Consider the following 57,671-nt stretch of genomic DNA (forward strand, 5'->3'; position numbering starts at 1 on the left):
GCTACCGTTTCCAGTAGTTATCCCCCTCCATCAGGCAGATCCCCAGACATTACTCACCCGTCCGCCACTCGTCAGCAGAGTAGCAAGCTACTCTCTGTTACCGTTCGACTTGCATGTGTTAGGCCTGCCGCCAGCGTTCAATCTGAGCCATGATCAAACTCTTCAATTTAAAGTTTGATGCTCAAAGAAATTATTCTGTTATTCGTAAATGAATTTTCAGTGTCACTCTTCAAGACTTGATACTACAAAGTTTTTTGTGATATCAATCCTGCGAGTGCCCACACAGATTGTCTGATAAATTGTTAAAGAGCATTGCGAATCAACGTTTTAACTCGTTGTCGCGAGGTGGCGTATATTACTCGCTTCACCTCAGGAGTCAATCATTATTTTGATTTTTTCTCCTGGACCGAATCGCTTCAGTCCCTGTCACCGCGCTGCGTATCGTGCTTTGCCGTGTCAGTGGATGCGCATTATAGGGAGTTCAGAAAAAGGCGCAATACCCTTTGAGCATTTTTTTTAAAAAAAATGCTCAAGCGTTCAAAGTTCAAGCATTATGCTGATAAAGCCAGCGATTACTGCTTTTTAGCGAGATAATTAGGGAGGTCAGCGAGGCTATTGAGCACTGCATCTGCTGCAGATTCGCTTTCCGGTGTAACATCCTTCCCTGTTCTTACCAAAACTTTATGGCCCACACCGGCTGCTGAGGCTGCCAACATGTCCTCCATTTTATCCCCAATCATATAAGAAGCACTCATATCGATATCGAGTTGAGCTTGTGCATCAACAAACATTCCTGCTTTAGGCTTGCGACACTCACAATCTTGACGATACTCTTCAATAATCGCTTGAGGATGGTGAGGACAAAAATAGATCCCATCCAAATCGACACCTCTATCCGCGAGCGACCAGTCCATCCATTCGGTGAGATGCATAAATTGGTCTTCCGTGAATAACCCCCTTGCAATCCCTGACTGGTTTGTGATGAGAACGAGCAGATATCCCATCTTCTTTAACTCAACCATTGCGTCAATTACACCATCAATAAATTGAAAGTCATCACTAAGGTGTACATAACCATGATCGAGATTAATCGTGCCATCACGGTCTAAAAAAATTGCGGGTTTCATAACAAAAAATTACTCCATTTCAGTCAAGGAGCTATTATCGCACGAACGCCATCTAATGATCACTGTCTTTACTTCGACGTAGTTTCCCAAATCTGGTGAAATGCCTTTACCGTACTTTATCACTGGTAAGGTAACTAATGCGGTTTGCTTCAATTATCTTCCTTATATAGATAAGGAGATCGGAAATTAATGGGTCTTTTCTAATTAGGATATAAAGGCTAGATTGATTTAGCCGTCTAGATAGCTTAACATCCAGCTAATCACCAATTGATTTTGGTTCCTTACTTCAGCGGCATAATGACATTAAGTACAAACACTATAATGATAAAACTCGAAAATATAACTAAGCGATTTCAACAGGGAAATCTGACTATACAAGCCTTACGCGATGTCACGCTTCATGTCCCCCAAGGGCAAATCTATGGCGTGATTGGTGCTTCAGGGGCAGGGAAAAGTACTCTTATTCGTTGCGTCAATCTTCTTGAGCGCCCGACCTCGGGTAAAGTCATTGTCGATGAACGTGATCTCACGACGTTAAATGCCCATGAGTTAACCTTAGCTCGGCGTGAAATTGGTATGATTTTCCAACATTTTAACTTGCTCAATTCGCGCACGGTTTTCGGTAACGTTGCGCTACCTCTTGAGCTGGAAAATCATTCTAAGGCTGATATAAAAAAGCGCGTAACTGAGTTACTCGAACTGGTTGGACTGGCGGATAAGTACGATGCTCGCCCTGCAAACCTATCGGGAGGCCAAAAACAGCGTGTCGCAATAGCCCGTGCACTCGCTTGCGATCCTAAAATGCTACTCTGTGATGAAGCCACCAGCGCACTCGATCCTGCAACGACTCGCTCTATCTTAGAATTACTCAAAGATATCAATCGCCGTTTGGGGATCACTATCCTACTCATCACTCACGAAATGGACGTTGTTAAACGTATCTGCGATCAAGTAGCCGTCATCAGTAAGGGCGAGTTGATCGAGAATGATAAAGTGAGCGAGGTGTTCTCTCATCCAAAAACACCTCTCGCGCAGCAATTCATCCAATCAACTCTGCATCTCGATATTCCTGAAGACTATCAACAGCGTCTCAGCCAGACCGCTGAATCAAACAAAGTTCCGCTGATTAGACTCGAGTTTACCGGTCAATCCGTTGATGCCCCGCTATTATCTGATATTTCACGCCGCTTCAATGTTGACTGTAACATTATCAGCGCGCAGATGGATTATGCCGGTGGGGTTAAATTCGGCATTATGCTTACCGAAATAGCGGGCGAACAACAACAGTGCCAACAAGCCATCGAATGGCTACAACAAAAACAAGTAAAAACAGAGGTGTTAGGCTATGTCTGAGGCAATGATTTGGCTACTAGCCGGCGGTATTTGGGAAACCTTAGTCATGACCTTTGTCTCAGGTTTCTTTGGATTTGTTATTGGTCTACCTGTTGGCGTACTACTTTATATTACGCGTCCTGGGCAAATCAAAGAGAGCCAAGTGCTCTACCGCATTATTTCAGCGGTCGTAAATATTTTTAGATCAGTCCCATTCATCATCTTACTTGTCTGGATGATCCCCTTCACCCGTGCACTGGTCGGGACGTCAATAGGGTTGCAAGCAGCAATAGTTCCTTTAACGATTGGCGCAGCACCATTTATTGCACGCATGGTCGAAAATGCTCTGCTTGAACTTCCTTCTGGACTAATTGAAGCATCTCGTTCAATGGGCGCGACGCCGCTACAAATTATCCGTAAGGTTCTTTTACCTGAAGCGTTACCGGGTCTTATTAATGCTGCAACCATCACGCTGATTACCTTGGTGGGATATTCTGCCATGGGCGGTGCAGTGGGTGCAGGCGGTTTAGGGCAAATTGGTATCCAATATGGCTATATCGGCTATAATGCGACAATCATGAATACGGTTTTAGTATTGCTGGTTATTTTGGTCTATCTGATCCAACTTATCGGCGATCGTGTTGTTAGGCTCGTCACTCATAAATAGTAATTTGTCTCGATAATAATTAAGGAAATCCCATGACTTTTACGTTAAAAAAATTAGCCACCCTCAGCGCGATTGTTGCAACATTAGCTTTAGTTGGCTGTGACCAGAAATCGCAACAAAATCCCAACCATATCAAAGTGGGGGTCATTGCCGGTTCAGAGCAACAAGTGGCAGAGGTTGCTCAGAAAGTTGCTAAAGACCAATATCATCTTGATGTTGAGCTGGTACCATTCACTGACTACGTTCTACCTAACGAAGCACTGAGCAAAGGTGATATTGATGCCAATGCCTTCCAGCATAAACCTTATCTCGATCAGCAAATTAAAGACCGCGGATATAAAATCACTTCGGTAGCGAAAACCTTCGTCTATCCGATTGCTGGCTATTCGAAAAAAATTAAATCTTTAGACCAACTGCAAGATGGTGCCCAAATTGCAGTACCGAACGACCCGACGAATTTAGGGCGTTCACTACTATTATTACAAAAGGTTGGATTAATTAAATTAAAAGACGATGTCGGTCTACTACCAACCTCTTTAGATATTACGGAGAATCCTAAAAATCTAAAGATTGTTGAATTAGAAGCTCCACAGCTTCCACGCTCGTTAGACGACAACAAAATTGCCATTGCCGTGATTAACACAACCTTCGCGAGTCAAATCGGCTTAACTCCCGTTAAAGATGGTTTGTTCGCCGAAGACAAAAACTCACCTTATACCAACCTTATTGTGACCCGCGAAGATAATAAGGATGCCGATAATGTTAAGAAATTTATCAAAGCTTATCAATCAGAGCAGGTTGAACAAGCCGCTGAGAAAATTTTTAACGGTGGTGCCGTTAAAGGCTGGTAAATACTGTTAATATAATAGGTAAAGGCGACGAGAGTCGCCTTTATTTTTTCAATAGGCGTCGATACCTGTATGCTAACCCTCTAATGAACAGTTGAGTGAGGAAGATTCAATGCGTTTTAGCTTATTACCACTCTGTATGGTGATTGTAGGACTTGCCGGTTGTACTACTCAGTACAAACCCGTCGAGCCTTTCCCCGAAAAGCCTCAAGCTCAACATCAGGAAAAGGTACGCAAACCTGTACACAGAGCGGCGCCGGTGCAACTCTATACTAATCCTGCAGACCTCATTAATAAGCCGTTCCGTGATTTAGGTGAAGTCTCGGGTGAAGACTGCCAAACTAATGCACAAAGCTCACCGCCTAACCTTAATACCGCACGCAAACGTATGCAGGTAAAAGCATCATCACTGAAAGCTAACGCAGTGCTTGTTCACCAATGTGAAGTTATTTCAACTAACTCTGGTTGCTATCGTGAAGCGGTTTGCCAAGGCTCTGCGTTAAAAGTCACGCAATGAATTCATTTTCTTTAGAGCAAATAGGTACGATTCACTCCCCTTGGAAAGAGAAGTTTGCGGTTCCCCGTCAACCCGGGTTGGTCACGGCCATGGGCGCCGAGCTGGAGCTTGTCGCCCCTTATAACCATCATGATATGGTACGTGGTATCGAAAACTTCAGCCATCTATGGCTACTTTTCATCTTCCATCAGACCCAACAGCAAGGATGGAAGCCACTTGTTCGCCCTCCTCGACTTGGCGGTAACGACAAAATTGGTGTATTGGCGAGCCGCTCAACGTTCAGACCTAATCCCATTGGTATGTCTCTCGTCGAGTTTAAAGGTGTTCGCTATGAAAAAAGACGGGTAATCCTTGAATTAGGCAGTGTCGACCTGGTGGATGGTACGCCCATTGTCGATATCAAACCCTATTTACCTTTTGCCGAGTCTTTACCCGATGCTCGTGCCGGCTATGCTCAATCAGCGCCAGAAGCCAGTATGCAGGTATATTTTTCGGATGCCGCGAAACAGCATTTGTCATGCTATCAACACAGTCATCCAACCTTGGCTGAATTTATCCAACAAGTCCTCGCGCAAGATCCTCGCCCGGCGTACCGCCGCCGCCAAGATGACGCTCATTTTTATGCTGCCAGTTTGAGTGATTTTACTGTACGCTGGCAGGTAACACCGTTGGGAACAGAAGTGATTGCAATCGAGCCAATGAAATAGGCTTTTTACGCCATTCACTCACTGATAAACTATATACTACTCACTAAAACAGCTTTCCGTTCAACTGGAACCATATTCATGCGTACTACTCAATATCTACTTTCAACGCTCAAAGAGACACCTTCTGATGCTGAAGTAATCAGTCATCAATTAATGCTCCGTGCAGGGATGATCCGTAAACTTGCCTCAGGCTTATATACTTGGTTACCGACCGGAGTTCGTGTTTTACGTAAAGTCGAAAAAATCGTCCGTGAGGAGATGGAAAATGCAGGTGCCGTTGAAGTGACGATGCCTGTTGTTCAACCTGCCGACTTATGGGAAGAGAGTGGACGTTGGGAACAGTACGGTCCCGAGCTCTTACGTATAAAAGATCGCCACGAACGCCCTTTCGTGCTTGGCCCTACGCACGAGGAAGTGATTACCGATCTTATTCGTAACGAACTGAGCTCATATAAACAATTGCCCTTAAACTTATTCCAAATTCAGACTAAGTTTCGCGATGAAGTTCGGCCACGCTTTGGTGTGATGCGTTCGCGCGAATTTATTATGAAAGATGCCTATTCTTTCCATAGCCATCAAGATTCCCTGCAACAGACCTACGACATCATGTATCGCGCGTATAGCCAGATATTCAGTCGTATGGGATTAGATTTTCGTGCTGTACAAGCGGATACTGGGTCGATTGGTGGTAGCGCGTCTCACGAATTCCAAGTTCTTGCACAGAGTGGCGAGGATGACATCATCTTCTCTGATCAGTCGGATTATGCAGCCAATATCGAATTAGCTGAAGCCGTTGCCCCAACTACCGAACGTGCTGCACCCTCTCAAGCCTTGATGCAACAAGACACACCTCATGCCAAGACCATTGCTGACTTAGTCTCGCAATTCTCTCTTTCAATCGATAAAACCGTTAAAACGCTTATCGTCAAAGCAGCAGAAGAGAGCGAACACACCTTAGTGGCGCTGTTAGTCCGTGGTGATCATGAATTGAATGAAGTGAAAGCAGAGAAATTGGATGTAGTTGCCTCACCGCTCTGTTTTGCAACGGAGCAAGAGATTCGTGATGCTATCGGTGCGGGTCCTGGCTCACTGGGACCTATTGGATTGGCGATGCCGATCATTGCTGACCACAGCTTGAAAGTCATGAGCGATTTCGCTGTCGGGGCAAATCTAGACGGTAAACACTGGTTTGGCGTTAACTGGCTACGCGACCTGCCAGAAGCACGCTACGCCGATATCCGTAATGTGGTAACCGGTGATAAGAGCCCTGATGGTAAAGGTACCCTGCTCATTAAGCGCGGTATTGAAGTGGGTCATATCTTCCAACTGGGAACCAAGTACTCAGAAGCCTTGAAAGCGACCGTTCAAGGTGAAGACGGTCGTAACCAAACCTTACTGATGGGATGTTATGGAATCGGCGTAACACGTGTTGTCGCTGCAGCCATTGAACAGAATCATGATGAGAGAGGAATTATTTGGCCAGAAGCCATTGCGCCTTTCCACGTCGCGATTTTACCGATGAATATGCATAAGTCATTCCGCGTACAAGAATTAGCCGAAAAGCTTTACGAACAACTGCGTAGCGCAGGACTCGATGTCATCTTAGATGACCGTAAAGAGCGTCCAGGCGTAATGTTTGCCGATATGGAATTGATTGGTGTCCCGCACGCCATTGTTATCGGTGATCGTAATTTAGATAATAATGAAATTGAGTACAAGAATCGTCGTACCGGTGAAAAAGAGATGCTATCACCAGAAGCGATTGTTGAGCGTTTACTGTCTCAAATTAAACGCTAAAAACCTCTACATGGCCCTCGTTACGAGGGCCATTATTCATCACTCTAGGTTCACCTTACCTCGTAGATTTTTCTTCGACGACGTCCGGCTTTTACCATCCAGTCGACGAAGCTTAGACGCCTTCGAGGGCTTAGTTTCCTTACGGGTTTTCGATACGACTAATAACTGTGCCAACACCGCACGGAGTCGTTCAATCGCCAACGCTCTATTTTTCTCTTGAGAACGCGCGTTCTGCGACTTAATCACTATTATCCCATCTTCAGTCAGTAGATGATGGCGCTTACTCAAAATCAGGGCTTTCGCATCCTCTGTAAGACTCGATCCTCTGACGTCGAAACGAAGATGAATGGCGGAAGAAACCTTATTGACATTTTGCCCCCCCGCACCTTGGGCGCGTATTGCGGAGGTTTCTATTTCTGCACTTGCAATCTTCTGTTGCGCATTGATGGTAATTACACTGCTTTCTGCCATAGTTCTAACTCTATTTCTATATTATTGCTGCCATCTGAAAGCCAGATAACACCTTCTTGCAAGGTAACTTGCAACGACATATTTCGTTGTGCCAATGCCGCGAGCTGACTTAATTGTTCATCAGTCGCATGCCAAATCGTTAGATTTTTAAATTGCGCGAGCTTTCCTAAGTTCTGCTGCTTCCAAACCGCTGCGGCACGAGATTGATAAGTAAATAACACCACGTTCGATGCTTGGCTAACCGCTTTTTTTAACCGTTTTTCGTCAGGTAATCCCAGTTCAATCCATAACTCTGGGCTACCGTGATCATGATGTTGCCAAATTTCAGGTTCTTCACCAGAGGATAGCCCGCGCGTAAACTCTAGTCGCTCCGATGCGTAAAGGCACCATGCAAACAACCTGAGCATCATCCGCTCATCGTTTTCAGAGGGATGACGTGCCAAGGTTAAGGTATGGCTGCCATAGTAGTGTCGATCAAGATCTGAAATATCGACATTAGCCTTAAATATAGTGGCTTTTAACGCCATAAGTTCTCCAATTATGCCCCATTGTGCTTTAGCAGGATGTGTGGGCTGACTTGCATTACGCCTTACAAACGCCTAGGCTAGTCTAAAGATAAAAAGTGACAACATAGGGTAAGTCTTCGTATTATCTCAGGATAGTCTGGCATATTACGTTGCCATAAGCTTAAAGTTCAGTGACGCATTACACTGTAGTGCGTTTGTGTAAGGCCCGCGGGAATCCGCCATTTACTTACAGGTGAGCAATTATGTCAATCAATGATACCTATCAGCCCATTAATTGTGATGACTATGACAATCTGGAACTCGCCTGCCAACATCATTTGTTACTTCAACTCACCCTACGCAGCGGTGAGTCGTTGAAGGCAGAAGCAGCCGATTTGTTCTTAAGAAAAAAAGTTGAGTATCTTTCGTATAAGTATCATGGTGAACAGCACGAAGTACGATTAGACGCTATCGAAAGCTTTAGTCACCCTGAAATCGGGACTATTACCATCACTCAAAATTAGTCTCTTCCCCAGAGCTAAAATGTATCCACGGTTTTAGCTCTGGATCTATCCCCTCCCACACTACAGCGTATCCTTCACCTTTCTTCGACACGCCAGCTTGTGTCATAAAAATGCCTGGGGCGCACACCAACTCCTCGTTGAAATAGATTAGCGGGATATTTTCTCTTAACCAGACTGGAATCGCTTTCTCTTGCCATATTTTTTTCAGGCTTCTTCCGCCCTGCCGCGTGACAAGGTGCAGATAAGCCGATTGGCCAAAACGCACAGTCATGGACTCTTCATCAGTGGGTGCCCGTAAGCGCAAACCTTGGCTATTCGTCGCCGTTAAGCGTAAGGTTCCGAGACCGTTGGGGAGCACCAACGGCGTTGAAGCACTCTGCCATGAAAAGCGGGTTCCGCGTAAGGCAGGAAATATCCGACTAAGATAGAGACGCTGCTGGTAGCGCCTTAAAGACTTATTGCCTATCAGCAATTGTGGACTTGCGTCATCTCGGCTTAAGGCAACTTCTTGCCACAGACGCGTTAGAGCCTCACGGGACGGGGTCATTGAACCTCTGTGACTTAACCATCTCCGTAATAAAGCATTTCGTTTTTGCTCTGTAGCATCCGCTAAGTAGCCGATATCGATTGAGCCGTCATCCGCTACGCACCGTTGTAAATCTGATGCCAGCAATTCATCCAGTAAACGCTCCTGCTCAGCGCATAATTCCGCACTACGGGTGACACTGCGTGAGAATTGTGGCCAACGTTGCATTAATCGCGGCAAGATACGTAGGCGTAAAAAATTTCGATCATAATGATCATCTTGATTGCTCTCATCATCGATCCAACTCAAATGATGAGAGGTTGCATACTGTTCTAGCTCTTGCCGAGATATGTGTAATAAAGGGCGTAAGTGCCAGTGATTCCCTAGTTTACGCATCGATGGCATTGACGATAAGCCTGCTGGCCCACTGCCGCGTTTCAACGCGAGAAGAAAAGTTTCGCACTGATCATCTTGATGATGAGCGGTCACCAACGCTTCATCGGGATCGAGGACTTGCTTAAACGTAGCATAACGCAAGCTTCGTGCTTCAGCCTCAATCCCGCCTTTTTCGCCTAATAGCTGCACGTTGCGACTAACAAAAGGAATCTCTAACTCGGCACATACACGTCGACAGTGTACTAACCACTGGTCTGCATGCTGACTTAATCCATGATGAATATAGATAGCGCGTAGAGAGAGCGATTGCCTAAACCGTAATTGCGATAATTGATGTAATAAAACGGTGGAATCAAGTCCCCCACTAAAGCCAACCAAAAGCTTTCGATGACCGTGAAGATTGAGATCACTCGGCATCGTCTACTCCATCTTGATAGAATTCCAGCGGTAAGCCATCAGGATCACTAAAGAAGGTAAAGGCTTTATCGGTGATAGGATCAATTCGGATCGGTTCACACTCAATATGATGCGAGGCTAAAAAACGGATCGCCTGTTCAAGATCTTCAACAGCAAAGGCGAGGTGACGTAAGCCGCACGCTTCGGGATAACTGACACGGGGAGGGGCATCGGGGAAAGAAAAGAGTTCAATAACATACCGCCCGTCTAACGCAAGATCTGCCTTCCAAGATTGACGCTCAGCACGATAGGTTTCATTAAGTAGCTGAAGACCCAGTATCTGACAGTAGAAATGCCGACTCTGTGGGTAATTGGAGGCGATAATCGCGATATGGTGGATAGCTTTGAGGTGTAGCATAGCCGCTCTCCCCTGATAAAAAGTGATAAAAAAAGGCCGCCAAAGCGACCTTATTTATTAGCGAATGCTTACGCGTAGCCGTAACTCATCAGACGCTCATAACGGCGATCTAATAGCTCTTCGGTAGAGAGTTCATCAAGCTCAGCCAAATCCGTTAATAATTGCTCTTTTAGCGCTGCAGCCATCTCTTTAGGGTGACGGTGTGCTCCCCCTAATGGCTCAGGGATCACGCTGTCAATTAGCTCGAGTTCTGAAAGACGGTCGGCCGTAATACCCATCGCTTCGGCCGCTAACGGTGCCTTGTCCGCGCTCTTCCACAGGATCGACGCACATCCTTCAGGAGAAATAACGGAGTAGGTACTGTATTGCAACATGTTGACTTTATCGCCCACACCGATAGCTAACGCTCCTCCCGAGCCGCCTTCACCGATGACAGTACAAATCACCGGTACGGTTAGGCCAGCCATTTCACGCAAGTTACGGGCAATTGCCTCCGCCTGACCACGTTCTTCCGCACCAACACCTGGGTAAGCCCCTGGAGTATCGATAAACGTGATAATAGGCATTTTAAAGCGCTCAGCCATTTCCATCAGACGTAATGCCTTACGGTAACCTTCTGGCGCTGGCATACCAAAATTACGGCGAATTTTTTCTTTCGTCTCGCGACCTTTTTGATGACCAATAATCATCACTGGGCGCCCGTCTAATCGTGCGATACCCCCGACAATTGCTTTGTCGTCTGCATAAGCCCGATCACCCGCTAACTCATCGAAATCATCAAACGCATTACGCACATAATCCAAGGTATAAGGACGCATTGGATGACGCGCTAATTGTGCAACTTGCCAAGCACCTAAATCTGCGAAGATTTTCTTCGTCAGCTCGACACTTTTGCCACGCAAGCGTTGAATTTCATCATCAAGATTAATGTCGTGCTTTTCATCTTGAGGGCCAAGGGATTTCAGTGAATCAATTTTCGCTTCAAGTTCAGCGATAGGCTGTTCAAAATCCAGGTAATTAAGACTCATAATGTTCCTGTTTTAATCAAACTCCAGTTCAACCTGCTCCGTTCCGATGACGAGACGTAGATCGTTTAACAAACGATCACTCGGCGTCACCCGCCAAGTTGCCCCAAATCGTAATTTAGCCCGAGCATCGTCTCTTTGATAATAGAGATTCACCGGGATAGTGCCTGAACGATGAGGTTCGAGCACCTGTCGAAGACGGTTTAAAAGCTGGTCATCAATTTGCCTGTCCATTAGTGAGAGAGCAAGACCGCGAGCATATTTTTCACGGGCTTCATCAATATCCATCACTTCTCTTGCAATCATTTTAAGACCACCAGAGAAATCATCGAAACTGACCTGTCCACTAACGATCAGAATTTTATCTTTTTCCAGTAACTGCTGATATTTGTCTAGCGCGTCAGTATATAACATTACTTCTAAACGGCCAGAACGATCATCCAGTGTACATATACCAATTCGGTTGCCACGTTTCGTGACCATCACTCTTGCCGCGAGGACTAACCCTGCTGCAATGGTTATTTTTCCACGCTCAGTAGGATGCATATCTTTTAAGCGCATCCCGCCAACATAACGTTCGATTTCCTTCAGGTACTGATTAATGGGATGACCTGTAAGGTATAACCCTAACGTCTCCCTTTCACCGTCTAACTGTACCTGTTCTGGCCATCGATTTATACTGGCATATGACTGTTCGATTTGTTCAGGTTCTTCTGCAAGGACCCCAAACATATCGCCCTGCCCTGTTGCTTCCGCCTTTGAATGCTGATCGGCAGCTTTCAGTGCATCATTGAGCGCACTCATTAATGCCGCCCGATGTGGCCCTAATCGGTCGAAGGCACCGGACATTATCAGTTTTTCCATCACACGGCGATTAATTTTTTTGATATCCGTGCGCGCGCAGAGGTCAAATAGCTCCTTAAAATAACCGCCTTGATTCCTCGCTTCAAGTATTGCTTCAATTGGACCTTCACCAACGCCCTTTATTGCACCAATACCATAAACAATTTCACCATCGTTATTGACGTGGAAAGGATAGAGCCCAGCGTTGATATCAGGGGGCAGGACCTTCAAGCCCATTCGCCAACATTCATCGACTAGACCGACCACTTTTTCCGTATTGTCCATATCAGCCGTCATGACGGCAGCCATAAACTCTGCTGGATAGTGAGCTTTTAACCATAAGGTTTGGTAGGAAACTAACGCGTAGGCCGCTGAGTGAGATTTATTAAAACCATAGCCAGCAAATTTTTCCACTAAGTCGAAGATCTTCATCGACAACTCGCCGTCGACGCCCATTCGCTCTGCCCCCTCTTTGAAGACTGAGCGCTGCTTGGCCATCTCTTCCGGTTTCTTTTTACCCATCGCCCGGCGCAACATGTCAGCGCCGCCTAATGTGTAACCCGAGAGCACCTGTGCAATCTGCATTACCTGTTCTTGGTACAGGATGATGCCATAGGTTGGCTCAAGCACTGGCTGCAGAGTTTCATGCTGCCACTGGATATCCGGATACGAAATCGCCTCACGGCCATGTTTCCGGTCTATAAAGTTATCAACCATTCCGGACTGTAAGGGGCCAGGGCGGAATAATGCGACCAGTGCGATCATATCTTCAAAGCAGTCCGGTTTAAGTCGCTTGATAAGATCTTTCATCCCCCGCGATTCAAGCTGGAACACGGCGGTGGTTTCGGCACGCTGAAGCATGTCGAAGCTTTTTTTATCATCGAGCGGGATCGCATCGATATTGATTGGCGGCTCACCTTGCTTCTCACGCCGTGCATTGATCATCTGCAATGCCCAGTTGATGATGGTGAGCGTCCGTAAACCTAGGAAGTCAAATTTGACGAGCCCAGCATATTCCACGTCATTTTTATCGAACTGCGTAACGGGATGCTGACCCAGTTCATCGCAGTACAGCGGGGCAAAGTCAGTAATTTTAGTTGGCGCGATAACAACGCCTCCCGCATGTTTACCGGCATTACGCGTTACCCCTTCAAGCTTACGAGCCATATCGATCAGGGCTTTGACTTCTTCATCGGCCTCGTAAATCTCAGGTAGCTGAGGCTCGGCTATGAAAGCTTTCTCTAGGGTCATTCCAGGGTCAGGCGGAATTAATTTCGAAATCCGATCAACGAAGCCGTAAGGATGCCCGAGGACTCGCCCGACATCACGAATAACCGCTTTTGCTGCCATGGTCCCAAAGGTAATGATCTGCGATACCGCTTCTCGACCATACATCTCGGCCACGTGGTCGATAACTAAATCACGCTTCTCCATACAGAAGTCGACATCAAAGTCCGGCATCGATACACGTTCTGGATTGAGGAACCGTTCAAATAGCAGATCAAATTCGAGTGGGTCGAGATCTGTGATTTTCAGTGCATAGGCCACCAACGAACCTGCACCGGAGCCTCGGCCAGGGCCAACAGGTACGCCATTGTCTTTTGACCACTGGATAAATTCCATCACGATAAGGAAGTAACCCGGGAACCCCATCTGGTTAATTACCGTTAATTCTATCTCTAAGCGCTCATCATAGGCTGGACGCTTGGCAGCACGGACCTCATCGTCGGGAAAGAGGAACACAAGTCTCTCTTCCAAACCCGCTTTGGAACTTGCGACTAAAAAGTCTTCCGTGGTCATCTCACCCGTCGGGAATTGTGGGAGAAAATACTCACCGAGTCGGATGGTGACGTTGCAACGGCGGGCGATCTCGACACTATTAGCCAGGGCTTCGGGAATATCGGCAAAGAGTTCGCACATCTCCTCTTCAGTACGGAGATATTGTTGTTCGGTATACAGTTTGGGACGTTTAGGATCATCAAGTGTATAGCCATCATGGATAGCGACTCGAATTTCATGGGCATCAAAATCTTGATGGCTGAGGAAGCACACATCGTTACTGGCTACGACGGGAATCTGGTGATCAACCGCTAACTGTAGCGCTTGGTGTAAGTAGTTCTCTTCGTCATTACGACCCGTTCGGGTAAGTTCCAGATAGTAATTGTCTGGGAAGTACTCTTGGTAGAAGGCAAGGCACTGTTCCGCCAGCGCAGCATTACCTCTTAACAGGCTATAACCCACATCCCCTTTAAAGCCCCCGGATAACAAGATAAGGCCGGGTGCATGTTCAATTAACCATTGCTGATCAACAATTGGCCCCTGATGCCCATATCCCCGCTGATAGGCTTTAGAAATAAGCAATGTGAGGTTCTGATAGCCTTCGTTGTTGGCCGCAAGCACCGTAAGCTGCATTGGCTCGTCGCCCAATAGAGGATTGATCACTTTCAGATCAGCGCCGATAATCGGTTTAACACCGGCCCCTAACGCAGCACCATAAAATTTGACCAAACCACATAAATTCATATGGTCCGTGATACCCAGAGCAGGCATGCCTAAACTCGCTGCTTTTTTAACTAAAGCACCGGTTTTAGCGATACCATCAATCATGGAGTAATCGCTATGGACATGAAGATGAATAAAACGTGGGTTAGCCATAATACTCGCTTATCGGGGTGACTGTTTACTGATTAGGTTGACAGGGTAGCCAATATATTTCTGACCGGCGCAAAACTGCGACGATGCTCAAGAATTGGACCAAAACGTGTCAATTGTTCTAGATGCTTAGCGGTAGGATAGCCCTTGTGTTGTGCAAATCCGTACTCAGGGTATTGCTGGTCGAGGTCCGCCATTTCTTGGTCTCGCGTGACTTTCGCTAGAATAGAGGCCGCGCTGATTTCTGCTACTAAACTATCCCCCTTCACCACCGCTTGAGCAGGCATGGGTAAGACGGGGCAACGGTTACCATCAATCAATACAAAATCAGGCGTCAGTGAGAGCCCCGCAACCGCTCGCTGCATCGCAAGCATCGTAGCATGAAGAATATTCAGTTGGTCGATCTCATGCGGTTCTGCACGGCCAATTGACCAAGATAATGCTTTTTCTTTGATTTCGCTGCATAACATTAGCCGTTTCTTTTCACTTATTTTTTTCGAGTCAGCCAATCCCAAAATAGGGTTATTTGGATCTAAGATAACGGCTGCCGTGACAACAGCACCCACCAAAGGTCCACGCCCCACTTCATCAACACCGGCGATACAGTGGGCGACGGGGTAAATAAAATCAGCCATCAATAAGTTCCAGTACTGCTTGTGCAGCTTGATTATCTGCATCCCAGCGAATTTGCTGATGCAATGTTTGGAAAGTTGTGAGTAATTCCTGCCGCTCAGGACTCTCATGCAGTAACGGTTCAAGAGCCGCCGCGAGACGTTGGGGCGTACACTCTTCTTGCAGGAGTTCCTTCACTAATTCTCGACCAGCAAGCAGGTTAGGTAAGGATACCCACTGTGTTTTGACTAAGCGTTTCGCCAGCCAAAACGTGAAAGGTTTCATTCGGTAGCCAACTACCATAGGACATTTCGCTAACATGCACTCTAATGCAGCAGTCCCCGAAGCCAGTATTGCGGCATCGCTCGCGATCATCACTTCACGTGCTTTCCCCTCAACCAAATGCAGCGATAACGTGGGTGCGATTTCCTGCTTGATGGCAAGAAATTGCTCGGCTCGGTGCGCATTCGCTGCGGGAACGATAATTTCAAGATCAGGATAACGCTCTCTCAGCAAGACCGCAGCGCGTAAAAAATCTGCACTCAGCATATCGACTTCGCTCGATCGACTGCCGGGGAGAAGCGCTAAGCAACGCGCTTGAGGAGCAATATCCAAGGTCTTTCGTGCCGCGAGCTTATCAGGATGAAGGGCGATATCGTCTGCCATTTTGTGGCCGATAAATTGGCAAGGCACATCAAAGCGATCGTAAAAAGCTTTCTCAAATGGTAGAAAAGCGAGCACTAAGTCAGTATTACGGCCTATTTTAAAGACTCTTTTTTGACGCCATGCCCAAACAGAGGGACTGACATAGTGAATGGTCGGGATCCCCGCTCGCTTCAGTTTGCCTTCTAAAGGGATATTAAAATCAGGCGCATCGATTCCAACGAAAACGTCAGGCTTTAGCGTAGTTAACCGCTCAGTTAACTCACGACGAATGTGGAGTAACCTTCTTAAACGGCCTAGTACCTCGACGATCCCCATTACCGCCAACTCTTCCATTTCGTACCAAGCCTCGCAGCCTTCCGCTTGCATAAGCGGGCCAGCGACGCCAACGAATCGGATATTTGGATTTTTTTGTTTAAGCGAACGGATTAATCCGGCACCTAAAATATCGCCGGAGGTTTCTCCGGCGATAAGGGCAACAGTCAAAGGACGCATGAAAACCTTTTATCGTATAAGACCGCGAGTCGAACGTGCGAAGAAATCATAGAAGGGTTGAACTTCGCTGTGTTCTTGAGCCAACGCAGCGATTTCTGGCTTAACCTCTTCGAGAGTGCGGCCACTGCGATACAGAAGTTTGTAGGCATTACGAATAGCGTGTAATGCTTCCTTACTGAAGCCGCGGCGTTTGAGCCCTTCGATATTGACACCATAAGGTGAAGCATGGTTACCCTGTGCAATCACATAAGGTGGAACATCTTGTACCACTCCCGAACAGCCGCCAACCATCACATGGGCCCCAATGGTGCACCATTGATGCACTGCGGTCATTCCGCCAATGATTGCGTGGTCATCCACCGTCACATGTCCGGCTAATGTCGCATTGTTAGCGAAGATACAGTGGTTACCAATCAGCCCATCATGTCCAATATGAGTATTCCCCATAAGGAGATTGTGATTACCAAGACGAGTAACCCCCCCTCCCTGTACACTGCCACGGTGAATAGAACACCCTTCACGAATACTATTATGATCACCAATGATCACTTTAGTATCCTCTCCTGCATATTTTAGGTCTTGGTTAACTTCACCAATAGACGTAAATTGGAAGATGAGGTTATCTTGCCCTATCTGCGTGAAACCATTTACCACCACATGAGATTTCAATACTGTTCTAGCACCGATTTCTACATTCTTTCCGATGATCGAAAAAGGGCCAATCGTCACTTCAGGGCCAATTTTAGCCCCTTCTTCGACAATGGCTGTGGGATGAATGCGAGCTGACTGATCAATCACTTTTACGCCTCCCGGCTACGGGCACACATCATGGTCGCTTCACAGACGACTTTACCGTCAACGGTTGCGACCCCTTTGAAGCGAGTCAGGCCACGGCGAGTTTTTTCAAACGTGACTTCCATCACCATCTGATCGCCTGGAACAACTGGCTTTTTAAAGCGCGCGCTATCGATACCAGCAAAATAGTACAGTTCACCAGGTTCTAATCCCCCCACGCTTTTAAACGCGAGAATCCCGGTTGCTTGTGCCATCGCTTCCAGAATCAATACACCTGGAAAGATAGGTTTACCAGGGAAGTGACCTTGGAAAAACGGTTCATTCACACTGACATTTTTAACCGCACGCAAATAAGTATGTGGTTCAAAATCTAAAACGCGATCAACGAGTAAAAACGGATAGCGGTGTGGAAGTAAATCAAAGATCTCTTCAATCGCCAGAGTATGTGTTTCAGTAGTCAAGATACTCTTCCTGCTCTAAAATGTTAGCAAAAACACGACACGATGAAAAAAGTTAACCGGTCGCAAAGGGTAAACAGGCCGCGCACATTTCATTGTTTATATAATTATGCAACGATGACGTGAGGATGGCCTTTGGCTCTTAGGTGTCGCTGTTCGAGGTAGCTTGACGTTCGAGCGTTTTCAAACGTTTATTAATCTCATTGATATTCATGACCAATGCAGCAGTCTTACGCCACTGCTTGTTTGATTGTAGTGGAATACCTGAAGAATAGATGCCTGGCTCAGTGATCGGCCGCATAACCATTCCCATTCCTGTTACAGTCACTTTGTCACAAATTTCCATATGACCATTGATGACGCTAGCGCCGCCAATCATGCAGTAGCGTCCAATTTTCAAGCTACCCGCCATGATGACACCACCTGCCACTGCGGTATTGTCGCCAATAATAACATTATGTGCAATCTGACATTGATTATCGATGATAACCCCGTTGCCGATTTGCGTGTTATCTAACGCCCCACGGTCAATTGTCGTACATGCACCTATTTCAACTCGGTCACCGATCACAACGGTACCAAGCTGAGGAATTTTTATCCAATTGCCACGATCATTCGCATAACCGAAGCCGTCAGCACCAATCACTGTGCCAGACTGGATTAAGCAGTGGCTGCCGATCTTAATTTCATGGTAAATCGATACATTCGCCCACAACCGGGTATTGGCACCGATTGTCGTCTTTTTCCCGACAAAACAACCAGGACCAATCACGACGTTATCACCTAACACCACACCTGACTCTATAACAGCATTCGCACCAATAGAGACATTATTCCCGAGCGAGGCATCACTGGCGATAACCGCTGAGGGGGCAATATTTTCTGCAGGTGGAGGGGTCGTATCTAAAATTTGCGCTAATTTTGCATAAGTAAGATAAGGGTTTTTGACCACTAATGCTGCACTCTGACAACATTCTAAATCAGCTTCCGTCAGCACCACAGCTGCAGCGTTACACTGAGAGAGTTGCTCGCGGTAGCGACTGTTTGCAAGAAATGTGATCTGTTCGGCACCCGCAGATTGCATCGACGCAATGCCGGAGATGGCGATATCGCCATCTCCATGCACCGTTGCATCTAATTGGCGGGCTAGTTCAGCCAGACGAATAGATGCCATCGGTTATTTAACCTGTTTCAACACATCAGACGTGATGTCTTTTGAATTTGCTGCGTAAGCAACTGAATTGGTATCCAGTACTACGTCATACCCTTCATCATCAGCAACTTTCTTTACTGCAGTTTGGATGCTGGATAGGATTTTATTACGCTCTTCCATTTGACGACGACGGTTGTCTTGCTCAAAAGCTTGCGCTTTGTTTTCAAAACTTTGACGCTTAGCCATGATGTCTTTCTCTAAGCTAGAACGCTCGCTTGCTTTCATGGTTGAACCATTACGTTGCAAGTTCTGCATTTGAGCTTGGATAGCGCGCTCTTGTGCTTGAAGATCAGTCGCGCGACCTTTGAACTCATTTTCCAATTGCTTCGCAACGGTTGCACGTTGGGGTAACTGTTGGAAAATATTGGAGACGTTCACTACTGCAATTTTATCAGCAGCTTGTGCAGCTGATGCAGCTAATGCCAATCCAAGACCCGCGGCACATAACAACTTTTTCACTATATACTCCTTTCCATTACCTTGAGTGCGTAAAACACCATTTTATGCAAAATGACAGGGAGAATTCCCTGCCATCGCAATTGATTTACCGATAATATATTACCACGTTTTACCGATATTAAATTGGAACTGTTCCGATTTGTCGCCTTCGTATTTCTTAATCGGTAATGCATAAGAGAATACAAGCGGCCCAAGCGGAGACATCCATTGTAGAGCGACACCCGATGAAACGCGAATATTGCCTGGCTTACTGTAGTCAGGAATACCCAGCGCACGCATCTGTGCAGTATCATCCCAGTTTGTATCCCAAACCGTTCCGGCATCAACGAAGACTGAGGTTCTTAACGAGTTAGAGTATTTCTCGCTCACAAACGGGGTTGGAGTGATCAATTCTAAACTCGCCACGGCCATCGCGTTACCGCCGACCGCATCATTCGATTTACAAATTGCGCTGGTTGAATTCTCACAATTCGACGATGAACCGTAATTATAGTACGCAGCTTTAGGACCGATGGTGTTCGATTGGAAACCCCGAACGGTGCTTGACCCCCCCGCATAGAAGTTCTCGTAGAACGGCATCTCTTTACCGCCCAATCCATCGCCATAGCCTAAGCGACCACGACCGAGTAAGACCCAAGTACGGTCCTTATCAAGCGGAACGTATTGTTGACTGTCTAAGGTGACCTTGTAGAACTTATTATCAGATCCAGGAATAGTGACCTTACCGTTGACGTTAGTCTGGTTACCCGACGTTGGGAAGAACCCACGGTCTAAGGTGTTATACGTCCAACCCAAGTTGAGAGTGAAGTCATCCGTAGAGTAGTCGCTGTCATCATTACTGGTTGAGAAGTTTTTACCGACAGACTTGAAGTAACGCCACATCGCAACTTGCGGTTGCATATCAGACAGGTCGTTATGCACATAACCCAAACCAACACGCAGAGAGTTATCTTCGTTAATCGGGAAGCCTAAGGTTCCGTCTAAGCCATAACTTCTGTTGGTATAGTCAGACAGGTCCGCATCATCAGCTTTAAAGTCGTTATAGAATAGGCGCCCTCCTAGACTCACACCGTCAACCGTAAAGTACGGGTCAGTCATAGAAAGCTCAGCGTAGGTTTGGTAGTCGTTTTTCGTCCCACTAATTCCTACGGTGTTACCTGTTCCCATCCAGTTATCTTGTGTCACACCAACTTGGAAGCTGACGCCACTTTCAGTACCGTAACCCACACCAATATTAAAGGTACCGGTATTACGTTCTTTAACCTTATAAACAACATCGACTTGGTCGGCGGTACCTGGAACACGTTGCGTATCCACATCAACGGTCTCAAAATAACCTGTGCGGTTTAAACGCTCTTTACCTTGGTCGACAAGGCCGCTTCCTAACCATGACCCTTCCATTTGACGCATCTCGCGACGTAGGACTGAATCTTTAGAGGTTGTATTCCCTTCAAAGCGAATTTTACGGACGTAGAAGCGATTACCAGAATCAACACTGATATGCAGTTTAACGGTCTTATCTGCATCATTGATCTCAGGCTGAGTCATCACACGAGGATAAGCGTAACCATAGTTCCCCAGCAGTTTTTTGATGTTATCTTCAATCTGCGTAACCTTGGCACCGTTATAAAGTTCACCTGGCTCGATTTTAGCCAGCTTTTCAATTTCGGCTGAGTGACCCGCCATATTTCCATTTACATCAACGCCAGCAATTTTATATTGGCTGCCTTCGTTAATATTAACAGTGATATAAATGCCTTTCTTGTCAGGGGTTAAGCTGACTTGGGTTGAGTCGATATTAAAACGTGCATAACCACGGTCTAAGTAGAAACTACGTAGCGTTTCTAAGTCACCAGCCAGTTTTTGTTTCTGATACTTCTGATCAGCAACAAGGTTCCACCACGGCACATCATCACGTAATTGGAAACGCGAGATCAGCTCGTCAGAGCTGAATGCCTTGTTACCAACGATGTTGATCTGCTGAATCTTGGCAGACACACCTTCAGAGAAGACAAATTTTAGATCAACGCGATTACGTGGCAGTGGCGTAACGATAGCTTTAACGCTAGCGGTATACTTACCAACGCTATAGTAGAAATCCTCAAGCCCCTTCTCGATCGAAGAGATAGTCGTACGGTCAAGCGCTTCGCCAACCCGTACTCCAGAAGCCTCTAGATTTTGTTTAAGTTGATCCTCTTTGACGGCCTTATTACCCGAGAAGGTAATACTGGCGATCGTTGGGCGCTCTTTAACTTGAACAATCAGGTTATTACCATCACGTAATACCTGAACGTCTTCAAAGTTACCCGTTGCAAAGAGGGAACGAATACTGTTTTTAATGTCATCGTCGTTGACTGTATCACCAACACGTACCGGCATACTGAGCAGGGCCGCGCCGACAGCGACTCGCTGCAGGCCTTCGAAATGAATGTCTCTCACCACGAAATCGTCTGCACCGTACACGGTGGCGCTGCTGAACAGCAGCGACGCTATGAGCAATTTTTTCATCGCCATCGTTTTTTTGCGTGTTCCTAACTAATCCTCACAAGTAGATTATGGTCTACAAGCGAGAGAAATCATTGAAAAGTGCCAGGCCCATTAACAGTATTAGCAGTACTGAACCAATACGATAACTAAACGCCTGAACTCGCTCTGACACTGCTCCGCCTTTGATTTTCTCAATCAAGAGGAAGAGTAAGTGCCCTCCATCTAACACAGGTAAGGGAACTAAGTTGATGATCCCTAAATTCACACTAATTAATGCTAAAAACATTAAATAGTAAATCATGCCATATCCCGCTGAGGCCCCTGCACCTTGTGCAATCGAGATTGGACCACTAAGGCTATTCAGCTTGATATCGCCTAACACTAACTTACCAAGCATTGTTACAGTAAGCTTTATCAGTTGCCAGGATTTCGTCGTGGCTTCTGCCAAGGCAGATAATGGACCATAACGGTGCTCAGTTTTATAAGCATCCGGTAGCGGTTCAACACGAGGTATTACCCCTGCAAAGCCTTCTTTACTTGAGTCCGGCTTGGCGTCTGGCGTTAAAGTCAACGTCACCAAGCTTCCCCCGCGCTCAACGTCCACTTTCAACGGCTGTTGTGGGCTGTCTTTAATTACCTTGGCAAAAAAGGCCCAATCGTTCACCTGCTGACCGTTGACTTTAGCGATCCTATCGCCAGCTTGCAAACCTGCTTTATCGGCTGGAGAACTTTTTTGCACTTGGGCGAGTACTTGTTCAATTTTTGGTTGAACCGGAATCAAGCCTAAGGCGACCAGTGGATCCTGCTTTTCAGGGTCAAACTTCCACTGTCGTAAGTCGACATGTTTTTCGACCTGCCCCTGTTGACCACGCAGAGTTACCATTAGTTCAGCTGAAGTATCACCAATTTTTGATATCAAGGCTAAACGCGCGGCATCCCAGTCAGGCGTTTCGATACCGTCTATCGATTTTAGTTCCGCTCCAGCGGTTAAATGCGATTGCTCAGCGATCGAACCACTCACTACCTGCCCGATAATCGGCTTGACTGCCGGAACGCCATGCATAAAGACCAACCAATAGGCCACTATCGCAAACAGAAAGTTCGCCACCGGCCCTGCGGCGATAATGGCACTGCGTTGGCCCACTGTCTTAAAGTCAAACGCTTCATGACGGCGATCGTCGGGCACTGCCTCGACACGACTGTCCAGCATCTTAACGTAGCCGCCGAGCGGAATAACCGCGATAACAAACTCTGTCCCTTTCTTATCCTTACGCCGCCAGATAGCAGGACCAAAACCTATTGAAAAACGCTCAACCCAAACTCCACAACGTCGCGCTACCCAAAAATGTCCAAATTCATGAACAGTGATAAGAATCGCTATAGCGACAATAAACGCTGCAAGACTCCAGACAAAACTTCCCAAAGGTTAACTCCTTATTTCACCTGAAATATGAGTAATAACACGCAAGTAAAGACGGGAACTGCAGCCGTCAAACTATCGATTCTATCTAGAATACCGCCGTGTCCTGGGATCAGGTTACCGCTATCTTTAATACCTGACGCACGCTTGAACATGCTCTCCGTCAGGTCACCCAGTACGGAGGCCAAGGTAGCAATGACTGCACTGCAAATGAGGCTAGTCGGCGCAACATTGAGGGGCGCAAAATAGGCAAATGCCCAGGCGATTACCGCTGAAGTCGCTAGGCCACCTAAACAGCCTTCCAGCGTCTTACCCGGTGACACTTTCGGCGCAAGTTTATGTCGACCAAATAGCTTTCCAAAAAGGTAAGCACCTGAATCAGCCCCCCACACTAGCAGAAGGACAAATAACAGCCACCACGCACCAGCATAGCGGTCAAAATCGTAATGATATTGGCGTAGGACAAGCATGCCCCAAAAAAATGGGACTAGTGTTAAGGCACCGAAAATTAACGGTAAAAGTCTTGAGCGTTCCCATAAAATTTTCGATTTTGGGTAGGCAAGTACCATCAGTAGTGCGACGCACCACCAGCTAAGGGAGATCCACAGAGAGAGAGCCACATAAGGCTGATGGATATCGCGTTGATAAGGTGGCAACATAAACACCATACCGGCGAGTAACAATCCGAATACTAATGCGAGGAGAATACGTTGCAAGGGTGTCTTAAGCCCGGCGAACTGCCCCCACTCCCATGCGGCAAGCATGGTGATGGCCAACACGACCAGAATGAAGCCATCGGCAGGGAGGAAAAAGAGTGCCGCAATAACGAGTGGTATCAGAATAATTGCGGTTAAGAGTCGAGACTTTAACAAAAAAACCCCCGGATATTAGGATTCATTGGACACGACACCGCCAAATCGGCGTTCCCGTTGAGAGAAGGCATCCAACGCTCCTTGAAATTCTTGTTCATCAAAATCGGGCCAAAGCACCGGGCTAAAATAGAACTCTGCATACGCGACTTGCCATATCAAGAAATTACTAATTCGATACTCACCACCGGTTCTAATCACAAGATCCACGGCAGGTAAGTCCGAGAGGCAAAGCTGCGAGTTCAAGCTATCTTCCGTAATATCTTCTGGTTGTAGTACTCCCTTTTTCACTTGTTCCGCTAGCTGTTTCACGCCATGGACGACATCCCAACGTCCACCATAGTTCGCGGCAATGTTTAAGGTCAATCCACTATTTTCTGCCGTTAGCATTTCCGCTTTAGCGATGCGGTCTTGAATTTTTTTGTTAAAACCTGAGGTATCGCCAATCACGCGTAAGCGAACATTATTTTTATGTAATGATTTTACTTCGCTCTCTAAAGCCCAGATAAATAGCTCCATTAGCGCAGTCACCTCTTGGGCTGGCCGGCTCCAGTTCTCACTGCTGAAAGCATAGAGAGTGAGCGCTTTAAGATGGTGTTTAGCCGCAAAACGTACCGTTTTTCTAACAGCCTTAGCGCCAGCTTTATGGCCTGACATCCTTAATTTACCGCGATTTTTCGCCCAACGCCCGTTCCCATCCATAATGATAGCAACGTGTTCTGGTAAAACTTGAGGTAGCCATTCTGCTTCATTTTGGCCTTTTGACAACATATCGGGCTTTACTCTCTCTTAAAAACGCATCGATTTATTCGCAACTTTTTTCCGGTAGCCTATTCCAATCTATTAAGAGTACGCGTGAAATCAGAAAAAGACGGCGAGCGACTATACCATTTTCCGCATAGAGCGACAAATCTGTTGCCCTGCAGAAAAGGCCTAGAAGAGTCTTTCTATCTGTTGACGTGCTAAGGCGCGGCTCTCTTCATCAATTTGTAAAACATCATCGATACTCTTAGGCTCGGCAAAGTGTATTAGACCTAAAACATCTGAATTAAGTGCCGCAATATCTGTGAATAAAATACGTCCCTGCAAAAATGCGGCAACCGTAACTTCATTTACGGCATTTAATGCGGTAGTAAAGGACTGACCTTTATCACAAGCCTCAATAGCCAGTGCCAGACAAGGGTACCGTTGGTAATCCGGTTGATTAAAAGTCAAGGATTGCAGCTGGGTAAAATCTAAGGGGTTACCACCGGTCCGCACACGTTTCGGCCAAGCCATTGAGTGAGCTATCGGTGTTTTCATGTCGGGTGTCCCTAGCTGCGCAATGACGCTACCATCACGATAACGCACCATCGAGTGGATGACTGACTGCGGATGAATAATAACTTCCATCTGCGCGCGTTGGGCATTAAACAGCCACCTCGCTTCAATGTATTCCAAACCTTTATTCATCATGGTTGCCGAGTCTACCGAGATCTTTCTCCCCATTGACCAATTAGGATGGGCGCAGGCTTGGTCCGGTGTCTTGTGGACAAGGTCTTCAACTGGCGTCTGCCTAAACGGCCCACCGGACCCAGTAAGAATGATGGCGTCGACACCGTTATCGCTTAAGTCACCATACCCAAGTTGCTGTTGCAAAGTCTCAGGTAAACTCTGAAAAATAGCGTTGTGCTCACTGTCTACTGGTAACAAACGCGCATTATAGTCATGGACAGCATTCATAAATAATTTACCGCAGGTCACCAAGGATTCTTTATTGGCTAAGAGGACGCGCTTACTTGCTTTAATAGCAGAAAGTGTCGGTAAAAGTCCGGATGCACCAACGATTGATGACATAACTTGATCGACTTCGGGTAATGCCGCCAGTTCTGATGCAGCCTTTATACCTGAAGAGACATCGACCGATAATTTTAATATCGCCAGCCGCTCACGTAGCTCTCTCGCAGATTCATCGTCTGCCATGGCGACGTAATCTGGTCGAAATTCCGCACATTGCTCGGCCATCAAAGCAGAATTTTTTCCACCGACTAAGGCGCTTACCTTATATAACTCAGGGTTTTCTCTCACCACATCCAAGGTGTTAGTGCCTATCGAGCCGGTAGAACCCAGTATCGTTAATCGTTGCATCGACTTTCCATTCTCTTAGTGAGGTGAGAACACATCATTACCCAATGACCTAAACAAAACGCCGTAAGAAAACTCAATCACTGAGCCTTCATTACGGCGTTGTAAAGCAGAATTAATGCTTAGAAATCGAGGAGTTCTTTCTCTTTATCCGCAAGTGCAGCATCAACTTTTTTGATGCTTACATCGGTGAGTTTTTGAACATCATCTTGAGAACGACGATCATCATCTTCACTAATTTCTTTATCTTTTAATAACGCCTTCACTTTATCATTGGCGTCACGACGTACATTTCGCACCGAAACACGGCCTTGTTCAGCTTCAGCACGAACAATTTTGATTAAGTCTTTACGGCGTTCTTCCGTCAGCGCAGGAAGTGGCACGCGAATATCGGCCCCTGCAGAACTCGGGTTTAATCCTAAGTCTGACGCCATAATCGCTTTTTCGACCGCCGGGCCCATAGAACGATCAAACACGTTGATCTTTAACGTTCTTGAGTCTTCTACCGTCACACTGGCTAATTGACGCAGTGGCGTAGGGGTACCGTAGTATTCGACGACAATACCATCAAGCAGTGACGGGGACGCACGTCCAGTACGAATTTTGCTGATAGCTGTTTTAAACGCTTCAACACACTTGTCCATACGGACTTCAGCATCTTTTTTAATATCGTTAATCACTTTAAAACCCTTGGATTGTTGATGCACTCCGATGACTGTCGGAGTAATTCACTTTACCTGTCACTCTGGCCGACAGCCCCGAACGAACTTATCTCTACCAGAATATACCTTATTTTCTAAGACACAGGAATTATTGCGAAATTAATGTGCCTTCATTTTCGCCCATCACAACTCGACGCAACGCACCTGGCTTATTCATGTTGAAAACACGAATCGGTAAATTATGATCGCGTGCTAGCGTAAAGGCAGCAAGATCCATGACTTTCAGCTCACGCTCTAAAACGTCTTGATAGCTGATTTTATCGTGAAGCACTGCATCAGGGAATTGAACCGGGTCAGCAGAATAGACACCATCAACTTTCGTTGCTTTTAAGACGACATCTGCTTCAATTTCGATTCCACGCAGACAGGCTGCTGAGTCGGTGGTGAAGAATGGATTTCCCGTCCCTGCTGAGAAGATAACGACTTTATTCTGGCGCAGTTGGCTAATCGCTTCCGCCCAGCTGTAGTTATCGCATACACCATTCAAAGGGATGGCTGACATCAAGCGTGCATTGACGTATGCACGATGTAGGGCATCACGCATCGCTAAGCCATTCATTACTGTTGCAAGCATTCCCATGTGGTCACCGACAACACGGTTCATACCTGCCTTCGCCAGACCGGCTCCACGGAATAAATTGCCGCCACCAATAACGACACCGACCTGGATACCAAGTTCGACTAACTCTTTAACTTCCTGAGCCATGCGGTCTAAGATACTCGCATCAATTCCAAAACCTTCAGTTCCTTGAAGCGCTTCGCCACTCAGTTTAAGAAGAATACGTTGATATACAGGTTTTGCGTTCGTCGCCATAATAGTTTATTCCCGGAAATTGGCTGAATAATAGGAGTAGTTTTCGGGTTAATCATCCCATATTTTTCGTTGAAAAAAACAGAATGAGAAAAAATCGGATAGTGTTACCTTTGACAAAAAAGAACCGCCTAACTGGCGGTTCTTTTTTACATTAAGACTGCTTAGACATTGCTGCAACTTCTGCAGCGAAGTCGGTCTCAACTTTCTCAATACCTTCACCCACTTCAAAGCGGATAAAGCCAGTTACGTCAGCGCCTTTTTCTTTCAGCAGTTGACCAACAGTTTTGCTTGGGTCCATAACGAAGCTTTGTCCAGTCAGTGAAACTTCACCGGTGAACTTCTCCATACGGCCTTTAACCATTTTTTCTGCGATTTCTTTCGGCTTGCCAGATTGCATCGCGATGTCGAGCTGTACTTGGTACTCTTTCTCAACAACTTCAGCAGACACATCTTCAGGCTTAACGAATTCTGGCTTGCTTGCAGCGATGTGCATAGCGATTTGCTTAACCAGTTCTTCATCAGCACCGGTTGCTGCAACCACAACACCGATACGAGCACCGTGCAGGTAGCTACCTAAAACGTCGCCTTCTAACACTGCAACGCGACGGATGTTGATGTTTTCGCCAATTTTAGCGACCAGTGCAACACGCTCTTCTTCGAATTGCGCTTTTAACACTTCAACATCAGTAACTTTATCAGCGGCAGCTGCGTCTAACACTTTATCAGCGAACGCTTGGAAGCCAGCATCTTTAGCAACGAAGTCAGTTTGGCAGTTAACTTCTAAGATTACAGCGTAATCGCCAGCAATCTTAGTTTTAATCACGCCGTCTGCTGCAACGTTACCCGCTTTTTTAGCCGCTTTGATCGCACCAGATTTACGCATGTTTTCGATTGCAAGCTCGATGTCGCCACTCGCTTCAGTCAGCGCTTTTTTACAATCCATCATGCCTGCGCCAGTACGCTCACGCAGTTCTTTTACCAGAGCAGCGGTAATTTCAGCCATTCTATTTTCCTCGGTTAACTGTGACCTGTTTACGTCCACTATTGGGCCTAAACAGCATCATTTTCGTAGGAGTGAATATGCATCAAACGTCTAAAAGGACATCCAATACATTGAATATACGAAGGGGCCATTGCTGGCCCCTGACAGATTACATCTGATGCCAGTACTCTTTCGAGTAAAGATTATCAGGCGTTTTCTAAAGATGCAGCTTCTGCTTGTGCAGCCAGATCTTGTGAACGCGCTTCGCGAACAGTCGTCGCTACAGCGGTCAGGTACAGGGTGACTGCACGGATCGCATCGTCGTTACCAGGGATGATGTAATCAACACCATCTGGATCAGAGTTGGTATCAACGATAGCAAATACTGGGATACCTAAGTTGTTTGCTTCTTTGATTGCGATGTGTTCGTGATCAGCATCGATAACGAATAATGCATCAGGCAGGCCGCCCATGTCTTTGATACCGCCTAAGCTGTTTTCCAGTTTAGCCAGTTCACGACCACGCATTAACGCTTCTTTCTTAGTTAACTTCTCGAAAGTACCGTCTTGTGATTGTGCTTCAAGATCTTTCAGGCGTTTGATTGACTGACGAACAGTTTTCCAGTTAGTCAGCATACCACCTAACCAGCGATGGTTAACGAAGTACTGGTCACAGCTTAGTGCTGCTTCTTTAACAGCTTCGCTTGCTGCGCGCTTAGTACCAACCATTAAGATTTTCCCTTTACGAGAAGAAATCTTGTGCAACTCAGCCAGAGCGTCGTTGAACATTGGTACAGTTTGCTCAAGGTTGATGATGTGAACTTTATTACGTGCACCGAAAATGAAAGGTTTCATTTTTGGATTCCAGTAACGAGTTTGGTGACCGAAGTGAACACCAGCCTTCAGCATATCGCGCATTGAAACAGTTGCCATTATAACCTCTAAAATTTTAATTGGGGTTGAGCCTCCATGTACCCCATACCACCGACCTTTGCAGGCACCCCGGAGTATGTGTCGGTACATGTGTGTTTTGGTTTGACCTTCACAGTAAACTGCGAAAACCACCTTTCACATAATGAGTGTAAGTGATGCTCCATCTTTCGAGATGAGAGATAAAGAATCATCGGCGCGCTTTATACCATAAAATAGTCCTTGGTGCTATATTTTGTTCACTTTTAACGGGCTTCAATGGTGCTTTACGACCGGGATATTGGCAGCGCAGGGGCAGCCTGTGTTAACCTATGTCGCAATTATTAGGTAATCGCCAGCACTGTGTATTCTGGCTACTATGGAAACGAAATTTATGGCTATCTCAATTAAAACCCCCGAAGAAATCGAAAAAATGCGTGTGGCGGGCCGCCTTGCCGCTGAAGTGCTGGAAATGATTGGTGCACACGTTAAGCCCGGTATTTCCACTGGTGAGCTGGATCGCATCTGCGCGACGTATATTACTGAACAACAACAAGCCGTCTCGGCATGCCTGGGTTACCACGGCTTCCCAAAATCGGTCTGTATTTCTATCAATGAAGTCGTTTGCCACGGTATCCCGAGCGACGAACGTCTATTGAAAGAAGGTGATATCGTCAATATCGACGTTACCGTCATCAAAGATGAATACCACGGTGATACCTCGATGATGTTTATCGTGGGTAAACCCACCATCCTAGGTGAGCGTCTGTGTAAAATTACGCAAGAGAGTCTGTATCTGGCCTTACGGTTGGTGAAACCAGGCATTCGCTTACGCACTCTGGGGAAAGAAATTCAGAAGTTTGTTGAAGCGCAAAATTTCTCCGTGGTACGCGAATACTGTGGCCATGGTATCGGTAAAGGATTCCATGAAGAGCCACAAGTGCTGCACTACGATGCAGACGATCAAGGTGTCGTATTGCAGGCTGGCATGACGTTCACCATCGAACCGATGGTCAACGCGGGTGACTACCGTATTCGCAGCATGAAAGATGGTTGGACAGTAAAAACTAAAGATAGAAGCTTGTCTGCACAATACGAGCATACTATTGTGGTCACAGATACTGGCTGTGAGATTTTAACGCTTCGTAAAGATGAAACCCTACCTGCGGTATTAGTCAACTAAGTAAGATCTTACCGAATTAATCATAAAGCCGGCTACCTGCCGGCTTTTTTTATGATGAGAATAAGTAAATGAGCGTGCCTGTTCCTCAAGCTTTGACTGAATTAATCCACGTTCCAGACAGCTGGCAAGATAATCAATTGCAGCGTGACAGCATTAAAGCCGCTTTAGACCACTTCCAGCAATGCTCCGCCGAAGCCTTTGATCAAAGCGTGGCCGTTGATGAACTTATCGCTGCACGTAGCCATTTTATCGATCATCTCCTTCAGCGGCTTTGGACCTACTATCAGCTCAGTGAATTGACCGAACTGGCGTTAGTTGCCGTCGGGGGCTATGGCCGTCAAGAATTACTACCACTCTCTGATATCGATTTGTTAATTCTGAGTCGCCAGCCGCTTACTCCAGTGCAAGCCCAGCATATAAGCGAGCTTATCACCCTGCTTTGGGATGTAAAACTTGAGGTTGGGCAAAGCGTACGCACACTTGAGGAGTGTCTCACTGAGGGGCTGGCCGACTTAACGATTGCCACCAATTTAATCGAATCGAGAATGTTGATCGGTGATGTCTCGCTATTTCTTGAGCTGAAAAAAAATATATTTAGCGAAGAATTCTGGCCCTCTGTCCACTTTTTCTCAGCAAAAATTAAAGAGCAAACCGAACGCCACCTTCGCTATCACGGTACGAGTTATAACCTAGAGCCCGATATCAAAAGCAGCCCGGGAGGATTACGCGATATCCATATGTTGCAATGGGTTGCACATCGCCACTTCGGCGCGACATCCTTAGATAATATGGTGCAATTCGGTTTTCTTACCGACGAAGAGCGCGATGAACTTAAAACATGTCAATCATTCCTCTGGCGGTTACGTTTTGCCTTGCATCAAACCCTCACCCGCTATGACAATCGGTTGTTGTTTGATCGCCAACTCTCTGTCGCAACCCGCCTTAATTATCTCGGTGAAGGCAATACCCCCGTTGAAAAGATGATGAAGGATTACTATCGTGTGACGCGTCGTATCCGCGAGCTTAATACGATGTTATTGCAGCTGTTTGATGAAGCGATACTCACTCTACCGACCACGGAACGCCCCCGCCCTATCGATGACCTTTTTCGATTAAGAGGTGATCTGATCGAACTACGAGATAGCCAAAGCTTTACTCAATCACCCGAAACGATCTTAAAAATGTTTCTCGTGATGGTTCGTCATCCAGAAATCACTGGCATCTATTCAGCAACCTTGCGTCAACTGCGCTTAGCGCTACAGCAACTGGAAAAACCGCTCTGTGATATCGCGGCCGCCAGACCGCTTTTTCTCGAAATTTTAAGCAGTAGCGGAGCAGTAAGTCGTGCATTAATGCCGATGCACCACCATGGCGTATTAGCAGCTTATCTGCCGCAGTGGGAGTCGATAGTCGGTCAGATGCAGTTCGATCTATTCCACGCTTATACTGTCGATGAGCACACCATGCGGGTACTTCAGAAGCTAGAAAGTTTTGGTAGAGAAGAGGTCCGCCCACAGCACCCATTATGCGTAGAAATTTGGCAGCGGTCGCCTAATCACCTAATTTTAATTATTGCGGCTATCTTTCACGATATTGCGAAGGGCCGAGGGGGCGACCACAGCCTGCTCGGGGCCGAAGATGTTCACGCTTTTGCAAAGCTGCATCAACTCAACTCGCGCGACAGTGACCTGATTGCTTGGTTGGTCGAGCATCACCTTTTGATGTCCGTCACCGCGCAACGCCGAGATATTCAAGACCCAGAAGTTATTCGCCAATTCTCTGAAATAATGGTTAATGAACGCCAACTCAAGTTCTTAACCTGCCTGACTGTCGCAGATATTTGTGCGACCAATGAGAGTCTGTGGAACAGCTGGAAACAGAGCTTATTACGTGAGCTCTTCTTTGCAACAGAAAAACAGCTACGTCGTGGCAAAGATAAACGCCCCGATCTTCGTTCGCGGGTTAGGCATAATCGCCAACAAGCGCTAGCACTATTGCGTATGAACGATGTGGATGAAAATCGCCTTTTCCATTTATGGAATCGCTGTCGAGCAGATTATTTCTTACGTCATACGCCGACACAATTAGCTTGGCATGCACAGCACTTGCTCAAACATAGGTTATCCGAACCCTTAGTGTTGATTAGCCCACAATCTGCCCGGGGTGGAACAGAGATATTTATCTGGAGCCCAGACCGCGCCTATTTATTCGCTACGGTTGCCGGTGAATTAGATAGAAGAAACTTAAGTGTTCACGATGCCCAAATTTTTACTAACCGTGATGGAATGGCGATGGATACGTTTATTGTCCTTGATCCAGAGGGTTCCCCTTTAGCGCCAGATCGTCATGCCTCAATTATTCAAGGTCTAACGCAATCGTTACAGCAAGAGAAATGGATAATACCGAAAACAAGACGGTCATCATCACGCTTACGCCACTTCACCGTTGAAACGCGAGTGCACTATTTACCTGGTCATACCGACCGAAGGACATATTTAGAGCTTGTTGCCTTAGACCAACCCGGTTTATTAGCGCAGATTGGCGCGATATTTGCCGAGCTTGATATTTCTCTCCACGGTGCTCGAATCAGTACAATTGGTGAGCGTGTTGAAGATTTATTCATTCTTGCCGACAACGAACGCCGTGGATTGAGTAAAAAAATGCGCGAGCAACTGCGTCAAAGGTTGACAGAGACCCTCAATCCAACCGATAAAATATAGTTCAAGGAAGATCGTAATGGGTAAAGTCTTTACGCTTTACCCCACACTGGTAGTTGAGTTTTATTTACTGCTTACTTAGACAATGAGAATTTTTGGGAAATTATGATGCAACAGTTAGAAAAAATTATCGAAGCTGCTTTTGAACGCCGTGCAGAAATCACGCCTAACAATGTTGACGCCGAAACGCGCGATGCCGTAAATCAAATCATTCAGCTGATCGATAAAGGTGAAGTACGTGTCGCCGAGAAAATTGACGGGGAGTGGGTAACGCATCAGTGGCTAAAAAAAGCAGTGCTTCTTTCGTTTCGCATCAATGATAACCAAGTGATGGATGGCGCTGAAACCCGCTATTTCGATAAAGTCCCTTTAAAATTCGCTGACTACGATGACGCGCGTTTCCGTCAAGAAGGCTTACGTGTTGTCCCGCCTGCCGCCGTGCGTCAAGGCGCTTATATTGCACGTAACACAGTCTTAATGCCTTCCTATGTCAACATTGGTGCCTACGTCGACGAGGGAACAATGGTCGATACTTGGGTGACCGTAGGATCCTGTGCGCAAATCGGTAAAAATGTTCACCTTTCGGGTGGCGTAGGCATCGGTGGAGTATTAGAGCCGCTGCAAGCAAATCCAACGATCATCGAAGACAACTGCTTTATTGGTGCACGTTCTGAAATCGTCGAAGGTGTTATCGTTGAAGAAGGCTCTGTTATTTCCATGGGTGTTTATATCAGCCAAAGCACGCGTATTTATGATCGTGAAACCGGTGAAGTCTTCTTTGGCCGCGTGCCTGCAGGCTCAGTCGTTGTTTCAGGGAGCATGCCAGCAAAAGACGGTAGCCACAGCCTTTACTGTGCCGTTATCGTGAAGAAAGTTGATGCGAAAACACACGCTAAAGTCGGCGTGAATGAGTTACTTCGTAGTATTGAAGATTAATTGTTCCACTCGCTTCTTGTCTACGATGTGATTGATTCTGGACAAAGGTGAACTCAAGAGGTTAACAACTATGTTTGAGAATTTAAAAAGCTTAGGGATCACCCATCCTGAAGAAATCGATCGCTATAATCTTCGCCAAGAAGCCCATCACGATATTTTAAAGATTTATTTTAGGAAGGATAAAGGTGAGTTTTTCGCGAAAAGCGTCAAATTTAAATATCCCCGCCAAAATGAGTCGGCTGAGCATTTATCGGATAACGATACGCAACAGATCAATCCCAATCTCTCTTATGTGATTGAAGAACTGGATCAGTTGTGCCAGCAAAATCCTTTAGAAGTCGATTTGAAAAATAAAATTCTGGAAGACCTTCGTCATTTGGAGGCGGTCGTCTCTAATAAGATCGCTGAGATTGAAGCGGATCTCGATCGACTCACTCGCTTTAAATAATCGTAGATAAAAAAAATCCCGCTCAATGCGGGATTTTCTTATGTGATAATTAACTGCTCCGGTCAACACCTTCATCGCTATCGTAACTATCACAACATCTCAATTATTTAGAGAGCAACAACGTTTGCAGCAGAAGGTCCTTTCGCGCCGTTCTCGATTGAGAATTCGACTTTTTGGCCTTCGTCTAACGTTTTAAAATCGTTGCTTTGGATTGCAGAGAAGTGAACAAACACGTCTTTGCTACCGTCTACAGGAGAGATAAAACCAAAACCTTTACCTGCATCAAACCACTTTACTAAACCAGTCATCTTAGTAGACATCGTTAAATCCTTACTTATCGATCCGCTCAGAATGGCGAATCTGATCTGCTATACAGTAAATAGCTTATGGTCACTTTAAAAGGAGGCTCATGAGAAAGGGTATCGACGGATAACGCTTGAAATGAAGACTGCTTTACTAAATTTGCTTGCATAAGGTCTGTACTACAAACCGATGCCTCTATATTAAACATAATTTTTGTATTTGCACAACTATTTTATCAACTAAATTTTATGCACTGCCTTAACACAGCCCACTATGAAGGAGTGGGCTGTGGCGAGAATAAACCTGTCTCTATTGAGCCAGTAAATACAATACAGCGTTTCCACGCTTGATATTTAGGGCTAGCACGGCAGGTTTTGTATCGAGTACCTTGCGGAGTTCTCCTAGGTTAGCGATCGATTGCTGATTAACCCCAAGAATCACATCGCCTTTGCGTAAACCAATCCGCGCAGCGGTAGAGCCGGCTTTGACCGCATCCACATGTACGCCCTTTTGCCCGTCGCTGACCGAATTGCTTAACTCTGCACCTTCAATTCCGGCATAAATCGTTGCTGAAGAGACATTATCTTGACGGCTCTGTTGCAGTTCGAGCGTGACATTAACCGGTTTACCATCACGAATGACGCCGAGTGCCAGCTTAGTGCCGACAGGTAATGATCCGACTTCCGCCCGTAGGGCGGCAAAGCTGTTTAACGGCTTACCGTTCATCGACACAATCACGTCACCCGGTTTCATCCCCGCTTTTTCAGCTGAAGAATTGGGCAATACTTGGCTAATGAAGGCGCCACGCTGAGCATTAACATGAATGGCTTTTGCCAATTCAGAATTAAGCTCTGTACCCATGATCCCCAATTCCCCGCGCTTCACCTGACCATATTCAATCATCTGCGCCGTAAGGTTTTTCACCATATTGCTTGGGATAGCAAAGCCAATACCAATGTTACCGCCGTCTGGCGCGAGGATCGCGGTATTAATACCGATTAATTCACCATTAAGATTAACCAGCGCGCCCCCCGAATTTCCCCGGTTTATAGCGGCATCGGTTTGAATAAAGTTCTCGTAATTATCTACATTCAGGCCGCTGCGGCCGAGTGCTGAGACGATCCCTGAAGTGACAGTCTCACCTAATCCATAGGGGTTACCAATCGCAACGGTATAATCGCCAACTTGGAGATTATCAGAGTCAGCCATCTTAATGGCGGTCAAATTGGTCGCGTCTTTAAGTTGGATTAAGGCGATATCGGAACGCGGATCTTTACCTATAACTTTGGCCTCGAAGCGGCGTCCATCGCTCAATTGAACGGTAATTTTCGAGGCATTATCGACTACATGATTATTCGTCACCACGTAACCTTTTTCGGCATTAATCACCACCCCTGAACCTAACGCCCTAAACTTCTCTTGCTGTCCACCCTGTCCTTGCCCTTGATTCGGCGTTTGGCAAAGTGGTGAATTCATGAAAGGTGAGCCTTGCTGGCAAAAGGGCGTCATGTCGCCAAAAAACTGCTGAAACTGCTGGTTAGCTTGATTTTTTACGGTAGTCGAGCCTTCGACACTAATGCTCACCACGGAAGGCATAATTTTTTGCAGCATCGGCGCGAGACTAGGCATTTGTTGGCTATCGGCCGATGCAGTTTGTGCCGCACTGACACTGGCTGAACCCAATGCTAAACTGAGGCTGAGTGCAACCATACTGAGTGATAAAATATTTTTTTTCATAGTCGGATTCTCTTATTTTTACTTTCCTGCATTATTGCTGTGATGACTCACTTAAGAATGAATGTATACCAATTAGTTCCTTCTCAGCTCCCTGTAAAAACGTAAAAATATATTTGAATTCTTGACACTCTCTAGACGAAATCGACAGCCATCAAACGGCGGTATTCTTCCCAAGCATAGAGGTCCGTCATACCGCTTACATAATCTTGAATTAAACGATACCGGTAGTAGCGCTCCCACAGCATTAAGGTCGAATGGGGAAGATGTTGACGCTGCTGTAAATGGTGACAATAGGCTTTGCAATGCTTATCCGATAAGCGGTGAAAAAGTCGGGTTTCAATCGGGTAACCGGGTAATTCGTCTTCGGTAATCAGTCGATGAAAATTATCATAAGAGAGCAGCAGCATCGGCTGATAGATATCTAACAGCCCTCGAATCACTCGATAACCCTGTAGCTCTAATTGCTCCACTTCCGAGTGCCGAAAAACATGTTTACGCGCCACTCTTTTAAACATCGCTAATAATCGCCCGGCATCCCCTTGGTCTTCGAGCAGGGCATGATTAAAGCTTCCTGCAAATATCTCAGGGAGATGATCAATAAAGCGCTGTACGGCATGTTTGACAAGCTCTCGCTGCACATGCACACGTAAGGACATAAAAAATTGATCGCCTTTACTCCGCCGTTTCTTCGTTTTCGCTTCACTCCACGCTTCTTCTACCGTGCGCGAAAATAAATCATTAGGCTGTACAGCCCCCCACTCCGTGGCTAAATACCCATAAAGTGCGTCGACATTGAAAATGGCTTTCTCCACGGCATCGTCTAAATCGGCGATACAATAAGAAATATCGTCTGCGGCTTCCATAATGTAAGTCAAAGGAAAGCGATGAAACTCAGCGAGTTGCGTTTCTTTTCTCAGCTTCTCGATGTAGGGTTCTTCTGATAGGTAGAACCCCGGTTTCTTCATCAATGTTGAATAGGCTTCTGGTTTTTCACCTTGCCACCAAGCCGGGGCGGTGTACTTCATAATACAAGCGACTTGGGCATAGCTAAGATTAAGCTGTAAAATAGTGTGCACTAAGCGAATACCCTGTGCATTGCCCTCAAAATGGCTGAGATCGGTACGGATCTTGGCAATCAACGGGGTAAGTTGGGGATCCTCGTTATTAACACCGGGAATGCCTACCGCTAAGTGCTCCTGAAACCAATCTTTCAGAGCCGCTTCCCCAAAGTGTCCAAAAGGCGGATTCCCCACATCGTGCAGTAAGCAGGCCATCTCAACTAAGCTCTCAAAACTGCGGGCAAAATTTTCAAGACCGAAGTGTTCAAGTCCAGATTGCCGCTGCAGTTTCAATAAGATTTCGCGGGCGATATAGCGTCCTGCCTGCTGAACTTCAAGAGAGTGCGTCAGCCGCGAGCGAACAGAGGCATTACGTTCTAAAGGGAAGACTTGGGTTTTTTGCTGTAAACGCCGTAACGCTGCGGAATGGATGATACGCCCGCGATCGCTTTCAAAAACCCGACTAATTTGTTCTTCTGTCTCAGGAATACGTCCATTATTAAAAGGTCTTTTAACGCTAATCTTGTCTTTAAAATTAATCCTCACCCTCTCCTCCCCTCAGACGACATTAATTCCTTCTTACACCGTGATAGACTATGCTAACTCACATAATTGAATCCACCGTTTTAGTAGGAAATACCATGAAGATAGGCATTATTGGAGCGATGGAGCAAGAAGTTACTCTGCTCCGCGATAAAATCGAACAACGCCAAACGATCAGTTTAGCGGGGTGTGAGATCTATACCGGTACACTGCATGGCGTCGACATTGCGCTATTGAAATCAGGGATTGGTAAAACATCTGCCGCATTAGGGACGACATTGTTACTTCAACTCTGCAAACCTGATGTGATCATCAATACCGGCTCAGCCGGTGGCTTAGAGAGTAGCCTTAAAATCGGTGATATCGTGGTCTCAAGTGAAGTGCGCTATCACGATGCGGACGTCACCGCATTCGGTTACGAGCCTGGTCAAATGGCTGGCTGTCCCGCAGCTTTCCAAGCGGACGAAAAGCTTATCTCGACGGTAAAAACGTGCGCGGCTGACTTAGCGCTACACACCGTCACTGGGTTAGTCGTCAGTGGTGATGCATTCGTTAATGGGGCTGAAACCCTGTCTCGTATTCGCACGACTTTCCCGCAAGCCATTGCGGTGGAAATGGAAGCGACGGCGATAGGCCATGTCTGCCATCAATTTAAGACACCTTTCGTGGTTGTGCGCTCGATCTCCGATGTGGCCGATCAAGCCTCTCATTTAAGTTTCGACGAATTCCTGACCATTGCCGCCCAACAGTCATCGTTATTGGTCGAAGCAATTGTTAAGAAACTCGGCTAATGTCGAAAAAAAATCCCGCTCTACGCGGGATTTATCAACTATAAAACTTTACGCTAACTCACAAATTAGCCGTAAAAAATTCACATTAGCCCGACGTATTTTTAAAATCGGGTATGATCTTTTTATCAATCAGTTGATCGAACAACCGATAGAAACTTTGCTCGGTGGATTGATAATCCATAAACCCAGCTAACCGGCTCTTCGTCATATCAGTGAAGGCCTCGAAAGGTCGGCCAAGATCGGCGTCGGTGTGCCACCATGACGCAAGCTTATCCACCTGTTTCGTCTGTAACTGGTATTTCTCCGCGATCGCTGCCCACAACTGCGGGGCATCAGCCTGCTGCATTGTTGTATCAAGTGGCGTTGCGTGACCTGGATAAGCACCAGACTCAATGCCAAAATAATTCGCCAGCCGCGGCCATAACCATTTCCAGCGAAAATGCTCGCCATTAACGATGTTGAACGCTTCATTCTGTGCATCGACGGCGTCTGTCGCCCAGACCAATTGACGGGCTAAAATTCCTGCATCCGTAACATCTGAAACGCCCTGCCACTGTTCAGGAGAGCCTGGGAAAACAAAAGGCCATCCTTGTTCACGGCAGAGTGCCGCGTACACCGCGAGGGTCTGCCCCATATTCATCGCATTACCTTGAGCAGCCCCAATCACTGTGTGTGGGCGATGCACGCTCCAGCGATAGCCATAACGTTCAGCCCCGGCAAAGATCTCATCCTCCTGCGCATAGTAAAAATTATCCACAGGTTGGCGTGGTTGCTCTTCTCTAAACGGCGTAATAACAGTTTCCGCTGCGCCGTAAGCCTCGAAAGGTCCCAGATAATGCTTAAGCCCAGTGACCAGTGCCACATGACTGCTGGCTAAGCGATCGCCTAGCGCATCGATAACATGCCGTACGATTGCCCCGTTGACACGGATATTTGCTTTCTCATTTTCTTGGCGGGACCACACAGTAAAAAATACCGCATCCGGTCGCTGATCACTTAGCGCGGCAGTCACCTGCTCCGCGGAGGTGAGATCGGCAGTGAGCCCATGCACACCTTCAGGTAAAGGTGACTGCCCGCGAGAGAGACCCGTCACCTCCCACCCTTGTTGCATTAGCTCAAAAGCGAGAGCGCTACCTGTAATACCACTACAACCAATAATAAGTGCTTTTTTTTGCATGGAACCTCCAAAAGTAAGTTTATCTTATTAGCTTAGCCGAGAATTAAATGCTTATCTGAGGTAAGATTTCACATTACTTTTGAATAGAATTCACAAATATGCATGATCAGCGTTTTAAAAACATCCATCAATTTATTGCTTGTGTTCAAACGGGCAGTTTTACTGAAGCAGGGAAACGGCTACATCTCTCTCCTTCTGCCATCAGTAAAGCAATTCAAGCGTTAGAGCTACGACTTGATTGCCGATTATTCGATCGCACAACACGAATGTTACAGCTAACCGATGCAGGCAATACGTATTACGAAACCTGTTTACAGATCCTCCGCCAGTTAACCGAAACCGAGACCGCGTTACAACTCAGTCAAGATCTACCCACCGGAAAAGTTGCCCTCGCCCTACCGGAGACTTTTGGAAAAGTGGTGGTGCTACCGATACTTTGTTCGTTAATGCAACGCTATCCGGAATTACGCCTGACCTTACATTTCTCGGATACATTGCTCGATTTAGATCAAGAGAAGATCGATATCGCTGTACGGATAGGGGGGGATATACCGCTCGATACACAGGAGGGATTTCAGCATTTTGGCTACGAAAAAATGGTCTTTTGCGCAAGCCCAGACTTTATCGAAGAGTACGGTATGCCGAATACGCTAAGCGAACTTTGTGCCCAACATATCGTCGGCTATCAAGCGCAAAACGGGAAAATGAAACCGTGGATTATCCCCACAAATAACCATCCACAAGCTTGGTATCCTTCCCACTATCGCTTGATTGTAAACCACACTGAAGCACACCTCATGGCAGTCTGCCAAGGGATTGGCGTGGCACAATTACCTTATTGGTTAATCAAAGAAAGGCTAGAGCAAGGGGAGCTAGTGATGATTCTGCCGCAGGTCAAACTGGATGGATTACCCTTAACTTTGCGTTATAAAGCCACGCAACAGTCATCCCCGAAAATTCAGGCCGTGCTTAACACATTACACTCATTAAGCTTGGTAAATTGACGGGGAGAAAGCTTAGACGCTAAAAGAGGAGCCGCATCCGCAAGTGGTTTTTGCATTAGGATTGGTAACGATAAAGCGAGCACCTTCAAGACCTTCAGTATAATCGACAGAACCGCCGACGAGATATTGCAGGCTCATTGGGTCGACCACTAAGGCCACACCTTGTTTCTCAATGGTCATATCGCCATCGTTGACTTTATCATCAAAGGTGAATCCGTATTGGAAACCACTGCAGCCCCCGCCCGTGATGTATACCCGTAATTTTAATTCTGGGTTCTCTTCATCGGCAACTAAGGTTTTGACCTTATTCGCCGCTGCATCAGTAAATTGTAACGGCACATTGGCCACGTCATCGCTCATTATTCTGCTCCAAAAAGAGAGGGTCAACTTACAACCTTATCCCTCTATTATCAGTCAGCATAGCTTCGCAATCAAGCCTACAACTAAACCAACCGTGCCGTGAGACGCTCCATCCTTCATCCTGCCATTAACAGCATGGGGCATTTTCCATTACACTGTAGGGTATTCTTTCTCTGTTATGCAGGAATTTGTCATGAATAAGTCTGAAACACTGTTTCAAGAAGCGCAATCCGTTATCCCAGGCGGCGTAAACTCACCGGTCCGTGCGTTTTCAGGGGTAGGCGGTACCCCTCTGTTTATTGAGCGCGCAGAGGGAGCCTATATCTATGATGCCGACGGTAAAGCCTATATCGACTATATCGGTTCGTGGGGCCCTATGGTACTGGGCCACAATAACGCGGAAATCCGTAATGCCGTGATCGAAGCGGCTGAACGGGGCTTAAGTTTCGGTGCCCCTACCGAGATGGAAGTCAAAATGGCGGAACTGGTCTGCGAACTAGTTCCTTCGATGGATATGGTGCGTATGGTGAACTCTGGGACAGAGGCCACGATGAGTGCCATCCGTTTAGCACGTGGATTTACTCATCGCGATAAGCTTATTAAATTCGAAGGTTGCTACCATGGCCATGCCGACCACTTGCTTGTTAAAGCAGGTTCCGGTGCCCTGACCCTTGGACAGCCTAATTCTCCGGGTGTCCCGGCGGATGTGGTGCGTCATACCTTAACTTGTACTTACAACGATCTTGATTCCGTTCGCCAGGCTTTCGAGCAATATCCTGACGATATCGCTTGTGTGATTGTGGAACCTGTTGCAGGCAATATGAACTGTATCCCTCCACAACCTGGATTCCTACAAGGCCTGCGTGATTTATGTGATGAGTTCGGTGCGCTATTTATTATTGATGAAGTGATGACCGGTTTCCGCGTTGCTTTAGGCGGTGCTCAAGCGTACTACAATGTCACACCAGACCTTACCTGCCTTGGAAAAATTATCGGCGGCGGTATGCCTGTCGGTGCCTTCGGGGGCCGTAAAGACGTGATGGAGGCGCTTGCGCCATTAGGGCCGGTTTATCAGGCGGGTACGCTTTCAGGTAACCCTATTGCCATGGCAGCGGGCTATGCATGTTTAAAACAGCTTTCTCAGCCAGGTGTTCATAGCACACTGACTTCTCTGACCGAACGCCTCTGCTCAGGGCTCCAGCGAGTGGCTGAGCAATACGCGATTCCATTAGTAACCAATCAGGTGGGGGCGATGTTCGGTTTATTCTTTACCGAAGATAAAGAAGTCACCTGTTACGCGGATGTGACGCGTTGCGATACCGAGCGCTTTAAGCAATTTTTCCATCTGATGTTAGAAGAAGGCGTCTACTTTGCTCCTTCAGCCTTTGAAGCGGGCTTTATGTCGCTGGCTCACAGTGAAGAAGATATCGATCGTACAATCGAAGCGGCTCGCCGCTGCTTTGCAAAGTTAGCGTAATCTGCCATCAAGATAAAAAAAAGCGCTGCCATGGCAGCGCTTTTTTAATGTCTCTCCACTTAGCTTAGTGGCCAAACATATCTTTTATCCAACCCGCAACACCATTACTTTGGCTGCCTTGTTGCTCTTGCTGTTGTTGCTGCTGCAACTGTTGCTGTTGCTGCTCGACTTGTTGCTGCTGCTGTTGACACAGCGCGGTCGGATCAGCAGTCCAGACGGGCAGGCTACGCCAAGTGCTACTGCCAGTATTACAGACAAAGTTCCCCGCTGAGTCGACAGGCATCATCGACACATCATCGGGAGGCGTCAGCTGTAAAGGCGTTGGCGGCTGACTGGCCAGATAACGACGGTAAATTTGCATCGCACCACTCGCCCCATAGAGACGGGTCGATTGGTTATTATCGCGACCAATCCAAGTGATGGCGACTTCCTTACCATCGATCCCCGCAAACCAGCTGTCGACCAAGTTATTGGTCGTACCCGTTTTACCGGCCAGATGCATGCTGTTGTACTGACTTCCTAATGCATGAGCGGTCCCGTGGTCCACCACTTGCTGCATCGAGTAAAGCGTCAAATAAGCAGCTTCTGGCGGCTCGACCTGCTGTGCTTGTGGGTAGCTCTGATACAGCACTTTATTGTCTTCAGAGATCACCGAACGTACCGCCGACAATGTCGCCCGGTTACCGCCGCTAGCAATAGTTTGGAAGGCCTGTGCAACCTCGACCGGCGTCAAGTTCAGCGCGCCCAGTAACATTGCCGGAACCGGCGATAACTGGTCTTGGCTGACACCCAGCTTGGTCCAAGTATCCACCACATTTTTAAGCCCCAATGACATCCCCAGGTTAACGGTCGGTACGTTCATCGAATGGGTTAATGCATCGACGAGCATGACCTTACCACTAAACTGATGATCATCATTTTCCGGACGCCACACTTGACCGTTCGGTTGTTTTAACGCCAACGGTTGGTCAGCTATCCAGCTATTCAAACGATACTGCTGTGGCTGGCTTAACGCGGTGAGGTAAGTCGCTGGCTTGGCTAAAGAACCAATAGAGCGACGCGCCTGCATGGCACGGTTATAACCGGCAAATTGAGGATTTGCGCCGCCAACCATTGCACGAACTTCACCGCTGAAACGGTCCACCACTACCATTGCCGTTTCTAAATCGGCGAGGCGACGTTGTTTACGTAGGACTGGGATTCCTTCTTCGACCGCTTTTTCTGCCGCGTCTTGCGAGATCGGATCAAGCGTCGTAAAGATTTTCACCCCCGAGAGGTCCTGCATTTTATCGCCCAGCTTTTGCTGCAGTTCATTACGAACCATTTGCATAAACGCAGGCTGTGGAGTAATCACTCCGCCCTTAGGTTGAACCCCTAATGGCCGTGCAGACAGCATATCGTAAAGTTCTTGGTTGATAACTTTTTGCTGTTGCAGCAGACGCAGCACTAAGTTACGACGCTCTAACGCTAATTTCGGGTTGCGCCAAGGGTTGTACAGCGAAGCCCCTTTTACCATGCCGACTAATAGCGCTTGCTGATCGAGACTGAGTTCATCAACCGGACGACCGAAGTAGTATAAACTGGCGAGTGGGAAGCCACGAATCTGGTCATTACCCGCTTGGCCCAAATACACCTCATTAAGGTAGAGTTCCAAGATGCGATCTTTGCTATAGCGCGCGTCAACGATCACCGCCATATAGGCTTCACGCACTTTACGCCACAGCGAACGCTGATTCGTTAAGAATAAGTTTTTAACCAATTGCTGAGTCAGGGTACTTCCCCCTTGCACAGCACGCCCTGCGGTAAGGTTCGCGACGAACGCCCGTCCAATAGAGTAGAGGCTAATTCCATCGTGCTCGTAGAAATGGCGGTCTTCTGTCGCGACTAGGGTATCGACAAGGAGATCCGGGAACCCAGCACGAGGAACAAATAGACGTTGCTCACCATTAGGGGATTGCATCATGGTGATGAGGCGCGGGTCGAGACGGAAATAGCCAAAATCACGCCCCGTATCGAGGTTTTTGATCTCGCTAAGCTCACCGTCTTCAAAATTCAGCTGAGTATGAATCTGGCCTTCTTTACCATCTGGGAAGTCGAACGGTCGGCGGAGTAACTCAATACTGTTGCCTTTAACAGAGAACTCACCCGGACGCGTAATTTTCGTTACTTGACGGTATTGTGTTCCTTCAAGCAAGGCGATCATATCTTTACGATCGAACGGCATGCCGGGTTCAAGACTGACCATACGCCCATAAACCGTCGCTGGAAGGTCCCACACTCGCCCATCAATCCGATGGCGGATCTCAGAATCAAGGTAGACACCCCATGCTGCAACAATAACAGCAATGACTAAGATGATTTTCAGTAGTAGACCTAGCCAACTTCTCTTATGGCTTTTTCGCGGGGTTTTTCCGCGCTTTTTAGTTGCAGGCAATGACGTATTCTCCTCATCATCATAGCTATCCGGATCGTCTTGATATTTCTTATTGCGTGGTGAAGCCGGGGGGCTTTTCCCCTTTGGCGTGGATTTTCCTTTACGCCCTATGGGTTCGCGATCATTCCCAGACATGGATTCTCTCTCCAGGCTTTGCCTCAATCGGCGACATACTTTATCTTTATTTTAGGTCCAAAAACACAGAACCTTCCGAAAGATTCGTTACTAAATTTCACGTGGACGACTTTCTGGTTTTCGTCGTCGGTAAGGTGTTGGCCGGATCGTCAGGCCACAGATGTTTAGGATAGCGCCCTTTCATCTCTTTTTGTACTTCACGCCAGCTGCCTTGCCAAAAACCCGCTAAGTCTTGGGTGATTTGGATGGGCCGCTGTGCCGGTGACAATAATTCTATCACCACATTAACCCGCCCACGTGCAACGGTAAGCGAACGTTGCTGCCCATACATCTCTTGCACTTTTATCGAGAGTAAAGGCGCGCGTGGGGAAAGATAATCGATCGCGACTTTCCTGCCCGTAGGGACCTCAATATGGCTGGGGACCTCGGTCTCCAAACATTGCCATTGTCCCCACGATAACTGAGATTTTAATGCCTGATAGAGATTAATGCGTGAAAAATTCCCTAATGAAGGCAAGCGAGTTAGTTCTGGCCCTAACCATCCTTCAAGATTATTCATCAGATCGGTATCGGTTATTGCTGGCCAGTCACATTCAGGTAGCCACTGTTGCGCATAACTCAGCCGCTGTTTCAGTTCGAGTGCTGGTTGATCCCAAGGTAAAGCCGCTAAGCCCTTGTCTTTTATCCAGGCTAAGTACGCCGCGATTAACTGTTCTGGATTGGGTTTGTCTCCTGGCCGCGAGCTAATAATAATCTCGCCTATGACCTCATGTTGCCAGACCTTAAATTGCGCCTGACTCTCATCCCACTCTAGCGCGTGCCGATGGGTAATTAACTGCGACGCCTGATGTCGAATATCGTCTAGCGAGAGGGGGAAAGCTAACTGAATATGGGCTTCATGCCGATCAGCCGGCAACTGTAATTGCACCGCAATCAGCCAATTATAACGGGTCAGAGGGTGATCTAAGGTTAACGTCGCGCCGCGACCATCGGCGAGTTGATAACGATGGGTCGTTCCACGTCGGTAGGCTATACGGTCGGCAAACGCCAACAATAATGGCGCAAGAGCGTCATCGAGAGGACTGAGCGAAAATTGCTCCCCCAGCATCCGGCAGACTTGCTTAGCTCGGGTCGTCCATACTGCACTTGGCGCGGAGAGATTGTCGCGTAAGTCCCCCTCGCCGCGTCGTTCCGGTTGCTCGATGATGGCTGTTAACATTGCTGCGGTCGATACGCTATCGCTTCCCTCACTTGCGATCAACATTGCCGCAAGACGTGGCGTAATTCCAAGTCCAGCCATTTTTCGTCCCTTTGCCGTCAACGTGCCCGTCGCATCAATGGCACCAAATTGGCGAAGTTGCGCCGAAGCGTAGGCTAGCGCAGGTCGAGAAGGCTGGTCTAGCCACTGTAACGCAGAGACCTTTTGGCAGCCCCAAGCCAATACATTGAGTAACAGACCGGTTAAATCGCTGCGTAGAATCTCAGGCGTCGCTTGTTCGGCCAAACGTTCAGCTTGCTCAGGCGCAATTAAATGCCAACATTTTCCTGGCATTAAACGACCGGCTCGCCCAGCCCGTTGGGTTAATGACGACTGGCTGATAAACTGTGTTTTAAGTCGGTGAGCACCCGCCCGTAAATCAAATAGCGACGTACGTTCTAATACCGAGTCGATAATTAAGCTTACGCCTTCAATCGTTAAGCTAGTCTCGGCTATATTGGTGGCGAAGACGACTTTTCGTTGCCCCGGGGCAGAGGGACTGATCGCGAGTTGTTGTTGTGCAATGGGTAGCGCGCCGTATAAAGGCCTCAATTCCACCCCAGCTGGGCATCGTGCCGTGACCTCACTGATTACTTGATGGATTTCACGTTCGCCAGGTAAGAAAACTAGCATATCGCCCTGTTCTTGCCGCAGCACTTCAAGGATTTTATTCGCGAGATGCACGGAAAACAGCCCCTGAGACGGTAACCCGTGATAGAAGCGTTCCACCGGATAATGTCGACCTTCCGAGGTGATGAGCGGTGCTTGCTCCAATACCTCCCCTAACCGACGATTGTCGAGAGTCGCCGACATAATTAACAGTTTAAGATCGTCACGTAATCCTTGCTGAATATCTAACAGAAAGGCTAACGCTAGATCAGTGTGGACACTGCGCTCATGAAACTCATCGATGATCACCAGTGAGACATCGTCTAACATGGGATCTTGCTGTAACCATCGAGTCAGTACCCCTTCGGTAACCACCTCAAGCCGTGTCGTTTTACCTATACATTGCTCCGCACGCATTCGGTAACCGACCGTCTCACCGGGGGCTTCCCCCAAAGAGTGGGCAAGGCGAAGCGCCACATTTTTGGCGGCGAGCCGTCTTGGCTCTACCATAATAATTTTGCCGCGGAGTGTAAGACGTTGCAGTAACTGTATAGGAAGCCAAGTCGATTTGCCGGCACCAGGGGGGGCCTGAAGAATAACTTGAGGCGAATGAATGAGGGCTAGCACTAACTCATCCAGCACATCGTGAATCGGGAGGGCGCTCAATCTTCGCTCCGTTTAGGGATTATGATACTATGGCCACTATAGCATTAATTGGTAGGTGATACTTGCCTCCTATCGTCTTAAGGAACTCTGTGGTTTCTCGAACAACTGCGACTGATAATTACTTTCTCGCCTTAACTCTCCCCAGTCATACCACTGAGCAACTGATTCAATGGCGCGCCACCGCTCTGCCAGCGGACACCGGCATCCCAGTTCCCCGAGAGCAACTTTATATGGTGCTGGCATGGATGAACGCCCCCACGGTGTCACAGCTGACTCAACTACAGTCTATGATTAGCGGGCTGCGTTCACCGTCGTTCACTTTTACCCTCAACGATGCTGGGTATTGGCCTCGTTCTGGGCAGCTATGGGTAGGATGCCGCCCCGCGCCGCGTGAACTCTTACAGTTAGCCGATCTGCTACGCTCAAGAGCCGCCCGCGTAGGCTGCCCGCAACCGGCTTTTCCTTTTCATCCCCATGTCACGCTTCTCAGACAGGTACCCACCTCAATTCGTTTGCCGAAACGCGATTTCTCATGGCCCGTCACCTGCCAAGAGGTATCATTAATAAGAAGCCGCTATCAGCGTGGCAGAATTATTCTTAACACCGAACAGCGCTATCCCCTGTTTGACAGAGAGCAAGATTAATGGAATTCACCACCCCCCTACAGTCTGCCACCTTAATTAAACGCTACAAACGCTTTCTCGCTGATGTCCGCCTCCCCAGCGGAGAAATTACCACTATCCACTGCGCAAACACCGGTGCAATGACCGGGTGTGCGACGCCAGGTGATACGATCTGGTACTCCACGTCCACCTCCACCACGCGTAAATACCCTTATAGCTGGGAGCTGACCCAAACCGCCGACCAGCATTGGATCGGTATTAATACGCTACGCGCGAACCAACTCGTGGAAGAGCTCCTGCTTCGACAGGGCGTTCCCGCACTCGCGCAGTTTACGCACTGGCAACGAGAAGTCGCGTTCGGCGATGAGAAGAGTCGGATTGATTTCGTTCTCACTGATGACAACGCACAAAAATATTACCTTGAAGTGAAATCAGTCACATTATTACTCAATGGAAAAGGCTATTTTCCCGATACCGTCACGCTACGTGGGCAAAAGCATCTTCGAGAATTGATGTCGATCGTAAAGCAAGGCCATCGTGCGGGGCTATTTTTTGCCGTTTTACACTCGGGGATTAATCAAGTGAGTGCGGCCAAACATCTCGATCCCACCTACGCGCAACTTTTACGTGAAGCGATAGCGGCAGGTGTCGAGGTCATTGTCTATCGCGCACAGATGAGTCGCCATCGACTGTTACTCGTGGACCCGATACCATTCGTCGAATAACAGGCTAAATGTTTTCTTTTAGGACTTTTTCCTCTTTAATTAGAAACATATTATCAATAATGCGAAACTCATCGTTATCAGCAATTGCCAACCCACAAGGTTTCTGATATTTATAGCGCCCTGTTTTTTTCCCTTAGTGGGAATCAGGAATCGATAGTGCGTGTTATCCAGGAGAAGCAACATGCAAGAAGGGCAAAACCGTAAAACATCGTCTCTAAGTATCCTCGCCATCGCTGGGGTGGCGCCGTATCAGGAGAAACCGGGCGAAGAGTATATGAACGAAGCCCAGCTGGAACACTTCAAGAAAATTCTTGTTGCTTGGCGCAATCAACTCAGGGATGAAGTAGACCGTACCGTTAGTCATATGCAAGACGAAGCGGCTAACTTTCCTGACCCGGCCGATCGCGCAACACAAGAAGAAGAGTTCAGTCTGGAACTGCGTAACCGAGATCGTGAACGTAAGTTAATCAAGAAAATAGAAAAAACGCTGAAAAAAGTTGAAGATGACGACTTCGGTTTTTGTGAAGCTTGTGGTGTAGAAATCGGCATTCGCCGTCTTGAAGCGCGTCCTACCGCCGATATGTGTATCGACTGTAAAACGCTAGCAGAAATTCGCGAAAAACAGATGGCAGGCTAACCCTACCGCTGATCGAGGATATACCTAATTGCACGGCCGCGGCGCCCTATTGCGAGTGGCTGTGCGATTACTTCTATTATGACGCACTCTACACCTATCATTGGACGCTTTGCGCCCTCCCCTTCAGGTGACCTCCACTTTGGTTCGTTAATGGCCGCGCTAGGCAGCTATCTGGATGCCAAATCGCAAAACGGCCTGTGGCGCGTTCGCATCGAAGATATCGATCCTCCCAGAGAGATTGCGGGAGCCTCCCAACGTATTCTTCAACAACTCGAACACTATGGGTTAACCTGGGATGGTCCGGTCATTTGGCAGTCACAGCATCATGCCCGTTATCGAGAAATACTCGACTGGCTGATTACGCATCGACGCAGTTACTTCTGTACCTGTAGCCGTAAAGCGATTCAGCAATCGGGTGGATACTATCTCGGAACCTGTCGTAATGCCCAGCACAGCGCAGAAGGTGCAGCACTACGCTTGTTCCAACACTCTCCCGTCACCCAGTTCACTGACTTGTTACGAGGAACCGTCCACTGCCATCCTCAGTTAGCGCAAGAGGATTTTATTATACATCGTCGAGATGGGTTATTTGCCTATAATCTGGCCGTAACGGTGGATGATCATGACCAAGGCATTACACAAGTGGTACGGGGAGCGGACTTGATTGAGCCCACGGTGCGGCAAATTACGTTATTTCAGCAACTAGGATGGGATGCCCCCGATTACCTGCACCTGCCGCTCGCATTGAATCCGGAAGGAAGTAAGCTTTCAAAACAAAATCATGCCCCCCCGCTTCCACAGGAAGCGCCACAGCGAATACTGATATTGGCCTTGGCAGCGCTAGGACAAGAGGTCGACGATGCGTGGCAAGATTTCAGCGTTGAGCAACTCATTGAGCAGGCAACACAACGGTGGCAGAGAGCAAAAATCCCAATTAATAGCACTTTCATTACTACAGATGTGTTATCAACATTCTAAAATGATTCACAACAGGCTATGATGAGCCTCTCATTTTAGAACCGTATCTACTTTTTATTGTTGAGGTGTACTATTTTTACCCGAGTCGCTAATTTTTGCCGAAAAATCCTTACGCGTGACGAGGAGAGTACCTCTGCAGAAAACGTCCCACCGCCGATAACGATCATTCCACGCGATCAACACACTATCTCTCGCCGAGATATTAGTGATAATGCCTTGAAGGTACTGCATCGTCTTAATAAGTCTGGCTTTGAGGCCTACTTGGTCGGTGGAGGGGTTCGTGACCTTCTTCTGGGTAAAAAACCTAAAGATTTTGATATTACGACCAACGCCACCCCAGAGCAGATGCGTAAATTATTCCGTAACTGCCGATTAGTTGGCCGACGTTTTCGCTTGGCACATGTTATGTTTGGCCCGGAAGTGATTGAGGTTGCCACCTTTCGCGGTCATCATGAACAAGAAGAAAGCGTTGATCGCAACACGTCGCAACAAGGCCAAAACGGCATGCTGTTGCGCGACAATATTTTCGGCAGTATCGAAGACGATGCTCAACGCCGTGATTTAACCATTAACAGTCTCTATTACAGCGCTGCAGACTTCACCGTACGCGATTATGTTAACGGATTAAGCGACCTAGAGCAGGGAATTATTCGCCTCATTGGCCACCCTGAAACCCGTTATCGTGAAGACCCGGTACGGATGCTACGAGTGATCCGCTTTAGTGCGAAACTCGGGATGACTATCGCTCCTGAGACCGCAGCGCCTATTAGCGAACTCGCCGGGCTGTTAAAGAATATTCCACCTGCGCGTCTCTTCGAAGAAACATTGAAGTTGCTGCAATCTGGTTACGGTGAGCAGACCTACCCATTATTGCGTGAATACCATCTTTTTGAGTCGCTCTTCCCGTTAGTCCATCAGTACTTTACTGAGGGGGGGGACAGCCCAATGGAGCGCATCCTAGTACAGGTGCTTAAAAATACCGATAACCGTATCCAAAATGATAGACGCGTCAACCCTGCGTTTCTGTTTGCGGTAATGTACTGGTATCCACTGCAAGAAAAAGCGCAGCAAATTGCTCAAGAGAGTGGCCTGCCTTTCTTTGAGGCCTTCTCGTTGGCGATGAACGATACGTTAGATGAAGCCTGCCGAGCGATAGCGATACCTAAACGTTTCACCACCATGATCCGTGATATCTGGACGCTGCAACTGCGGATCTCTCGCCGTCACGGTAAACGCGCTTGGAAATTGATGGAACACCCTAAATTCCGTGCAGCCTATGACCTATTGGTTCTGCGTGCGGCAGTGGAATCCTCCGCAGAGCTTCAACGGTTGAGCGAATGGTGGACCGAGTTCCAGACTAAGAATGCGAACGACCAAGCCGCGATGTTACAAGATTTAGGCAGCGATCCAGCCCAGCGACGCCGCTACAATAGACCGCGTAAGCGTGCGCCGAAAGGCAATACCTCGCGTCGAAACGAGAGCTAATATGACGCGTGTCTATATTGCTCTCGGTAGCAATTTACGGGACCCACTCGATCAGTGCCAGAGGGCGATTGCCGCCCTCTCGGCCCTGCCTGAGACAACGCTTATCAATACCTCCTCTCTCTATCGGACGCCACCTTACGGCCCACAAGATCAGCCTGACTTTTTGAATGCCGTGGTGGTATTAGAGACGGAGTTATCACCCTTAGCGCTGCTAGACCATACCCAACGAATCGAATTGGAACAAGGACGGGAACGCAAAGATGAACGTTGGGGGCCACGTACGCTCGACCTTGATTTGCTGCTATTCGGCGAACAGTTCATGACGAGCGAGCGATTGATACTGCCTCACTACGACATGCATAATCGTGCCTTTATGCTCGTCCCGTTAGCCGAAGTGGCGGGCGACCTTCCCCTCGGTGACAAGGGCAGCGTAGCAAGCTGCTTGGCTTCGTTAGACACCTCAACCATCACTCTGTGGTAACGCCTAAAATCGGATAGGGATTCCCGTCTAGTGGGAGTTACTGTAAACTCCGCGTCATGTTTATCCTTGACAAGAGTTTATAATGACACCTATCACCCTGAAAAATTTACGTCAGTGGAAACTTGAAGGTAAAAAATTCGCCTCGCTCACGGCGTACGATTATAGCTTCGCGCGGCTGTTTGCTGAGCAAGATATCCCGGTATTACTGGTCGGCGACTCCTTAGGGATGACGATGCAAGGCCATGACTCGACGGTTCCGGTGACTGTCGATGATATGGTTTACCACACGCGCCATGTGCGTCAAGGTGCACCAAACGTCTTACTGCTTACTGACCTACCTTTCATGAGCTACCCGACGCTTGAACAAGCGGGCCACAATGCCGCACGCGTAATGCAGGCCGGTGCGAATATGGTCAAGATCGAAGGCGGTGCGTGGTTGGCGGATACCATTCGTTATCTCACTGAGCGCGCAGTCCCCGTCTGCGGTCATCTTGGATTAACCCCGCAATCGGTCAATATCTTCGGTGGCTATCAGGTTCAAGGTAAAACCGAAGCGCAAGCGGAACAGCTACTTAATGATGCGCTCACCCTCGAAGCCGCCGGAATGCAACTGCTGGTGCTAGAGTGCGTGCCTATTTCTCTGGCAAAGCGTATTACCGAGGCGCTATCAATTCCGGTCATCGGCATTGGTGCAGGGGCGCATACCGATGGTCAAATTCTTGTCATGCAGGATGTTATCGGTATTACTTCAGGCTATGTGCCTAAATTTGCGAAAAACTTCTTAGCGGATACCGGCTCGATCGCGCTTGCCGTTGCACAGTATCAACGCCATGTGCAAGACGGTACTTTCCCTGAGTTAGCCCACAGTTTTAAAGGATAGAACGCTTTCCATGCAGACATTTCATGAAATCCCTGCTTTACAACAGCAATTGCGCGATTTACGCCGCCAAGGTAAAACCATTGCATTTGTCCCGACCATGGGAAATCTCCATCAGGGACATATTACGCTGGTAGAACGAGCGAAGCAGTTAGCTGATTATGTTGTGGTCTCGATTTTTGTTAACCCGATGCAGTTTGATCGACCTGATGATTTAGCGCGCTATCCGCGCACCCTCGAACAGGATCAGCAATTACTCTCGGATACGGCGGATCTGTTATTTGCCCCTGCGGCCAATACGCTCTACCCGACAGGGCTCACTGAGCAATCCTTCGTTCATGTACCTGGACTTTCTGAGCTGCTTGAGGGGGATAGCCGTCCCGGTCATTTTCGCGGTGTCAGTACGGTGGTCAGTAAATTATTTAATATCGTCCAGCCGGATGTGGCGTGTTTTGGCGAGAAAGATTTTCAACAATTAGCCATTATTCGCAAAATGGTGCTCGACCTGAATTACCCCATCACTATTGTTGGCGTACCGACCGTTCGAGCTGAAGATGGCCTTGCCCTCAGTTCACGTAATGGCTACCTCACCGCCGCTGAGCGTTTGCAAGCGGTTGAGTTGAGTCAAACGATGAAGTCGATGGCCGAGCGTTTACAACAAGGGGAGCAAGCGTATACCGCTATCGTCGATAATGCTGTCGAGAGCCTGACGAAAATGGGCTGGCAGCCGGATGGTATTGCTATCTGTGATGCGCAGACCCTGATGCCACTGACCGCACACAGCCGTAAAGCCGTTATTCTTATGGCAGCATGGTTGGGGAAAGCCCGACTGATCGATAATCAGCAGGTCATTCTCCCATAGTGTGAAGCGTTTCCCCCTCACACTATGGGTATCGGGTGGGAGGGGGTTAGCTGCGTAACCCTTTACCCCGCTCGATTAACGCCCAGACAATCGCATAAAACACCGCTACAAATACCACAAGTATTGCTAACGTCAAAGGCACCGGTACATCTTGGATCCCCAGAAAACCATAGCGAAAACCACTAATCATATAAACGATAGGGTTTAACTTGGAGACCGCTTGCCAAAAAGGTGGCAGCAGCGAGAGAGAATAAAAGACGCCGCCCAAATAGGTGAGAGGTGTCAAGACAAAGGTCGGGATCAGACTAATATCGTCAAAGCTACGGGCAAAGACAGCATTCAATAGTCCAGCCAAAGAGAAGACGATAGCGGTCAGTAAAATGGTTAATGCCACCATTGGCCAATAGAAGACATGGAAAGGCACAAAGAGTAGCGAAATAGCCGTCACCAGCGCGCCGACACAAATCCCCCGCGCAACACCCCCGCCGACATAGCCAGCAATGATCACGTGAGTGGGAACCGGTGCAACCAATAACTCCTCGATGTTGTGTTGGAACTTGGCACTAAAGAATGAGGATGCCACATTGGCGTAGGAGTTAGTGATTACCGACATCATAATCAGTCCGGGGACGATAAATTGCATGTAGGTAAAGCCATGCATATCACCAATTCGCGAGCCAATTAAATTACCGAAAATAATAAAATAAAGCGTCATGGTAATAACAGGAGGGACTAAGGTCTGGATCCAAATCCGTCCGAAACGATGGATTTCCTTCGCCCATAGCCGCTTAAGTGCTACCCAATATAAGTGTGCCATTAATTCTCTTTCCCCGTATTACTGACTAAATCGACAAATAGCTCTTCTAAGCGGTTTGCCTTATTTCGCATACTCAATACTTGAATATTTTGCGCAGAGAGTTGGCTAAAGACTTGGTTAATCCCCTGCTCTCGCAGCACTTCAACCTCTAAGGTTGTGCCATCAATCACCTCATACTGAAAGCCTTCTAATACGGCAGGGGCCGAGTGAGGGGCGAGATCGAGGATAAAGGTTTCGGAAACCACTTTAGCGAGCAATGCCTTCATACTGGTATTTTCAACCAATTCACCACGTTGAATGATACCGATATTTCGACATAGCATCTCTGCTTCTTCCAGATAGTGCGTGGTCAGAATGATGGTGGTACCGGCCTCATTAAGCTGCTTAAGGAATCCCCACATTGAACGGCGTAATTCAATATCTACTCCGGCGGTCGGTTCATCAAGAATCAGTAGCTTAGGTTCGTGCATTAAGGCACGCGCAATCATTAAGCGGCGCTTCATGCCACCGGATAGCATCCGTGATTTTTGATGACGCTTTTCCCATAAATCGAGTTGCCGCAGGTATTTCTCGGCTCTCACCAAGGCCAGTTTTTTCTCTACACCATAATATCCTGCTTGGTTGGTCACAACCTGTAAGACGCTTTCGAAAGGGTTAAAATTAAACTCTTGCGGGACCAAGCCAAGCTGGAGTTTCGCTCGTACCTTATCAGTGTCGAGGTCATGACCAAACACGCGCACGGTTCCTGAGGATTTATTCACTAACGAACTGATAATCCCAATGGTCGTCGACTTTCCTGCCCCATTTGGGCCGAGTAGTGCGTAGAAATCCCCGGCCTCTACCGTTAAATCGATCCCTTTTAACGCTTGAACTTGGTTACCATAGGTTTTTGTTAGCCCGGAAATTTCCAGTGCATAATTCATATCAACTCCACGCCTGTTTATGACAGATGAGTATTTAAAAATAGTCCTCATTCGACCTTATGGTGAAGGAAGGGAATGAAGGGATCTGAACGACGGCTCTCAAGCAGTCTCCAAGAAAAGTATTGGTCTTTACTACCACAGCCAATACCCGTGCGTCCGCTCTTCGCTGAGACGTAGATCAACCTGACCACGACTCGCTATAAACCTATCAATATCCTAATCAGACTTAAGCGTCGATTACCCTCGGTATCAGTGGCAGAGAACGCGAACGGTGCACAGAGAGGAATATCTTTAGGGATCTCGTGTCATCACAAGATGAAGTGAAAACTGATGTGCCGCCGTCGTCGGGTCAAGCCCCTGACGAACAATGCTTGAACATGCCGAGGTCATCTCAGCCTCGTCCATTATAGAACAGGCCAGCAAGGCTGGCCTGAAACTTTGTGCTATTTACCCATTACTCAGGGACAACACGTCCAACGTAAGGCAGATGACGATAACGTTGAGCATAATCGATTCCGTAACCGACGACGAACTCATCAGGGATTGAGAAACCGACGTATTCCACGGTAACGTCAACTTCACGACGCTCGGGTTTATCCAATAAAGTACAGATCGCCACAGAGGCAGGTTCACGCAATTGTAAGATTTCGCGGA

Annotated in this window: 54 protein-coding genes and 1 rRNA gene (1 of these 55 running past the window's edge); 22 read left to right on the forward strand and 33 right to left on the reverse strand. The window is 47.4% G+C overall.

What is annotated here, in order from left to right:
- Positions 1-169, reverse strand: a 16S ribosomal RNA gene (locus HGT71_RS02965); the annotation flags it as partial.
- Between the two features lie 403 nt (positions 170-572).
- Entirely contained in the window at positions 573-1,127 is a 555-nt protein-coding gene (gmhB, locus tag HGT71_RS02970) for a D-glycero-beta-D-manno-heptose 1,7-bisphosphate 7-phosphatase (RefSeq protein WP_214216533.1), read from the reverse strand.
- A gap of 321 nt (positions 1,128-1,448) precedes the next feature.
- Between gmhB and metN the strand changes: the two genes are divergently transcribed.
- From metN to proS, 6 genes are all read left to right on the forward strand, one after another.
- The gene (metN, locus tag HGT71_RS02975) at positions 1,449-2,480 is read left to right on the forward strand and encodes a methionine ABC transporter ATP-binding protein MetN (RefSeq protein ID WP_214216534.1); all 1,032 of its coding nucleotides are present in this window, start codon (positions 1,449-1,451) and stop codon (positions 2,478-2,480) included.
- Entirely contained in the window at positions 2,473-3,126 is a 654-nt protein-coding gene (locus HGT71_RS02980) for a methionine ABC transporter permease MetI (RefSeq protein ID WP_048911584.1), read from the forward strand. Before metN ends, HGT71_RS02980 begins: the two co-directional genes overlap by 8 nt.
- Positions 3,127-3,158: 32 nt before the next feature.
- Positions 3,159-3,977, forward strand: a complete 819-nt coding sequence (locus HGT71_RS02985; protein WP_214216536.1) for a MetQ/NlpA family lipoprotein — start codon at positions 3,159-3,161, stop codon at positions 3,975-3,977.
- Between the two features lie 109 nt (positions 3,978-4,086).
- Entirely contained in the window at positions 4,087-4,491 is a 405-nt protein-coding gene (rcsF, locus tag HGT71_RS02990; protein ID WP_099822517.1) for an Rcs stress response system protein RcsF, read from the forward strand.
- The gene (tsaA, locus tag HGT71_RS02995; RefSeq protein ID WP_214216538.1) at positions 4,488-5,198 is read left to right on the forward strand and encodes a tRNA (N6-threonylcarbamoyladenosine(37)-N6)-methyltransferase TrmO; all 711 of its coding nucleotides are present in this window, start codon (positions 4,488-4,490) and stop codon (positions 5,196-5,198) included. The genes rcsF and tsaA overlap by 4 nt, the downstream gene beginning before the upstream one ends.
- Positions 5,199-5,276: 78 nt before the next feature.
- Complete coding sequence (gene proS, locus HGT71_RS03000) at positions 5,277-6,995, forward strand: proline--tRNA ligase (protein ID WP_214216539.1); 1,719 nt, start codon at positions 5,277-5,279, stop codon at positions 6,993-6,995.
- Positions 6,996-7,034: 39 nt separating this feature from the next.
- Here proS and arfB read toward each other — a convergent pair whose 3' ends face one another.
- Complete coding sequence (gene arfB, locus HGT71_RS03005; RefSeq protein ID WP_214216540.1) at positions 7,035-7,466, reverse strand: alternative ribosome rescue aminoacyl-tRNA hydrolase ArfB; 432 nt, start codon at positions 7,464-7,466, stop codon at positions 7,035-7,037.
- Positions 7,448-7,993 (reverse strand): YaeQ family protein, encoded by a 546-nt coding sequence (locus HGT71_RS03010; protein ID WP_214216541.1) that lies wholly within the window; start codon positions 7,991-7,993, stop codon positions 7,448-7,450. Before HGT71_RS03010 ends, arfB begins: the two co-directional genes overlap by 19 nt.
- 242 nt (positions 7,994-8,235) lie before the next feature.
- Between HGT71_RS03010 and rof the strand changes: the two genes are divergently transcribed.
- On the forward strand, positions 8,236-8,496 hold the full coding sequence (gene rof / locus HGT71_RS03015; RefSeq protein WP_048911577.1) for a Rho-binding antiterminator: 261 nt from the start codon (positions 8,236-8,238) through the stop codon (positions 8,494-8,496).
- On the opposite strand, the gene tilS is transcribed toward rof, so the two are convergent.
- The 19 genes from tilS to rpsB all read right to left on the reverse strand — a co-directional run bounded on the left by tilS (position 8,483) and on the right by rpsB (position 29,797).
- Complete coding sequence (tilS, locus tag HGT71_RS03020; protein ID WP_214216543.1) at positions 8,483-9,835, reverse strand: tRNA lysidine(34) synthetase TilS; 1,353 nt, start codon at positions 9,833-9,835, stop codon at positions 8,483-8,485. The genes rof and tilS overlap by 14 nt on opposite strands.
- Positions 9,825-10,232: a VOC family protein gene (locus tag HGT71_RS03025; protein ID WP_214216545.1), complete on the reverse strand. Its 408-nt coding sequence runs from the start codon at positions 10,230-10,232 to the stop codon at positions 9,825-9,827. Before HGT71_RS03025 ends, tilS begins: the two co-directional genes overlap by 11 nt.
- Positions 10,233-10,300: 68 nt before the next feature.
- Positions 10,301-11,260, reverse strand: coding sequence for an acetyl-CoA carboxylase carboxyl transferase subunit alpha (gene accA / locus HGT71_RS03030; RefSeq protein ID WP_048911574.1), 960 nt, complete (start codon positions 11,258-11,260; stop codon positions 10,301-10,303).
- A gap of 12 nt (positions 11,261-11,272) precedes the next feature.
- Positions 11,273-14,755 (reverse strand): DNA polymerase III subunit alpha, encoded by a 3,483-nt coding sequence (dnaE, locus tag HGT71_RS03035; protein WP_214216547.1) that lies wholly within the window; start codon positions 14,753-14,755, stop codon positions 11,273-11,275.
- A gap of 32 nt (positions 14,756-14,787) precedes the next feature.
- On the reverse strand, positions 14,788-15,387 hold the full coding sequence (gene rnhB / locus HGT71_RS03040; RefSeq protein WP_214216549.1) for a ribonuclease HII: 600 nt from the start codon (positions 15,385-15,387) through the stop codon (positions 14,788-14,790).
- Complete coding sequence (lpxB, locus tag HGT71_RS03045) at positions 15,380-16,522, reverse strand: lipid-A-disaccharide synthase (protein ID WP_214216550.1); 1,143 nt, start codon at positions 16,520-16,522, stop codon at positions 15,380-15,382. The genes rnhB and lpxB overlap by 8 nt, the downstream gene beginning before the upstream one ends.
- Positions 16,523-16,531: 9 nt before the next feature.
- Positions 16,532-17,320 carry an acyl-ACP--UDP-N-acetylglucosamine O-acyltransferase gene (gene lpxA / locus HGT71_RS03050; RefSeq protein WP_214216552.1) on the reverse strand — a complete coding sequence of 263 codons (789 nt, stop codon included), beginning with the start codon at positions 17,318-17,320 and terminating at the stop codon, positions 16,532-16,534.
- A 2-nt stretch (positions 17,321-17,322) separates the two neighbouring features.
- Positions 17,323-17,778: a 3-hydroxyacyl-ACP dehydratase FabZ gene (gene fabZ / locus HGT71_RS03055; RefSeq protein ID WP_048911569.1), complete on the reverse strand. Its 456-nt coding sequence runs from the start codon at positions 17,776-17,778 to the stop codon at positions 17,323-17,325.
- A 139-nt stretch (positions 17,779-17,917) separates the two neighbouring features.
- Entirely contained in the window at positions 17,918-18,949 is a 1,032-nt protein-coding gene (gene lpxD / locus HGT71_RS03060) for a UDP-3-O-(3-hydroxymyristoyl)glucosamine N-acyltransferase (RefSeq protein WP_214216554.1), read from the reverse strand.
- Between the two features lie 3 nt (positions 18,950-18,952).
- The gene (gene skp / locus HGT71_RS03065; protein ID WP_099822530.1) at positions 18,953-19,447 is read right to left on the reverse strand and encodes a molecular chaperone Skp; all 495 of its coding nucleotides are present in this window, start codon (positions 19,445-19,447) and stop codon (positions 18,953-18,955) included.
- Between the two features lie 99 nt (positions 19,448-19,546).
- Entirely contained in the window at positions 19,547-21,961 is a 2,415-nt protein-coding gene (gene bamA, locus HGT71_RS03070; protein WP_214216556.1) for an outer membrane protein assembly factor BamA, read from the reverse strand.
- Positions 21,962-22,007: 46 nt separating this feature from the next.
- Entirely contained in the window at positions 22,008-23,357 is a 1,350-nt protein-coding gene (rseP, locus tag HGT71_RS03075) for a sigma E protease regulator RseP (RefSeq protein WP_214216558.1), read from the reverse strand.
- Between the two features lie 11 nt (positions 23,358-23,368).
- Positions 23,369-24,226, reverse strand: a complete 858-nt coding sequence (cdsA, locus tag HGT71_RS03080) for a phosphatidate cytidylyltransferase (protein ID WP_048911563.1) — start codon at positions 24,224-24,226, stop codon at positions 23,369-23,371.
- Between the two features lie 15 nt (positions 24,227-24,241).
- Positions 24,242-24,994 carry a (2E,6E)-farnesyl-diphosphate-specific ditrans,polycis-undecaprenyl-diphosphate synthase gene (ispU, locus tag HGT71_RS03085; protein ID WP_214216560.1) on the reverse strand — a complete coding sequence of 251 codons (753 nt, stop codon included), beginning with the start codon at positions 24,992-24,994 and terminating at the stop codon, positions 24,242-24,244.
- Between the two features lie 162 nt (positions 24,995-25,156).
- A complete protein-coding gene (gene ispC, locus HGT71_RS03090; protein WP_214216562.1) occupies positions 25,157-26,350 on the reverse strand; it encodes a 1-deoxy-D-xylulose-5-phosphate reductoisomerase in 1,194 nt (397 codons plus the stop codon).
- A 119-nt stretch (positions 26,351-26,469) separates the two neighbouring features.
- Entirely contained in the window at positions 26,470-27,027 is a 558-nt protein-coding gene (frr, locus tag HGT71_RS03095) for a ribosome recycling factor (RefSeq protein ID WP_062811997.1), read from the reverse strand.
- Positions 27,028-27,157: 130 nt separating this feature from the next.
- Positions 27,158-27,883, reverse strand: coding sequence for a UMP kinase (gene pyrH / locus HGT71_RS03100; RefSeq protein ID WP_062811996.1), 726 nt, complete (start codon positions 27,881-27,883; stop codon positions 27,158-27,160).
- Between the two features lie 151 nt (positions 27,884-28,034).
- Positions 28,035-28,886, reverse strand: a complete 852-nt coding sequence (gene tsf, locus HGT71_RS03105) for a translation elongation factor Ts (RefSeq protein WP_214216564.1) — start codon at positions 28,884-28,886, stop codon at positions 28,035-28,037.
- A 185-nt stretch (positions 28,887-29,071) separates the two neighbouring features.
- The gene (gene rpsB / locus HGT71_RS03110) at positions 29,072-29,797 is read right to left on the reverse strand and encodes a 30S ribosomal protein S2 (protein ID WP_062811995.1); all 726 of its coding nucleotides are present in this window, start codon (positions 29,795-29,797) and stop codon (positions 29,072-29,074) included.
- Positions 29,798-30,167: 370 nt separating this feature from the next.
- Between rpsB and map the strand changes: the two genes are divergently transcribed.
- The 4 genes from map (at position 30,168) to HGT71_RS03130 (ending at position 35,057) form a co-directional block, all read left to right on the forward strand.
- The gene (map, locus tag HGT71_RS03115) at positions 30,168-30,956 is read left to right on the forward strand and encodes a type I methionyl aminopeptidase (protein WP_048911556.1); all 789 of its coding nucleotides are present in this window, start codon (positions 30,168-30,170) and stop codon (positions 30,954-30,956) included.
- Positions 30,957-31,024: 68 nt separating this feature from the next.
- Complete coding sequence (gene glnD, locus HGT71_RS03120; protein WP_214216566.1) at positions 31,025-33,676, forward strand: bifunctional uridylyltransferase/uridylyl-removing protein GlnD; 2,652 nt, start codon at positions 31,025-31,027, stop codon at positions 33,674-33,676.
- Positions 33,677-33,781: 105 nt separating this feature from the next.
- The gene (dapD, locus tag HGT71_RS03125; protein ID WP_214216568.1) at positions 33,782-34,609 is read left to right on the forward strand and encodes a 2,3,4,5-tetrahydropyridine-2,6-dicarboxylate N-succinyltransferase; all 828 of its coding nucleotides are present in this window, start codon (positions 33,782-33,784) and stop codon (positions 34,607-34,609) included.
- A 70-nt stretch (positions 34,610-34,679) separates the two neighbouring features.
- Entirely contained in the window at positions 34,680-35,057 is a 378-nt protein-coding gene (locus HGT71_RS03130) for a DUF3461 family protein (protein WP_214216570.1), read from the forward strand.
- A gap of 107 nt (positions 35,058-35,164) precedes the next feature.
- Here HGT71_RS03130 and cspE read toward each other — a convergent pair whose 3' ends face one another.
- From cspE to dgt, 3 genes are all read right to left on the reverse strand, one after another.
- A complete protein-coding gene (gene cspE, locus HGT71_RS03135) occupies positions 35,165-35,377 on the reverse strand; it encodes a transcription antiterminator/RNA stability regulator CspE (RefSeq protein ID WP_214216572.1) in 213 nt (70 codons plus the stop codon).
- A 292-nt stretch (positions 35,378-35,669) separates the two neighbouring features.
- Positions 35,670-37,097 carry a serine endoprotease DegP gene (gene degP, locus HGT71_RS03140; protein ID WP_099822541.1) on the reverse strand — a complete coding sequence of 476 codons (1,428 nt, stop codon included), beginning with the start codon at positions 37,095-37,097 and terminating at the stop codon, positions 35,670-35,672.
- Positions 37,098-37,228: 131 nt separating this feature from the next.
- Positions 37,229-38,701: a dGTPase gene (gene dgt, locus HGT71_RS03145; protein WP_214216574.1), complete on the reverse strand. Its 1,473-nt coding sequence runs from the start codon at positions 38,699-38,701 to the stop codon at positions 37,229-37,231.
- A 95-nt stretch (positions 38,702-38,796) separates the two neighbouring features.
- Here dgt and mtnN point away from each other — a divergent pair, with 95 nt between their 5' ends.
- Entirely contained in the window at positions 38,797-39,489 is a 693-nt protein-coding gene (gene mtnN, locus HGT71_RS03150) for a 5'-methylthioadenosine/S-adenosylhomocysteine nucleosidase (protein ID WP_214216576.1), read from the forward strand.
- Between the two features lie 85 nt (positions 39,490-39,574).
- Here mtnN and HGT71_RS03155 read toward each other — a convergent pair whose 3' ends face one another.
- Complete coding sequence (locus HGT71_RS03155; RefSeq protein WP_214216578.1) at positions 39,575-40,666, reverse strand: SDR family oxidoreductase; 1,092 nt, start codon at positions 40,664-40,666, stop codon at positions 39,575-39,577.
- A gap of 98 nt (positions 40,667-40,764) precedes the next feature.
- On the opposite strand from HGT71_RS03155, the gene HGT71_RS03160 reads away from it, so the two are divergent.
- A complete protein-coding gene (locus HGT71_RS03160) occupies positions 40,765-41,670 on the forward strand; it encodes a LysR family transcriptional regulator (RefSeq protein ID WP_214216579.1) in 906 nt (301 codons plus the stop codon).
- A gap of 12 nt (positions 41,671-41,682) precedes the next feature.
- Here the strand turns inward: HGT71_RS03160 and erpA are convergent, their stop codons facing one another.
- Positions 41,683-42,030 (reverse strand): iron-sulfur cluster insertion protein ErpA, encoded by a 348-nt coding sequence (erpA, locus tag HGT71_RS03165; RefSeq protein ID WP_048911552.1) that lies wholly within the window; start codon positions 42,028-42,030, stop codon positions 41,683-41,685.
- Positions 42,031-42,223: 193 nt separating this feature from the next.
- Between erpA and hemL the strand changes: the two genes are divergently transcribed.
- The gene (hemL, locus tag HGT71_RS03170; RefSeq protein WP_048911551.1) at positions 42,224-43,507 is read left to right on the forward strand and encodes a glutamate-1-semialdehyde 2,1-aminomutase; all 1,284 of its coding nucleotides are present in this window, start codon (positions 42,224-42,226) and stop codon (positions 43,505-43,507) included.
- Positions 43,508-43,571: 64 nt separating this feature from the next.
- Here the strand turns inward: hemL and mrcB are convergent, their stop codons facing one another.
- Complete coding sequence (gene mrcB, locus HGT71_RS03175; protein ID WP_048911549.1) at positions 43,572-46,076, reverse strand: bifunctional glycosyl transferase/transpeptidase; 2,505 nt, start codon at positions 46,074-46,076, stop codon at positions 43,572-43,574.
- A gap of 97 nt (positions 46,077-46,173) precedes the next feature.
- A complete protein-coding gene (gene hrpB, locus HGT71_RS03180) occupies positions 46,174-48,609 on the reverse strand; it encodes an ATP-dependent helicase HrpB (protein ID WP_214216581.1) in 2,436 nt (811 codons plus the stop codon).
- Positions 48,610-48,698: 89 nt separating this feature from the next.
- Between hrpB and thpR the strand changes: the two genes are divergently transcribed.
- From thpR to panC, 8 genes are all read left to right on the forward strand, one after another.
- Positions 48,699-49,253, forward strand: a complete 555-nt coding sequence (thpR, locus tag HGT71_RS03185; protein WP_214216583.1) for an RNA 2',3'-cyclic phosphodiesterase — start codon at positions 48,699-48,701, stop codon at positions 49,251-49,253.
- The gene (gene sfsA / locus HGT71_RS03190) at positions 49,253-49,957 is read left to right on the forward strand and encodes a DNA/RNA nuclease SfsA (RefSeq protein WP_214216585.1); all 705 of its coding nucleotides are present in this window, start codon (positions 49,253-49,255) and stop codon (positions 49,955-49,957) included. The genes thpR and sfsA overlap by 1 nt, the downstream gene beginning before the upstream one ends.
- A gap of 181 nt (positions 49,958-50,138) precedes the next feature.
- Complete coding sequence (gene dksA, locus HGT71_RS03195) at positions 50,139-50,594, forward strand: RNA polymerase-binding protein DksA (protein ID WP_048911544.1); 456 nt, start codon at positions 50,139-50,141, stop codon at positions 50,592-50,594.
- Between the two features lie 78 nt (positions 50,595-50,672).
- On the forward strand, positions 50,673-51,572 hold the full coding sequence (gene gluQRS / locus HGT71_RS03200; protein ID WP_214216587.1) for a tRNA glutamyl-Q(34) synthetase GluQRS: 900 nt from the start codon (positions 50,673-50,675) through the stop codon (positions 51,570-51,572).
- Positions 51,573-51,644: 72 nt separating this feature from the next.
- Positions 51,645-53,057 (forward strand): polynucleotide adenylyltransferase PcnB, encoded by a 1,413-nt coding sequence (gene pcnB, locus HGT71_RS03205; protein ID WP_214216913.1) that lies wholly within the window; start codon positions 51,645-51,647, stop codon positions 53,055-53,057.
- 1 nt (position 53,058) lies between these two features.
- Complete coding sequence (gene folK / locus HGT71_RS03210; RefSeq protein WP_214216589.1) at positions 53,059-53,538, forward strand: 2-amino-4-hydroxy-6-hydroxymethyldihydropteridine diphosphokinase; 480 nt, start codon at positions 53,059-53,061, stop codon at positions 53,536-53,538.
- 82 nt (positions 53,539-53,620) lie between these two features.
- Positions 53,621-54,418 (forward strand): 3-methyl-2-oxobutanoate hydroxymethyltransferase, encoded by a 798-nt coding sequence (panB, locus tag HGT71_RS03215; protein ID WP_099822552.1) that lies wholly within the window; start codon positions 53,621-53,623, stop codon positions 54,416-54,418.
- Between the two features lie 10 nt (positions 54,419-54,428).
- A complete protein-coding gene (gene panC / locus HGT71_RS03220) occupies positions 54,429-55,277 on the forward strand; it encodes a pantoate--beta-alanine ligase (RefSeq protein ID WP_214216590.1) in 849 nt (282 codons plus the stop codon).
- Between the two features lie 46 nt (positions 55,278-55,323).
- Here panC and HGT71_RS03225 read toward each other — a convergent pair whose 3' ends face one another.
- The 3 genes from HGT71_RS03225 to hpt form a co-directional block, all read right to left on the reverse strand.
- Positions 55,324-56,094, reverse strand: coding sequence for an ABC transporter permease (locus tag HGT71_RS03225; RefSeq protein WP_048911539.1), 771 nt, complete (start codon positions 56,092-56,094; stop codon positions 55,324-55,326).
- Positions 56,094-57,017 carry an ABC transporter ATP-binding protein gene (locus tag HGT71_RS03230; RefSeq protein ID WP_099822554.1) on the reverse strand — a complete coding sequence of 308 codons (924 nt, stop codon included), beginning with the start codon at positions 57,015-57,017 and terminating at the stop codon, positions 56,094-56,096. The genes HGT71_RS03225 and HGT71_RS03230 overlap by 1 nt, the downstream gene beginning before the upstream one ends.
- 454 nt (positions 57,018-57,471) lie before the next feature.
- Positions 57,472-57,671: the end of a hypoxanthine phosphoribosyltransferase gene (hpt, locus tag HGT71_RS03235; protein ID WP_092672240.1), read on the reverse strand. It continues 331 nt past the right edge of the window; 200 of the gene's 531 nt are visible here — the last part of the coding sequence; the start codon falls outside the window, past its right edge; the stop codon is at positions 57,472-57,474.

Source organism: Rosenbergiella epipactidis (genome assembly GCF_018494055.1).
In the GTDB taxonomy this organism is placed as follows: domain Bacteria; phylum Pseudomonadota; class Gammaproteobacteria; order Enterobacterales; family Enterobacteriaceae; genus Rosenbergiella; species Rosenbergiella epipactidis.

What these genes read in the sequence shown, in the direction of transcription:
- gmhB (WP_214216533.1), bottom strand. Translation starts at nt 1,127, where the DNA reads ATGAAACCCGCAATTTTTTTAGACCGTGATGGCACGATTAATCTCGAT.
- metN (WP_214216534.1), top strand. Translation starts at nt 1,449, where the DNA reads ATGATAAAACTCGAAAATATAACTAAGCGATTTCAACAGGGAAATCTG.
- HGT71_RS02980 (WP_048911584.1), top strand. Translation starts at nt 2,473, where the DNA reads ATGTCTGAGGCAATGATTTGGCTACTAGCCGGCGGTATTTGGGAAACC.
- HGT71_RS02985 (WP_214216536.1), top strand. Translation starts at nt 3,159, where the DNA reads ATGACTTTTACGTTAAAAAAATTAGCCACCCTCAGCGCGATTGTTGCA.
- rcsF (WP_099822517.1), top strand. Translation starts at nt 4,087, where the DNA reads ATGCGTTTTAGCTTATTACCACTCTGTATGGTGATTGTAGGACTTGCC.
- tsaA (WP_214216538.1), top strand. Translation starts at nt 4,488, where the DNA reads ATGAATTCATTTTCTTTAGAGCAAATAGGTACGATTCACTCCCCTTGG.
- proS (WP_214216539.1), top strand. Translation starts at nt 5,277, where the DNA reads ATGCGTACTACTCAATATCTACTTTCAACGCTCAAAGAGACACCTTCT.
- arfB (WP_214216540.1), bottom strand. Translation starts at nt 7,466, where the DNA reads ATGGCAGAAAGCAGTGTAATTACCATCAATGCGCAACAGAAGATTGCA.
- HGT71_RS03010 (WP_214216541.1), bottom strand. Translation starts at nt 7,993, where the DNA reads ATGGCGTTAAAAGCCACTATATTTAAGGCTAATGTCGATATTTCAGAT.
- rof (WP_048911577.1), top strand. Translation starts at nt 8,236, where the DNA reads ATGTCAATCAATGATACCTATCAGCCCATTAATTGTGATGACTATGAC.
- tilS (WP_214216543.1), bottom strand. Translation starts at nt 9,835, where the DNA reads ATGCCGAGTGATCTCAATCTTCACGGTCATCGAAAGCTTTTGGTTGGC.
- HGT71_RS03025 (WP_214216545.1), bottom strand. Translation starts at nt 10,232, where the DNA reads ATGCTACACCTCAAAGCTATCCACCATATCGCGATTATCGCCTCCAAT.
- accA (WP_048911574.1), bottom strand. Translation starts at nt 11,260, where the DNA reads ATGAGTCTTAATTACCTGGATTTTGAACAGCCTATCGCTGAACTTGAA.
- dnaE (WP_214216547.1), bottom strand. Translation starts at nt 14,755, where the DNA reads ATGGCTAACCCACGTTTTATTCATCTTCATGTCCATAGCGATTACTCC.
- rnhB (WP_214216549.1), bottom strand. Translation starts at nt 15,387, where the DNA reads ATGGCTGATTTTATTTACCCCGTCGCCCACTGTATCGCCGGTGTTGAT.
- lpxB (WP_214216550.1), bottom strand. Translation starts at nt 16,522, where the DNA reads ATGCGTCCTTTGACTGTTGCCCTTATCGCCGGAGAAACCTCCGGCGAT.
- lpxD (WP_214216554.1), bottom strand. Translation starts at nt 18,949, where the DNA reads ATGGCATCTATTCGTCTGGCTGAACTAGCCCGCCAATTAGATGCAACG.
- bamA (WP_214216556.1), bottom strand. Translation starts at nt 21,961, where the DNA reads ATGGCGATGAAAAAATTGCTCATAGCGTCGCTGCTGTTCAGCAGCGCC.
- ispU (WP_214216560.1), bottom strand. Translation starts at nt 24,994, where the DNA reads ATGTTGTCAAAAGGCCAAAATGAAGCAGAATGGCTACCTCAAGTTTTA.
- ispC (WP_214216562.1), bottom strand. Translation starts at nt 26,350, where the DNA reads ATGCAACGATTAACGATACTGGGTTCTACCGGCTCGATAGGCACTAAC.
- pyrH (WP_062811996.1), bottom strand. Translation starts at nt 27,883, where the DNA reads ATGGCGACGAACGCAAAACCTGTATATCAACGTATTCTTCTTAAACTG.
- tsf (WP_214216564.1), bottom strand. Translation starts at nt 28,886, where the DNA reads ATGGCTGAAATTACCGCTGCTCTGGTAAAAGAACTGCGTGAGCGTACT.
- rpsB (WP_062811995.1), bottom strand. Translation starts at nt 29,797, where the DNA reads ATGGCAACTGTTTCAATGCGCGATATGCTGAAGGCTGGTGTTCACTTC.
- map (WP_048911556.1), top strand. Translation starts at nt 30,168, where the DNA reads ATGGCTATCTCAATTAAAACCCCCGAAGAAATCGAAAAAATGCGTGTG.
- glnD (WP_214216566.1), top strand. Translation starts at nt 31,025, where the DNA reads ATGAGCGTGCCTGTTCCTCAAGCTTTGACTGAATTAATCCACGTTCCA.
- dapD (WP_214216568.1), top strand. Translation starts at nt 33,782, where the DNA reads ATGCAACAGTTAGAAAAAATTATCGAAGCTGCTTTTGAACGCCGTGCA.
- HGT71_RS03130 (WP_214216570.1), top strand. Translation starts at nt 34,680, where the DNA reads ATGTTTGAGAATTTAAAAAGCTTAGGGATCACCCATCCTGAAGAAATC.
- cspE (WP_214216572.1), bottom strand. Translation starts at nt 35,377, where the DNA reads ATGTCTACTAAGATGACTGGTTTAGTAAAGTGGTTTGATGCAGGTAAA.
- degP (WP_099822541.1), bottom strand. Translation starts at nt 37,097, where the DNA reads ATGAAAAAAAATATTTTATCACTCAGTATGGTTGCACTCAGCCTCAGT.
- mtnN (WP_214216576.1), top strand. Translation starts at nt 38,797, where the DNA reads ATGAAGATAGGCATTATTGGAGCGATGGAGCAAGAAGTTACTCTGCTC.
- HGT71_RS03155 (WP_214216578.1), bottom strand. Translation starts at nt 40,666, where the DNA reads ATGCAAAAAAAAGCACTTATTATTGGTTGTAGTGGTATTACAGGTAGC.
- HGT71_RS03160 (WP_214216579.1), top strand. Translation starts at nt 40,765, where the DNA reads ATGCATGATCAGCGTTTTAAAAACATCCATCAATTTATTGCTTGTGTT.
- erpA (WP_048911552.1), bottom strand. Translation starts at nt 42,030, where the DNA reads ATGAGCGATGACGTGGCCAATGTGCCGTTACAATTTACTGATGCAGCG.
- hemL (WP_048911551.1), top strand. Translation starts at nt 42,224, where the DNA reads ATGAATAAGTCTGAAACACTGTTTCAAGAAGCGCAATCCGTTATCCCA.
- mrcB (WP_048911549.1), bottom strand. Translation starts at nt 46,076, where the DNA reads ATGTCTGGGAATGATCGCGAACCCATAGGGCGTAAAGGAAAATCCACG.
- sfsA (WP_214216585.1), top strand. Translation starts at nt 49,253, where the DNA reads ATGGAATTCACCACCCCCCTACAGTCTGCCACCTTAATTAAACGCTAC.
- dksA (WP_048911544.1), top strand. Translation starts at nt 50,139, where the DNA reads ATGCAAGAAGGGCAAAACCGTAAAACATCGTCTCTAAGTATCCTCGCC.
- gluQRS (WP_214216587.1), top strand. Translation starts at nt 50,673, where the DNA reads ATGACGCACTCTACACCTATCATTGGACGCTTTGCGCCCTCCCCTTCA.
- folK (WP_214216589.1), top strand. Translation starts at nt 53,059, where the DNA reads ATGACGCGTGTCTATATTGCTCTCGGTAGCAATTTACGGGACCCACTC.
- panB (WP_099822552.1), top strand. Translation starts at nt 53,621, where the DNA reads ATGACACCTATCACCCTGAAAAATTTACGTCAGTGGAAACTTGAAGGT.
- panC (WP_214216590.1), top strand. Translation starts at nt 54,429, where the DNA reads ATGCAGACATTTCATGAAATCCCTGCTTTACAACAGCAATTGCGCGAT.
- HGT71_RS03225 (WP_048911539.1), bottom strand. Translation starts at nt 56,094, where the DNA reads ATGGCACACTTATATTGGGTAGCACTTAAGCGGCTATGGGCGAAGGAA.
- HGT71_RS03230 (WP_099822554.1), bottom strand. Translation starts at nt 57,017, where the DNA reads ATGAATTATGCACTGGAAATTTCCGGGCTAACAAAAACCTATGGTAAC.